Here is a 57671-nt window from a genome sequence, read left to right on the forward strand (position 1 = left end):
TCTTCCATCAGGGTTTCTCCAACACTGCTCCCAAAAACTTCCTCCTGAATGTTCTCCGGACAGATTGGGGTTCCTGCCATCACTTCTTCATCAATGGGTGCCTCCGTTACTTCCGGATCCATCTCTTTTTCACGGTCTGCAAACTGAAGTCCGAAACCGGCATCCGATAATGCCCGTCCCACAGCTGCCGTCTCCGCAAGTTCCACGTACTTCTGACCGATCTCTGAATCATCCATGCGGTACTTCTGCGCAAATGCATTGGCAACATAGGAATCCTCCGGATCATTCTTGCTTAAATATACCTTAGCTTCCACAATCGCCATCTTCTCCGTGATACTACGGATCGTTTTCACGATCTTTCCTTCCGGATAGCAGAGGCGAAACCACAGTTTCCGATAAGCTACATCCAAGTAATATCTGGATGACTGGTCTTCCTTCTGTATCAGGCGCATAAACTTTCTCGGATCGAATCCTTCCACCTGGTGTAATGCTGCTACGGCTGTTTCCTGCTCATACATATAGGTCTGTTCACTCATTCTTTTTGCTCCTTCCATTTTGGGAAGGTGATATAAAATAAATACCGCCTTCCCGCCTGTTTCTATGAATTTTTCTTTGCTGTAATAGATATGGTGCATTCGTCATCCTTGAAATCCCGTACTTTTATACCGGTGATATCCTCGCTGACTATGCAAAACCCTGCATTTTCTATTACATCTTTTAACTGTTCTGATATTCTGGATGCTTCCCTGATATGGCAGGTCTTACATCCGCAATGCGTTGTATTACATAATATCTTCTTCCCATCCTGCACATAGATGTCCGGATAGCATACGTTGAACCATAATCGTTCCAGCATGGTGTCTGCGTACCCAAAGAGTACCCACATCAGCTGTTCATCCATGGGGAACCGCAGTGCTGCCTCGTTTCTGTCCATCTCAAGTACAGTAAGGAAATATTCATACGTGGCATTTAATAACTTTGCTCTTCTTTGTTTCATGCACTCCGGCATTACTATTTCGCTCACTTGTATCCTCCTATGCTGAAGCTTTCTTCGTAAGCAGTGCGTTGTATTCTCTTACGATCCGCTCTCCAAGACGGGTATTTCGCTTGTCGCACGCCGTGTTATGGATTGCCTGGTAGAGAGCCTTCTTACTGCCTACAATGACTATTTTTTCTTTTGCCCTGGTGATCGCCGTATAGAGGATGTTACGCCGTAACATCATGTAAAACATGGGAAGCCATGGAAGGATCACAACCTTATATTCACTTCCCTGGCTCTTATGTACCGTTGTTGCATATGCGTGCTCGATTAGGTCTGCATCCTCCGCACTGTATTCCACGATTCTTCCATCCGAAAAGGACAGCCGCATAAGATCCACGCCATCCTCATCCTGATAGATATCTGTGATATACCCGATGTCACCGTTACTGATGTCATTCTTATTTTTGTTATGAATAATCCGGTCTCCTTCCCGGTACAGCGCATTGCCGGCCTTTAATTCCCTGGCAATACTGCTTTTCGGATTTACCATCTCCCACAGTCTGTCGTTTAAGGCATTAACGCTTGCTTCTCCCTTCTTACGAAATGGAGTAAGTACCTGCACATTGTCAACGCCATACGCATCCACAAAGGTTTTGTAATATTCCGCAACCTTGTCTGCCGCTTCCGCTGCAGTATCCGCCGGACAGAAGATAAAGTCATCTCCATAATCCAGGTTCGTATCATTCTCCTGCATCTTATGGGCGTTTGCTGCAATCCGGCTGTCCTTTCCCTGACGGAATACCATGTCAAGGGTTGTGACAGGGATCACACCGCACAGCACAAGCTCGCGGAACACATTTCCGGGACCGACACTGGGTAACTGGTCTACATCTCCTACGATCACCACGCGGACACCCTTTTCAATGTGCTTGAAAAGCTCATAGGACAGCCGCATATCAGCCATCGTAAACTCATCCGCAATGATAAAATCCTCGGATAACATTTCATCCGCAGCCTCACACTCCTCATCGTTATTTAATCCAAGCGCACTATGGAGCGTCAATGCTTCACTTTTTCCGGTGCTTTCCGCCATGCGTCTGCTGGCTCTGCCTGTGGGAGCAGTTAATAAGATCTTTTCTTCTCCCAGCTTTTCGCTGATGTATAACAGAACCCGCTGCACCGTAGTCTTACCGGTGCCGGGACCGCCGGTGATAATACTCACCAGATTCGTAAAAGCTTTTTTTACCGCTTCCACCTGCTTGTCGGACAATAACAACTTCAAATCCTTCTGCGCCTGCGTGATCAGATCTTCCAGTCCTGCAGGCGGCATATACGTCTGCACCAGGAGTGTAGCCAGATCCTTCGCTGCTTGTGTCTCAAAATGATAGAGTTTGGCACTATACAGGGCACCGTCCTCATAGTAAAGGGCTTTGTCATGCACCATCTGGTACATCACCTTATACACCTCTACCTCGGTAACGACTTCTTCTGTATAGCCTCTGTTTAGCTGCTCATGCACCTGCTTCTGGAATTTCTGCTTATCGGCATAGAGATTACCGTTCTGCATTTCCAGTTCCATACAGTAATCGATGCAGCCTCCGATCCTTAATGGCTCATTGGGTCTGCAGTGATTCGCTCTGGCAATCTCATCCACGGTAAGAAACCCAAATCCACTGATCTCACACAGGGCAAACGGCTGGTTCTTAACGACATCCAGTGCCGCATTCCCGAAATGCTCATAGATCTTACGGATTTTCTTGGGTGTAACCTTAAACGGAGTAAGATAGGCTGCCAGATCCCTGACCGCATGACTGTCCTGATATGCCGAAAGTATTTTATCCAGTTTTTTCCTGGTGATTCCCTTGATCTCCAGTAGAGACTCCGGGTAATCATCCAGAATCTCAAACGTTCTGGTTCCGTACTTTTCGACAATCAGTTTTGCCGTCTTGGGACCGATCCCTTTTATCATTCCGGAGGACAAGTAGCTTTCAATGCCCTCTATGCTCTGAGGCTTCAGTTCCTCGTAGTAATCTACTATATACTGAAGCCCATGACTGTTTTTCTCCCAGTTGCCCTGCAGATCCACATCCGCCAGCTTGTTGGATGGCAGATTGTTTCCCTTCGCAGTAAACTGATAACCGGGCCCCTTAAAGGAGCCGTCTCTAGCCCCCTGTGGCACTCCGGAATCTTCCGTGTGATATACATAAATGCAAAAACCGTTCTTCTCAAAAATGGGTCTTACAAATTGACATTTCATTCTGTTTCTCCTTCTCCTCATAGAGGGTAATTAACACACCTTTGTCTCCTTCCGTCATGCGGTATATCGGGATATTCAATACCCTTGCCTTGGCAATCTGTACCTGCATTCCGGCTGTGACCACACTTCCGCAGACAAATACCGCATTGCAGTTTTTAAGAATGATATCCTCTACCTCCACGCGAAAGTCTCTTGCTTCTTTCTCAGGACCGGTAATATAGCTTCCCGGTGCGAACGTCTTATAGTGGTACAATCCCTCTACTACGTTTCTGAAATGTGCCACTCTCTCCATCTCCTGCACATGATCTGCGCGGTCTTTTGCGTCGTATGGTGCACAGATAAATACAACCTTGCTGTTTTTCATATCCTACGCCACCTTTCTTTCCTTTACGGCAAACCTCCGGTTCTCCGTCGTCTGCACGTAATCGTCATAAACATCCGGGTGCTGGATTTTTAATTTTTCCAGTCCCTTTTTGTCAATGGAGGTACGGTAGGTCGGGTTATAGGACACCTCATACTTTGTGGTGCCATCCATGATCGTGCCGCTGCAGCTTGCTCCTAATTCTTCCAGAACACCAAGATAGGACTGCTTCATTCTCTCCTCCAGACGCTTTACCTCGCCTTCCAGCTTCGCTTTTTCCTGCTTCAGGCTCAGATACGTCTTGATCCCTGATAAATTCTTTGTGGAAAGAATGACACCTGCGGCTTGCGGATCAGCAGGACCAAAGTGCTTTTTAATACTTGCGATCACAAGATCTGCTTTCTCCACGTAATCCGGCTCCACATTCTTCAACACCTTTTCTTCCCAGAAGTACTTCTCTTCCGCAATAAGATCCTCTTCTGTCTCCAGGTCTCTCTCCAGGGGACGTATAAAGAACTCCTCTGCATTGTTCCCGTAAAGGCAGGCAATATAGGCCTTATCAATGTTCATGACGGACATATAGTGCCGTACCTGGTACTCATAGTTGACCGGGATTGTATTATTTGCCCATTTTTCCTGACAGTTGTAGTTGGTTGTCTTACACTCCAGGATTCCATATGTACCATCTGCAAATTCGATGAAAAAGTCCACGTCTGCAAGCATAAAGGGATACAGCGGGTGTCTGAACATCGTGCGCACCGGAAAAATCTTAAGTCCTGTCTTTTTGGAAAAGATTTCTGCTACCAGATCTTCCAGTCTGTGTCCTACTTCCTTTGCTACCCAGTTATCCTCATTCTCCTGAAAAGCCGGACGGATACCTGTTTTGTCATAAAAGAGATCTCTTTTGGTTGCAAACGGGGAAACTCCCATGATTGCTGCAGCATCACTGCCACCGATTCCTTTCTTTCGGTAATCTAACCATTCCTCTCTTGATAATCCGGAGATATCCACAACTGCTTCCGGCTTGTAATTTAAGTTAAGACTCATATTTTTTCTCCTTCCATACGACAGAAAAAGAGAAGGGGATGCCTTCTCTTTTCTGCCACTGTTCTATATTTCATTCTGTTTCTATCTGTTTAGTTCGCTGAGCGGTTTTCCCAGATAGTCTATGGTGACCTCTTGTTTCTCGCGGTCAAAGTAATAAACGCTGTTGGAAAGTCTTTCCTCCGGAGAAACATTGCTTGCATTTACCTCTTCCACCATTTCTTTCTGCATTGCTATCTGATTGTTTGAACCTTCTTCCGGTAATGCCAGGACTTCGTGAATGCTGGATGGAAAGATATACAGGTTGCTGTGTAACTCCTCCGCTATCCGGGTTAGTGCCGCTACATTCAAGAGCATACTGGCACCAAGCCTTTTGTCGTTCGTTGTCAGGATATACATGGGAATCTCCACTCCCGGAGGAAGTTCCAGTCCCTCCTCTTGTGCTAGCAGATCACTCAGTTTGCAGCAGACTTCTTCTTTCATCGTGTTCTCCAAGGCAATGTCAAACATTTCCTCCTCGGAAACTCCCCAGATTTGCAATAATCTGTTTGATACACTGATGAAGCCTGATCCTCTCACGGGCGTTGTTTCGCTTCTGATACACGCGGTGACTGCCAGATCAAGGATCCGCTTATGAGGTCTGCTGGATAAAGTTTCCTTGTTTGCCTCATAATTACATAGTGCAACTCTCAGATGTTCCTTCGCCCTGTCATATTCATAGACATTTCTTTGTAGCTCCTCATCGTCTATTTCATAGCAGGATCTGATATCCTCCAGAATGTAATCTATCATCTCCTCAATCTCTTCATTGGTCCCCTGAAATTTCTGATAGAAATTATCTACATATACCATAGGACCTCCTATGTTGCCTTTTAACAATATAGAAATTCCATGTAATATCGTTCCATTATTCTTATTTACGTCTACCGGGGATACCTCATATCCTTCTCCCAGTTTATTCTTTAATTCTTCCATCAGTTTCTTTCTTAATTCTTCCATTTGTCCATTCTCCTTTGTTTTTATTTACATTTCCGGGAAATCATACTCTGCCCAGTTCATTGACAGTGCCCTTGCGATCTGCTCTTCCATCTTTGCGATACGGCTGCCCGAAGCTCCTTCGCACTCCAGCATGAAAAGGATCTCTGAAATAGCAAAATAGATATCATGTGCCGTACAGGACCAGACATCGTACTGTGCCTTGAATAAGTCCAGTGCTTCTGCCTGATATTTCTTAGGAATTGCAAGCTTTGCCATTACTTCGCTCATGCAGTTCACCGGATTGGCAATCCGCACTTCTAAAAGCTCTGTAAGCTTTCCGATCGCAAGCTGATACTTTGCATAGAGTTTCTTAAGCTGTGCATCATAGTCTGCCATTGTGCTGCCGTTCTTATGAACAAGCTTTAATGGAGACCCCAGGTTGACACTCTTTCCATCCTTCACATTTAACAGCATAGGGTAGATATTGGCTCCACAGGTTCCGGTATCCGATGTAGTAACCCGCACCATGGGGATCATGTCTTCCGTCGTCTTCCCAAGAAGGGAAAGTTCCCTGCTGTAAGCCGATAACAGACCTGACTCATCAATGCTCCACATGGCAGATACCATGTCATGCTCATAGAAGCCTGCCATATACCTGCAGCCTTCAAATTCCTCCTGCAAATATTGCATGGTGTGAAGGAATATCTCCTCCATGTTAAGGATAGCGTAATCATTGCAGTCTCCGCTTAATACTGCGGATACCTTTCCTTCGCTGATGCGGAGTAATGCCTCTCCCTTTGTGACTTTCAGTACGTCATTTAATATCCTGGCATAGACGTTTCTCTCCACCCTGCGAAGGCCGCTTCCCTGGATACCTGCACGGTCCAGAATGCTCTTAATGGCACAGTCCCTCACCGGTAACATTTCTCCTCGGTATTTGAGCATTAACGCCGTATTTGCAATCGTATCCGTTATGATGCCATCATCCATGCCATCTTCTGTATACTGACTGCGTAGTTCTTTCTCAAAGGTACTCCCTGCAATAATGGGAACTAACCGCAGGTTTCTGACCTTTTGTCGGATCCAAGAGGATTTTCCCATAATTTCATGCAGGCATGAAAAGAAATCCTCCTGTTCCCTGAAGACACCACTGTAAGCGTCTTCAAACACTCTTGCTCCATTCATTTGTTTTCCTTCCTTTCTTCTCCTCATTCGAGGTTATTTATCCAGCCGCTTTGCGGATTAAGCCCTTGTATGGGCAATTTCTGGCAACAAAAAAGGAATGGCTGCACAATGGACCCATTCCTAAACTGCGTGTGGTATTGCCCACATATAAACTTATTTTTCATTTCCATTTTCCGGGAACAAAAAAAGTGCCAAAAATATGCCACTTTTACTTATGGCAATTTTCGACACTTACGTACAAACTTAAACAACGTGTGCTTCTATCCCGAATGGGAATGCACAAAAATCAATTACAAGCTGAGAATAGCATATCTGTGATTACTCTGTCAACCGGCTTTTCTCACTCGCTCTAATAATCAAAGCATTCCAACTTTTTTCTGATAACATTGTTTGTATGTTATTAGCCCATTGACAAAATTCAAAAAATTTTTCAGGGATTTTTCATCATCTGCTGTATTTACTCTACAAGTGATCTGTATTATGGGTCATTGCTCCATGACAAGTTCATAGCATATACCGTCATGCATACGGGTGCTATCCGTCCTATCACTGCGGATAGACTAAATGCACACAGTACAGCCATACTACGCGGCCTAAAAGGGCGCAGGAAGCGGTGACGGGAGATATGTGTATAACCTATCATTTATGAGGATTCACTATGAAAAATACAAATAAATCTATTTTTGAAAACTACCCTGATGTAGTAACCGTAGAACAGCTTGCTTCCATGCTCGGCATCAGCACCAAAACAGCCTATAAGCTTGTGAAAGAAAAGCAGATTAAATCTGTTTGTATCGGACGTATCTATAAAATACCAAAAATTTATGTTTTGGAATATTTGCAGATACCTTTCTAATTTCATTTTAGGTATGCTATAATGCTCTTGTCATGGCAGATGAGCTGAGACTACCAAAAGGAGGAAATATATATGGTAGCAGGTCATCTGAGGGAGCAAAACGGTATTTACCAGATTATTCTGAGTTATAAGGATGCAAATGGAAAGAGAAAGACAAAACAAATCTCTACCGGCCTGAAAATCAGAGGAAATGCAAGAAATGCCGAAAGAATGCTCCAACAAGCACGTCAAGAGTTTACACCGCCTGAAATGGCTGCTGAGCAAGGAAAGGAAGTGAATCCGGAAGAATTAAGTAGTTTAGATACTGATGTTGCTGCACATCAGTCAGATAATCGTAGTCTGAATGGTTTTTCTGAAACCACTATGGATAAACCCGATGTGAATTTTACTTCATCCAAGAATACGAACAAACAGGGAAATAAGAAAAAACGGGTAATTCCGCCCGTAAACCCTAATCTCATGCTAAAACCGGTCGATCAGATTTTATTTTGTGATTATATGCTGTTCTGGCTTAAATCCATGAGACATTCGGTAGATGAAGATACCTTCGCTGGCTATCAATGTGGCATTGAAAGTTCCATTTATCCTTATTTTTTGGAAAAAGGTTTTACTCTGTCAGATCTTGAGAAAAACCCACAGCTGATAAAGGATTATTACGATTATTTAATGGATACCAGAAAAGTATCTGCAAATACTGTAATCCACAGACACGCAAATATACGAAAGGCATTGCAGGAATTGTATATAGACGGAACCATAAACTGCAATCCCGCTGATCGTGTTAAAAAGCCTATTAAAGAAGTTTTTGTCGGCAGTATTTACAATGCTGAAGAGTTGGATCAGATGTTCCGGGTTTTTCGCGGAGATCCTCTCGAACAGATTGTTATTTTTGCAAGTTATTATGGGATGCGTAGAAGTGAGATTATTGGTTTGAAATGGAAGAACATTGATTTTGTCCGTAAAACAATCAGCGTAAAGCACGTCGTCGTTGAGTCCTGCATTGATGGCAAGCTGAAAATGATAAAGAAGGACAAACCGAAAACCAAATCCAGTAACAGGTCTTTACCTCTGGTACCTCAGTTGGAAGAGCTACTTGTTAAGCTGCTGCGTAATCAGCAGCATAATGCTAAACTGTTTGGTGATTCCTATAACAAGGAGTTCAGAGAATATATCAATGTAGATCCTATGGGGAATTTAATTAAGCCGAATTTTGTCACACAGCACTTTAGGCTTATCTGTGACAAGAATGAGCTGAAGCATATCAGATTCCATGATTTACGCCATAGCTGTGCTACGCTTTTATATGACAGCGGTATAGACATGAAAGCAATTCAGGAATGGCTGGGACACAGTAATATTTCCACCACCATGAATATCTATGCTCATCTGAACTATAAGAACAAGGTTATATCTGCAAATGCGATAGCCGGAATTATACCAAATTACAAAGAAAAAGAACCCCGAGCAGCAGCAAACTAACCGGGATTCTTCCTCATGCCATACTGCTGGTGGCCGGACTTGAACCGGCACGGAGTTGCCCCCGAGGGATTTTAAGTCCCTTGCGTCTGCCTATTCCGCCACACCAGCATGGTGTGTATATACATCAATCGGAGGGGTTTTCCCTGATATTTGGAGGGATATTTCCGATGGATGAACAAATTAAAATTATTTGATTTTCTGGAAACCCAGTAAAATCAGGGGTTTGCACGATATTGTGTGGAATATACGTGTGGGATTTTAAGTCCCTTGCGTCTGCCTATTCCGCCACACCAGCGGACGCATCACACATTTTATTAAATGTGCAACTGGATGGAGGTGGATTCGAACCACCGAAGCAATTTGCAGCAGATTTACAGTCTGTCCCCTTTGGCCACTCGGGAATCCATCCATGTCAGGCAAAGTGCCCTAACAATGTGAAATTTTAGCATATGTTCACACAAATTGCAAGATATTTTTTCTTATTTTAGTGTAAAAGTTCAGCCATAGGATGACAGAAGCGACAATTGGGTAATCGCACTCAAAGCGTGCTAGCGCGACTTTGCGAATGGCGCAGGCTGAACTGCTTCAATATAATACAGATAAAACGGATACTGCGCCAGCTGCATCTGCCCGTGATCGGTCACCTGATACCCTTTCTGCTGCAGTTCTGCGAAAGAGTCATCACTCATGGCATCCGGTGTAAAGTACCAGAATCTATCGGATTCTGCCTGGTTGTAATCGCCGTTTACGATCTCATTATCGGGGTAATAATAATACAGTACTGTCCATCCCAAATGTTTCACCCCGTTGGTGACCATCTGCACATCCTCTTCGGGCGTGCCGATCAGATCCAGGGTCTTGTCAGTCTCTACCTTCTGCTGTTCATAACTGCCATAAGATTCCCGGTAATTCTGTATTCCCATGCCAAACATTACAAGCAGTAACAGCACAAGCAGCAATCGTGCTAACAGCCCCAAGCCCTTCCAGGACCGGTTCTCCAGCTCCGCAACCAGTTCCAGCACCCGGCTGCTGCCGATGACCAGCATCATGATCGCCACTGCACTTAACGGATACAGATATCTCTGCGCCAGCATCGGTGCCATTACAACACTCAGCAGATACGCAAATACCAGCGTTCCCAGGATTGTGCAGGCACCTACCACCATGGCGTAAGTTTTGTCAGACCATTTTTTCACTGACGGCTTCTGCAGACGAATACTCTCTTCTCCCATGGAAAACAGGGACGAATCCGCCACCAGCGTCACTATCAGCAGTACTAACAGCAACGGAAATACAATTACATTCATCCGTCTGCCGCCCATGACGATCTCCAGGCTCTTATCCAGCCCGAGGATCTCCGTCATCCACCAGCCTCTGCTGACATTTTTCAATCCCGCATAGAAAAAATACAGCCAGGGAGCATAGCCGATCAAAAATGCCACGATTGCCAATACACCTTTTGTCCAGGTCTTACCGCGGTATTTGATCCACACTGCCACTCCGGTGAAAAACATCATAATGCCCACGGCTACCAGAGCATAATAGTGAGAATATGCCGCGCCCAGTGCCCACAATACCATTCCGGTCCAGGTCTTCCTGGTGCCATCCGCTATTACACGGTAAGAACAGTAAAAGCAACCCATTACACACAAAAAGGCAAGTGCATACATACGAACTTCCAGATTATATTCCAGGCACGCCTGTCCCAGACCCGATATCATCACGAAAAATGTGGTCGGGAGCATACCGAAATGTTTCCGTATCACTGTCAGTGCCAGCACGATACCAATGGCAAACGGTACCAATGAAGCCAGATGGAATACCGGAACGCTGAATCCGAACAGGGTTCCAAACAGTTTCAGCCAGTAATAATACAGCGGCGGATGATTATCCCAGTAATACAGCACCTGCAAGATACCACCGACGCTCTTATGTGCAGTATTTGCAGAAAAAGCTTCATCTCCCCACAGCACCCGGTCGGACATCATGCTGAAATTGAGACAGATCACCAACACACTGAATGCCAGTACCACGACCGGTCCTATGTATCTGTATACAATGTTCCATCCTTTGCTACCGGCGATTTTAGTCATAACACTGTGAATCTTCTCATGTTTACCGGCTTTCGCCTCTTCCACGAACAGTTCACAAATGGCATATGCCAGCATGATGCAGATTTCCAGGATCAGCACTTTGACTGCATATTCCCGGGATTCTACGAGTTTTCGCAAAATTGTATTGTCGTCATTGCCGGTCAGGGAAAGCAATACCCACGGCACAAAAAGCATGATCATCAGACAGGTTGCATAACGAAGAACATACGCTCCCTTACTTCCGGTCACCGTCTTCCCGGTACTCCCATTATTTTTCAAAACATATTGCCGCCAGATCCCTAAGGATACCAGCGGCAACAGCAGGGTTATGATGATGGTAAACATCTGAAATCCTCTCTGTCTTTGGTAAATTATATCTTTTTCTACACGTTATTCCTGCACATATTTCAGGATCGTTGCGGAAGTCTGGGGCATCTCGATCAGGATCTTCCCTGCCTTGATCTCATACTCCGCGCCTTCCATGCAATATCCGTCATCTCTGGATTGCAGGATCACTTTCATCTTACCTGTCTTAGGAACCCCGATCTCCCATACATGGATCTCCTTGGTGATGGGATGATTGTTATTGTTGATCAGGATCGCACACTGTCCCTTGCGGTTAAAGCGCCCGTAGGAGATGAAGTTATAATCATTCTCCAGCATTTTCAGGGAACCGGTACGCAGTTCCTCGTTTTCACGGCGCAGGCGGATAATATCCTTGTGAAACGACAACAGCACCTGATCCTCATGTCCCCAGGGATAGGTTCTCCGGTTATCGGGATCCGTGAATCCGCAGACACCGGCTTCATCTCCGTAGTAGATCGTCGGTGCGCCCGTCCAGGTCATCTGGATCACAACGCCCTCCCTGAACACTGCCTTATTGATGCCCTGCTCCGCAGCCTGAGGGCCTAAAGTATTGGTACGTCCCACCTTATGGTTCGTTCTTGTCAGGAAACGGGAATGATCATGGTTGGACAGTTCATTCATAGCCACCTGCCAGCTGGGCATGGAAAAACTGGAGGTATGATGCCGCATGGCTCCCCAGAAGCTCTCTGCATTACCGAGCAGGTCCTCTCTGTAGTCATCGCTGTGCTTCTCCATACCGGTGAGGAACCAGGTCACAGGCTCCATGAACGCATCGTAGTTCATGACAGTATCCCATTCGTTGCCCTGCAGCCAGTCTCTGGTATTGCCGTAATGCTCTGCCAGAATGATCGCCTCCGGATTGGCCTCTTTTACCGCTTTCCGGAATTCCTGCCAGAAATGGTGATTGAACTCCTGGCTGTGACCTAAGTCTGCCGCCACATCCAGTCTCCAGCCGTCCACATTATAGGGCGGAGATACCCATTTTTTTGCAACATGAAGAACATAATCCATCAGTTCCTGAGAACCTTCGTAATTCAGCTTCGGCAGGGTATCATGTCCCCACCATCCGTCATAAGAATTGTTATAAGGCCATGCTGCCTGATTATGGAAATCAAAATAATTCCGGTAAGGGCTGTCTGCGCTGACATAAGCACCCTTGTCATAGCCTTCCGCATTCTCGTAAATACGTTCTCTGTCCATCCATTTATTAAAGGATCCGCAGTGGTTGAACACACCGTCCAATATGACTCTCATGCCTCTGCGATGCGCCTCTGCCACTACCTGGGCAAACATCTCGTTGCTCGCCTCTAAGTTCGCCTTATTGGTCACGCGATCGATATAGCGGGAAGCGAAACGGTTCTCCCGCTGTCCATCCGGAAGCAGCTCTCCCTCATCACTGACGATCTTACCCAGATGGGGATCAATATAATCATAGTCCTGAATATCGTATTTATGGTTGGACGGGGATACGAACAGAGGGTTAAAATAAATTACCTCAACGCCCAGCTCCTGCAGGTAGTCCATCTTGTCCAATACGCCCTGCAGGTCTCCTCCGTAGAACTCACGGACATCCATCTGTGCAGGATACCGTCCCCAGTCCTCTACACGGTGCACCGGCTCCCCGATATAGCAGTATTCATTGGTCAGCACATCATTGGAAGGATCGCCATTACAGAAACGATCGGTATAGATCTGGTACATTACCGCACCTTTTGCCCATTCGGGAGTATGGAAGCCGGGAATGATGATAAAGTCATAATACTCGTTGACCTCCTGCACCAATCCTCTCATATCGAAGATACCTGTGATCCTGCCGGTCTGTACCTCAAAGTAGTAGGATACCTTCTGATCATCCAGACGCATCACATAAGCATAGTAATCAAAATCATTATTGCTCTCCACTCGTACCATGAGATGCTTCTGTCCACCGCTTACGAGGAATATTCTGTCCACGTTGTTCCTGGCGGTACGGAAACGGATCGTCACCTCGGAATATGGTTCCGGCTCTTCCGGGATCACATACTCCGCACTTGTATCCGTAAAAAGAGCTCTTCTATTAAATACGGGTCTCATGGCAGCAATATACTGCTGATTATATTCTGTTCGGCGTAATAGCTCCAGATCCATAGTATCTATCCTTTCTGAGACTAATGTCTTACTATCTATATTATGCTCCTGCTATTCTTACCTGTGCAGCACACACATATGTAATTATACCCTTTTTCCCTACATCTGACAACAGCCTGACTTGTTTTTGAACGGTAAAAAGGACAGTCTTGGGAGGACTGTCCTTTTTAGAGAAGGTATTTCTTTCTTATGGGGTATAGCAAAAAACTATATAATGTATTGGGGGGGTTACAAGTAGTATAATAGCATGCACTACTAGTTTTGACTATTCTCAAAATTCACAAATATTACAAAAATGCATATTTGTTTTTGTTTATTTTTCACAAAAGCAGTTTGTACAATACTACCAAATCTACGAAACACCCTCGAAAACCTTTTCCTATACGAAAAGTGCTTCAAACTCTTCTCTGTTGATCTTTTCCTTTTCTAACAGAAGCTTAGCACAACTGTGAAGTACCTTCTCATGCTGCATAATAATGTCTTTTGCCTTGGTATAGCAGTCATCTATGATGCGCTTGACTTCCTTATCGATCTCACCGGAAATCTCCTCACTGTGAGCCTTGGCATGTGCCAGATCCTTACCGATGAAGACTTCATCATCGTCATCGTCATAGCAGATGACACCGATATTATCAGACATTCCGTAACGGGTTACCATACGGCGGGCTGTCTTGGTGGCTTTCTTAATATCACTGGATGCTCCGGTAGTAATATCTCCGAAGATGATCTCCTCTGCGATACGTCCGCCCAAAGATACCATGATATCCTGGAGCATACGGCTCTTGGTGGCGAACATCTCATCCTTTTCCGGCAGAGGCATGGTGTAACCGGCGGCTCCTACGCCGGTAGGTATAATGGAGACGGTGTAAACAGGTCCCACATCCGGCAGCACATGAAACAGGATCGCATGACCTGCTTCGTGATATGCCGTAATCTTCTTCTCCTTGTCGGAAATAATGCGGCTCTTCTTCTCCGCACCGATTCCTACTTTGACAAACGCCCTCTTAACATCTTTATTCGCGATAAAGGAGCGATTCTCCTTCGCTGCGATGATCGCTGCTTCGTTCAACAAGTTCTCCAGATCCGCTCCGGTAAATCCTGCGGTAGTCTGTGCAAGCTGCTGTAGATTTACATCATCTCCCAGGGGTTTATTCTTCGCATGTACCTTCAGTATTTCTTCTCTGCCACCTACATCCGGAGTCCCTACCGCTACCTTACGGTCAAATCGTCCGGGACGCAGGATCGCGGGATCGAGAATATCCACACGGTTCGTAGCTGCCATGACGATAATGCCTTCGTTGACACCGAAACCGTCCATCTCTACCAGTAACTGGTTCAGGGTCTGCTCTCTCTCATCGTGTCCGCCGCCCATACCGGTACCACGGCGTCTTGCCACGGCATCGATCTCATCAATGAACACGATACAGGGCGCATTGTGCTTCGCCTCTTCAAACAGATCGCGCACACGGGATGCGCCGACACCGACGAACATTTCCACGAAATCAGATCCGGAGATGCTGAAAAAAGGTACTCCGGCTTCGCCTGCCACGGCTTTCGCCAGCAGAGTCTTACCGGTTCCGGGAGGTCCCTCCAACAGAACACCCTTGGGAATCCTCGCACCGACACCGGTGTATTTTCCGGGTTCTTTCAGAAAATCAACGATTTCCTCCAGTTCCTCTTTTTCCTCCTTCAGACCGGCTACCTGTGCAAAGGTGACGCTCTTGTCACCTATGGACATTTTGGCCCGGCTCTTGCCAAAGTTCATCATTTTACCGTTACCGCCACCGGCCTGCTGGGCATTCATCATCATGAAAAGGAATACACCTACAGCCAGTACTACCAGCATTGGCAGCATATAAGTAAGAAACCAGTTCTCTCTCTCAATGTCATTCACTACGGGATCAAATCCGTACTCGCGGACCAATGTCTCCAGCTCGGTGATATCCGTAGCATACAGCTTATGATTCAGTCCGTTCTTCATCTGGATCTCCAGATAGCCGGTAGGAGCTTCTCCATTCGGCTGTATTACGATCTCAGATACATTTCCGGCATCCAGATCCGCGATAAATTCTGCTCTGGTATATTCCTCTTCCCGACTGCTCAACAGATTGAGCCCTACGATCACCATGACCAGAAGTATGATAAATATAAAATATGAGTTAATTGTTCTGCCGTTTTGTTTCAACTTCACGGGCCTCCTGCATCTTCGTATTGCTTAATCGAATTCTACCACACCGATGTAAGGCAGATTACGATATCTCTGATCATAATCCAGACCGTAGCCCACTACAAATTCATCGGGAATATTAAATCCGGTATAATCTACATGAACATCGATGACTCTTCTCTCCGGCTTGTCCAACAGAGTGCACAGACGTAAAGAAGCCGGTCCTCTGTCACGAAGCATCTCTAACAGATAACTTAAGGTTCTTCCACTATCTACGATATCCTCTACTACGATAACATCCTTATCCTTTAGGGATTCATCCAGGTCTTTTACGATCTTCACCACACCGCTGGATTTGGTGTCGCTGCCATAGCTGGATACAGACATGAAATCCAGAGATACGGGAACGGTGATACGCTTTGCCAGCTCACACATGAAGAAGCTGCCGCCCTTCAGTACACATACAAGGTGTACCTGCTTACCTGCATAGTCCTTACTGATCTGTTCTCCGATCTCCTGAATTCTCTTATCTACTTCCTCTTCTGTCAACAGTACTCTGATATGTTCTGCCATTTTCTTTTGTCTCTTCGCTCTTAGGCGAACTCCTTTCTTATTAATTGTACCTTTAAAATACGTTTTGTATTCTCCGTTACTTTATAATATTCGCTGATGCGGTATCCCATGACCCACAGCACGTGATCATCTTCTGCCAGGATCGGCAGTCTGTCGCGCTCCTTGCGAGGAATTTTCTGATCGACAAAAAAGCTTTTTAATGATTTACGGATCATTCCGCCTCTGCCGTCTGCAATGGTCAGATAGTCCCCTGTCTGCCGTGTTCGTATCATCGGACATTTTTTTATTTTATCATAATCAAACGATTTCGTATACTGATTTGTGGGAACTTCTTGGTTTTTTTCAAGTCCATGGGACGCTTCCCATACGGAATATTCCAGAGTTCCCAGCGCGCACTCCACTGTTTTCTTCTGTCCCGGAATCATATCCGGATCCCGCTGCTGCCAGAGCGGTGTCGCAACAGCAGTCTGATCGTCGCTGTCCGCAGCTTTCGTTGTCTGCGTCGTCTGTATTGTCAGGATGACCTGTTCATATTGCCGCCTGCCGCGGATTCCGAAGGGAAGGCAGATCGTCCGGTTTCCTTCCTGCGTAAACAATGTCAGAAGTTCCGCAATATGCTGATAGGTGATGTCTTTCTGCCCGGGAGAAAGTCTTTTTACCTCTTCATACAAAAGTCTTTTACGGATCACAGGATGTAGCGTCAGAAAAGGTTCCACCGCGATATGCTCCTCTTGTGCCTGACTGCTCACATCCGGCTGCAGCGCACTGCCCGGAGCCTTTATGCTCCGTATGCATCTGTTCACTGCCTCCGCCGTCTGCAGCTCCAGATATTCCTCCGTCTCCGCCAGCAGCTCCGCTGTCTGGTTCATATGCACCACACAGCCCCGCGCAATGTTTTGCTCCGCATAGGGTAAAATATGATGCCGTATCCGGTTCCTGGTATAATCGTCCTCATCGTTGGTAGCATCCTTACAGTAGAAAATTCCCTGTTGTGTTAAAAAGTCCTCGATTTCCCATCTCTCCAGGCACAGGATCGGCCGTATGATCCGACCTCTCACCGGGAGGATGCTTGCCAGTCCCCGGATGCCGCTGCCCCGGAACAGATGAAACAGCTGCGTCTCGCTGCGGTCATTGCTGTTATGCGCTACCGCGATCTTCGTGGCTCCCCATTCCTCCGCAGCTTTGTCAAAAGCTTCATATCTTGTTCTGCGGCCGGCTTCCTCTTCGGAACATTTTTCCAGAATTGACCGCTGCCGTACATCGGCTTCCGTCAGGAAAAACGGGATTTTATGTTCTCCACACAATTTTTCCACATACCGGGCATCCTCACCGGCTTCCGGCCGGATCCCGTGATTGACATGGACCACCGCAATGTCCAGCGGGAATTCTCTCCTCCATTCCAATAACAAAAATAAGAGGCAAACCGAGTCTGCCCCTCCGGAAACCCCGGCCACCACACGGTCACCGGGTTGCAGCATTTGATGCTCTTTTATATATGCAAATACTTTTTCTCGTGTATCCATCCATGTATTCATGATTTTACTCTATCCTAATTATGCGAAAAAATCAAGGCAGCAATCACGCATTCTCCCACAAGCACAGCACAAACACCGTCATATCATCCCGGATCCTGCCCCCACAGCTGCATATGGCATAAGAAAGTATCTTCTCTGCGATCTCCTGCGGATTCTGTTCTTCTAATGTCTCTATCATATCCCGCATCCGCTCCTCGCAATCATCCTCCAGTGCATCCAGCACACCGTCCGTCATCATGATCAGCAGATCGCCCGCTGCCAGCTGCCGCACCCGGACTTCCGTCTGCGCTTTCTGAAAAATCCCCAGCGGCAGACTTTCTCCTCCGATACACTCTGTTCTGCCGCTTTCTTTCAGAAAAGTGGCCGCACCTCCGACTTTGCAGATCTCGCACTCTCCGCTGTACAGATCCAGGCTGCAGATATCCACCGTCGGATGATCTTCCTCCTCATTCTGCGCATACAATGCGGAGTTCAGCATATTTACGGATTCTTCGGTGTCAAATCCCGCCTCCAGCATTTTTTCCATGAGATCCAATACTCTGCCGCTGCCCCGGCTGGCATCTTCTCCCGCACCGGTTCCGTCGGATAACAGCAATAACAGTCTTCCTTTTTCCGATTCCAGCATGGCATACTGATCCCCGGATATTTTCTCTCCCTCTTTTACTGCCCGGCTCACTCCGGTAAGGGCCACATATTTCGGTTCTTCTGTAAACTGAAAACAGTGTGGTTCCCTCTCTATGAGATAGGGACTTCCCGGCGACGGCTGCAGATGCTTCCCCAAAAGTACGGTAAGCATATCTGCTGCCTGCGATGCCTTACAGCCGGATCTCTCCGTGGAAAGTATCATGCTGATACCGTTTGCGGCAGCACCTTTTTTTCGAATATAACATAACTCTGCTGCCGCAATCCCCTCACTATGCAATGCCTGGACGAGGTTTTTTCTTCGCTTTTCCTCTACCGGCCGGTAGCACATCTCTTCTCCGGCCACTTGTTCCATGATCCGTGCGACCGTCTGCAGATGATCCCCCATGACCTGCCTGCTCTGCTGCAGCAGGCATTTCTCCAGAATACTCTGTCTGTCATCTCCCACAATCCTCGCTTCGTCGTGAAAACTTCTCCCCAATTCCTCAAAACTCTCCGCATACCCCAACAGCTTCTGCCGGCACAGCATGGATACCTGTGCACATAACTTCTGTTCTGGATTTTTCTGTTCCCGTTTTCCTATCACCATGACTATTCCCCTTTCTGTCTTCACGATTATAGAGCCACTGTTTCTTTCTTTTTGTCAAATTCGGGGGAATGTTACCTTCATTTTTTGCGACAAAAAAAGCAGGTCCACTGTTGAGAATCAGTCTCCCTGCTTAATTGTCCTCTTTAAAAAGGATCTCACCTTCATACACCAGTCCCAGCTTATCCTTCGCCACTTCCTCCACATAAGCCTTGGTCTGCGTATACTTGCGATACTCCTCGATCTCTTCCGCTCTGGCGGTCTCCGCATCGATCTGCGCGTTCAGGCTTGCGATCTGGGTATCATATCCTGCGATCTTCCGTTGTAATTCCACGCTTCGCACCGCAACGACTACCATGATCATCAATACGACCAGGCTCACCAGGAACAGGCTGAACCGGTTCTGATGTCTCCTGCGGTAGGCTACTCTTCTTTTTCCCCTTGCCATACGCGCATCTCCTTTCTATGAATATTTTAAGCATTTTCCGAAGTCTCGTCAACTTCTTTTTTACCCATCTTACGGATATCCGCAACGCCTTATGAATCGGGTTTAAGAGCATGTTGAGAAATCCGGAGACATATTTTACCAGGAGGGGACTTAGCGACCTGTGATACAGATACATTCCCAATACTGCCCCCAGCACGGCGAACCATCTCAGGTTCCCATTGCTCTCCCGGAACATCAGTAAAAACACTTTTCCCGCACAATAGATCCAGAAGGCAATATCCTCCAGTGACACCATGCCGTTGCCATGTACAAAAACCCTCCGCAGAATCCGCAGTATATCATACAGAAAAGTAATCTCTACTCCCAGGAGAAACGAATGCAGCAGAAAAACATTTTCATTCATTAACGGAACAGCCTGGCGAAAAATGACTCCTGCTTCTCCCCGGATGCTGCGGTATCCGAATATACGAAGCTGTCGATCCGGCCGTCAATGTCCACTTCCCCTTTATCCAGGGTCAGCCGATTCACATGCAGTTCATTTCCGCGGATCATCAGCATACCCTGTTCCGTCTCCAGCAGAATCTCCCGCAGATCAAAAGAAAGCACATCATTGACACCGTTCACCGTGCAGGTTCGTCTGTTGGTCATAATTATTTTATGCATACGCCCTGTTGTGTTTAAATCTTCCATATTTCCTCCCATCTGTGTCACATTGCAATTTATCATAACTATTCAAAGCTACAATTCATCTTATGGGAGTCATTGGAAATTTATACATATTTATACATAACGAAAGAGCTCTTTTGCTTCTTCTTTTTTCACTGTCTCCTGAACATCCAGCACTTCTACCTTTACTTCCTTGTTACCGAAAGAGATCGTGATGATATCTCCCTCTTTTACATTGGCAGATGCCTTTGCCGGTTTGTCGTTGATCAATACTCTGCCGCTGTCGCAGGCTTCGTTGGCCACAGTACGGCGTTTGATCAGGCGGGACACCTTTAAATATTTATCCAGTCTCATGGGTTTCCTCTCCTTCTGAAAACTATTTCTCATAACGAAAGAGACCCGAAAGGTTGTCCTCTCGAGTCTCTGAAAAATCAGCTTCTATTATGCGTTCAGCATATCCTTTAATGCTTTACCAGCCTTGAACTTAGGAGCCTTAGAAGCAGCGATCTTCATGGGCTTGCCGCTCTGAGGATTTCTGCCTTCTCTTGCTGCTCTGCTGGATACTTCGAAAGTACCGAAGCCAACTAACTGAACCTTACCATCCTTCTTTAACTCTTCAGCAACAACATCTGTGAAAGCCTTTAATGCCTTCTCTGCGTCCTTCTTGGAAAGACCAGCCTGATCAGCCATAGCTGCAACTAATTCTGTTTTGTTCATATTGAACTCCTCCTATAATGAGTTTTCGTGATTAAATTTACGCTCGAAAATAGTTCTTTTGAAACGTCTATAAATATATATATCTGTTTTTATCCCTTTTGTCAAGGCATTTCCGCATATTTACGACATTTCCTGTGCCTTTTCAAAGATTATTTTGAAGTTTGGGAGCTAACTGTCAGATCCACAAAAGAATACGATACATCCTTCTGTTCATCGTCCACCTGAACCGTATAACTCCTGGTCTCATATCCGGACTTCCGCAGTGTGATCACATGACTTCCCGATGTCTTTTTGAAGCTACAGGGTGAGATTCCCACATAGTTACCGTCCAGATATACTTCCACGTTTTCCGGTGCATCAATGTGTACCCGATAGTAGGTGGTTGTGGTGTCTGCCGTCGCGGAAGTACTGCCGGAAGCAGTACCGGTGGAAGAGCTGCCTGCAGACGACGAGCTTTCTGTACTTCCTGTGCTTTCCTCACTGTCGGAATCCACTTTATCTAATTGCACATCCACTCCGGCAGATTCCTGTCCTACCCGGAGATACTGTGTCAGAGATTTATAGCCGTCCGCTTTTGCTATGATCTGGTGGATTCCGTACTCCAGTGAGACCGGCTGGGAAGGATCCACCTGACTTCCGTCAATATACAGCTCCGCATCGGCCGGGCTCATGGAAAACAGCACCATACCGTACTTCGCCTCCGCAACCTCCAGATCTCCGATATCCAGGGTTGTCTCTTCGTTACGGTTGATCACTACATACTTCGTACCGCCTCCGCCGCTGCAGCTGATATCCACCTGATAACTGCCTTCCGGCACCGTCACCAGCATGTCCTCCGTGATCCTCACGATCTGTGTCTGTCCGATCTCCAGCCATCCACCCACGAAATTCTCATCATTGACCAGCCGGAGATATCCATGACCCTTTTCCACGACCACGCTGAGCACCGTACTGTCAATTCCATGGAATGTAAGAATATCGGATGGATTCAGATCGATCTCTTCTATACTGTGCCCCTGGGAAAAATACTGCGTGTCTTTGGACAGCTTATAGGTTTCTCCACCGATGCTTACCTCGTGCCTCACCGCATTCAACTCATAGCGCTCCACACTATCATACTGCCATGCCGTCTGTGCCAGCTGCATGGAGGTCAGGTGTTTTTGTGTCTTCAGAAAAGTCACATCCACAATATCACCCTCCTGCAACTGATCCAGCGAGATCGCCTTGCCGTATTTATCCCCGAAACGAGTGGTTCCATCCATGGATAGCGTATATCGCCTGCAGAGATCCAGATTCAGCAAAGTGACAGTTTTGTCAACTTCGTTAATATCCACCAGTACAGCAGTATCCGCAGAATCATAACTGTCCGGATTCGTCACCACGAATCCGGTATCCACACGCTCCGCTTCCGTCTGTGTCTGCGTCTCTGTATTTCCTTCCGTGGCAGCTTTCTGCCCGCAGCCAGTTATTGACAATATTGTCATAAGCCAAATGCATGCTACTGCTTTCATCAGATATCTTTTGTTCATGCTTTTGTCTCCTCTCCGGTACCTTAGTGTCTATCCGATCTTATGATCTTATGGTCTCAGAATCCGTAGGAATTTTTTTCGGGCGGTCTCCTGTTCCAGCAGCCGGTCCAGTTTTTCCTGATTTTTTTCCGGAATCCATGCTTTTCCCGAATTGTAATAGAAATTCACGATCTTCCATAATTTTTCGGGATAAGACAATCTGTAGAACAGATCCTGTCTCTCGAAAGGATTCAGCGGTCTGACGGATTCATAAGCTGCCAGCAGGGCTTCCCCCCGGTTACAGTCCCAATCACTTTTCTCCAACAGTTTACGCAGCAACAGATAAAGATCCCTTATGGGACCGTCTGCCTGACATTTTTCAAAATTCACCAGGAAAAATCCTCTGTCCTGGCGCAAAATATTGTGATATTGATAATCACCGTGGCAAAAGCAGAAGGTTTCTCCCTCTTCTACGTCATGTGAATTTTCTATCTTTTTCCATTCCTCACAGATCTGCCCGGCCTCTTCCAAAAAAGGATCCATCACGGCAGCCAGCCGGATCTCGAACCAGGTCTTCTGGCTCCGCTGTTTTAAGAATCTCCGGGCCCTCTTCAATTCTTTGTTATGCTTCTCATACTCTCGACTCGGAAGGAATCTACGGATGACCGGTGTGGGTATCCCTTCCATCTCGGGAAACGTGGGAATAAATTCCAGATCCTTGTGAAGTCCGGCCAGCAGGCGCATGGCTTCCATGCATTCTTCCCTGTCACGGATGTTACATTCTCTGCCTTCCCACCAGGTCTTCAGAATATATCTGACACCATCCCTGTCCATGACCGACAGTGCACCCTCTCTGGTGGCGAGAAGTCTCTCCGCAGAGATATTCCCACAAGCCTCCAGATGCTTAAGCACCTGTTCCTGCAGACGTAGCTGTTCCTCGCGTCCTGTATATTCCTTGAAGATCAGGCAGCCCTGCTGTGTATCGCACAGAATCGCCCCCCGCCCTTTTCGGGTACGCAATACCTCTATCTCATACTGCTCCAGCAGTGCCACCGCTCTGTCATTCACTTACAACCCCTCCTAAGATATGTACTTAACCGGTTTGACGGTTCCTACGCTATCTTATGAGAGATCTTATAAAAGTATGCTCACTCTTTGCCTGCTGCCAGTTCGCCCGCCTTTTCCAGCAGTTGTTCTCTGGTATTCTGCTCCGGGTGCTCTAAGACCAGTTCCAATAGCTTCTGCAGCATATCGCCCAACTCCCTGCCGGGCTTCATTCCCATAGCAATGAGATCTCTGCCGGTGACAGCCAGCGTTTTCAAGGATACGCACTGCTTTTTCTCCAGCATCTCTTCATATAACTGCTTCCAGAGCTCCAGGTTCTCCAGCTTCTCTGCCCGCAGATAATCGCTCTGTGCCAGGATATCCGCATGTCTCACCGGGAGCAATAGCGGGAAGATATCTTCCCCGATCTTGTTCACAGCTCTCCGCACGATCCGCAGGTCAGGTGTCACATCATTACCATAATCATGGTATCTTACCAGACGGGTCACCACTGCCACTGTATCATTATCAAATCTGAGTCTCCTAAGGATCCTGCGTGCCATCTCCTCACCCACTGCAGGATGTCCGTGAAAATGGGTGGTGCCGTCTTCATCCACGGTAAGTGTCTCAGGCTTGCCGATATCATGAAGCAGCATAGCATACCGCAGATTCTTCTCAGGTGCGATCTCTATGAGGGCATGTAAGGTATGCTCTCCCACGTTGTATTTATGGTGCTTATGCTTCTGAGGAGTCTCCATCATGGCATCGAATTCCGGCAGGATCACCTTCGTGACACCCATGTCATAAGCATCTCGCAAGGTGTCAGGATGAGGGGAGATCAGCAGCTTGGTCAATTCCATCTGGATCCGCTCCGCGCTGATCTTCTGCAAAGTCGGTGCCAGCTTCCGGATTGCCGCTTCGGTGTCCTCATGGATCTCGTAGCCTAACTGCGCAGAGAAACGGATAGCACGCATGATACGCAGGGCATCCTCTCCGAAACGTTCCTCCGGATTGCCCACACAGCGGATCAGTTTCGCCCCGATGTCCTCTAAGCCACCGAAGATATCGATCAGCCCCTCTGTTTCATTATATGCCATCGCATTGATGGTGAAATCGCGGCGTTTTAAATCCTCTTCCAGATTCGGGGTAAAAGTGACCTCCCTGGGATGTCGGCTGTCTTCGTATTTTCCATCCACACGGTAAGTGGTGACCTCGAAGCCCTCTTTGTCCAACATGACCGTCACGGTACCGTGCTGGATCCCGGTGTCGATGGTACGACGGAACAGCGCCTTCACCTGCTCCGGTCTCGCCGAAGTAGTAATGTCCCAGTCCTCCGGGCATCTGCCCAGGATGGAATCCCGCACGCAGCCGCCTACCACATAGGCTTCAAATCCTGCCGCCTGAATGGTTTCTATAATGTATTTCGCTTTCTCGGGTATCTGTATCTGAATCATACTTCCCTTTCATTCCTGTTCTTTGTCGCCTTAAGCTTCCGGTTTCATGATAAATTTATCGATGACCTCCACCAGCCCGTCCTCATCGTTAGTACCGGTGATGTAATCTGCAGCTTCCTTGACCGCCGGCTGGGCATTTCCCATTGCTACACCGGTCCCCGCATATTCGATCATGGAAATGTCGTTGTAGCCGTCACCGCAGCAGATCGCATTCTCTCTGGTCAGTCCCATACCCTCCAGCATGTGGTCGAGAGAAGTCGCTTTATTCACATCCTTGGGCATGATCTCAATAAAATAGGGCTCAGAACGGTAGATGCTTGCCACATCACTGTATTTTTCCTGCAGCTGTTTCTCCAGTTCGGGAGCAATCTCTTCCGGTGCCGTCATCAGACATTTGTTGATATCAAAATCTACATAGGATACAAAATCATCCACCATTTTAATGGGGATTCCGTTAATCCTCGCTTCTAACTGCACATATTTATCCGGCTCAAATGCGGAGATGACTCCCTCTCCCTGATAAGTGATCAGTCCGCAGCCATTCGCTTTGGCGAATTCATACAATCCGGGTACAATGGACAGGGGCAGTGTTCTCTGATAGACCACTTCTCCCGTTTTACATTCCACGATACGGGCCCCATTAAAGGACAGAAGATATCCACCGTATTTTTTCAACTCCAGTTCCTCTTCACATTTCCGCATACCGGGCGTGGGACGTCCGGAAGCCAGGATCACCTTGTGTCCATGCTGTAAAATATTCCAGATTCCCTGTTTTGTAGCTTCTGTAATCTCCTTTTTTGAATTGGTCAGTGTTCCGTCAATATCTAATACCAGAACCTTTTCCTGCATTTCTTTTCTCCTATAATCTAACAGTACCTGTCTCTTCTGCTTGCGCAGTGAAACAGGTACTTGTCTGTTGTCTATGTTCTGTTCCCCGGCAAGCCTTACTGTGCCTGTGTTGCGGTCTCTTCGGTAGCAGCGCTCTGTTCCTCGGTGATCTCCTGGGTCTCTGCTGTTGCAGTCTCAGTCTCAGCAGCTGCGGATTCCTCTGCCTGCACCTTCAGGTAATTCAGCTTACCCTTGGGATCCTCTACCGTTACATCTGCGGTAATATCCTGCATATGCTGACTCATTGTATCGGATACCAGCGTATTCTTGATGTTGATCTTCCACTCAGGCTGATCCTGTCCGATGTAGTAAAGTACATAGGTGCTGTCACTGACAGTGATGGCTACGGTATCTCCTGCCTGACGGCTGCTGTCGAAGATCCAGTTGCTCAGCTCCTCGGTCATACCGGTCTTGGTCACCTGCTCGAACAGACCGCCGTTCTCTACTGCGGAAGTATCCTGTGTATACTTCTTGCACAATTCTGCGAAGCTGTCCTCGGTAGCTGCACCGTTCTTCCACTCCTCCAGGATCTCTTCACCGGTCTTATCCTCGGTGGGAATGATCACACGTACATCTGCGGAAGGAGTCTCGTCCAAATATCTCTTCTCAAATGCCACGACATAGTAGCAATGGCTGTTGTCGTTAGTAATGACGGTGGTGTCTCCTGCCTTTCTGGCATCATCGAACAGCCAGTCGGAGATCAGGTAGTTCACAGAAGACTTCTTCTCATTCTCATGTGCTTCGCCGTCTTTTGCCACGGTCTGCTCCGCATCGTCAGCCAGTACCTTGGCATCTTCCATGGCCTTGGCGATCTCAGCATCGGAAGGCTGGTAAGCGGTATCCTGTGTGCTGTCAGTAGCTGCGGTTCCATCGGTGGTACCTGTGGTATCGGCAGCAGTCTCCTCTACGGGATCGGCCAGTTCGGTAGGCTCGGTGGGCAGATCAGCTTCGATCGTGGTCAGGCGGTAGTCTACGGAATCGTAGGTTGCCTTATTTTCCTCATAATAGCTCTGGATCTCATCATCACTGGGAGCATTATCCTCCTGCAGCTTCTGATAATAAGCGTTCATTACCATGTCGTTCTTCACATATTCTCCGATACGGCCCATGGTTGCATAGCTTCCGTAGATGGAACGTACATATTCTTTATCAGATACGCCTGCGGTTGCAGCGGAGGTTTTGATGGTCTCCTTGAAAGTATTGTACTCATCCGTGGTATCGTAGGTGAAGCCGGCTGCTTTGGCTTCTGCCATCAACGCCTTATTCTGCTTCAGGCTCTCTACTGCATTCTGCTCAAAATAATCCTGCCAGGTCAGAGTATCGGAATACATCTGGGTGGACAGATCCTTGCTGGTATCCAGTCCGAAATAGCTTAAATAACTTCCGTACTGTGTAATGTAGTTGTTCTTGGAGGTGTTGTAGACATAATCAAATTCTACCTTATTCACCTTTTCACCATTGATCACTACATAAGTCTCATGGGTTGCCAGATAGGTCCGGATCGGGAAAGATGCCACCAGGCATACCAAAGCAACGAGGAATACGATCCCGACTGCTGTACTGATGCGCTCTTCCTTTTTATCCTTTTCCTTCTCTTCTTTACGTTTCTGTACCTTACGGTCATATTTTGTCATGACCTTCTGTTCAGTTTGTTCTTTTTGTTCCTTATTTTCTGTAACTTTTTCATTCTTAGACATCGCTTACATGTCTCCTTCCTAGCGTCTTAAGTCCAATGACTCCTTATTTTACCGTATTTTAGCGGAAAAAGAAAGCTATTTCACATATTTTTCAAGTTTTTCCACGATATTTTTCACACAACCGGGTTCAAAAGGACTGTCCAGTCCGACTTCTTTGATCATATTGGTGTAAAAATCGCTGGCAGACAGCCTGCACAGCTTCAGATAACTCTTCCACGCCTCTGTAAAATCAGCATCCATCTTCACCTTGTACTGTAGTGCACAGGTCTGTGCCAGGCAGTAATCGATATAATACAGAGGGTAGTCGTAAATGTGCAGCTGCTTCTGCCAGAAGCCTCCCTGTCCGAAGAAAGGATCTCCCTCGTAGTCCAGGTGGGGTTTGTACTCCCGTTCCAGACGGCTCCATGCCTGCTTTCTCTCTGCCGGGGTCAACTCCGGATGCTCATAGACGATATGCTGGAACTCATCCACCATACAGCCGTAAGGGATAAATGCCGCCGCATCCTCCAGATGCATCTCCACATAATCCTGCGCTCTATCGCCGAAGAACAGGTTCATCCACTTTTCCGTGAAAAATTCCATGGACATGGAATGGATCTCTGCAGTCTCCATGCCGATATCCGCATGCTCTCTGATAGGATCCTGTGCAGCGAGATACCCTTGGAACGCATGACCACACTCATGCGTGATGACGTCCACATCACCGCTGGTACCGTTGAAGTTGGCGAAGATAAACGGAGCATGATAGAGGGGCAGATAGGTCATGTAACCGCCTGCCTTCTTCGTCTTGCGCCCCAGGACATCAAATAACTGATTCTCCATCATGAAATCAAAAAATTCCGCAGTCTCCGGGGACAGCTCACGGTACATCTTCTGTCCGGCTGCCATGATCTCTTCGGGGATTCCGGTGGGTGCCGGGTTGCCATCCTTAAAATATACCTGCTCGTCGATATAACTGAGCTTCTCCAGACCCAGACGCTGTCTTCTGCGGTCATGCAGTTTCTCTGCGAAGGGTACGAAATACTCCTTGATCTGCCTGCGGAAAGCCTCTACCTCGTCCTTGCCGTAGCAGTTGCGGTTCATCCGGTAATATCCCAGCTCCAGGTAATTTTCATAGCCCATTGCCCTTGCCTGCGCGGTACGGTTTTTCACCAGTTTGTCGTAAATGCTGTCCAGTTTTTCCTCATTTTCCAGGAAAAAGGCACTCATCTTCTCCCATGCCTGTCTGCGGACATCGCGGTCGGAATTCACCAGATAGGGCCGTAACAGGGACAGATTCAGTTCCCTGCCGTCGAAATCGATCTTCGCACCGGCGATGAGCTTGTCATACTCCATGGTCAGAGAGTTCTCCTCCTGCATCAGCGGGATCAATGTCTCACTCATGGACTTCTGTGCCAGCTCCATATTCTTGAACGCTACCGGACCGATCTTCTCCTCCAGATACGCTCTGTATGGGGATTCATATAATTTCTTCTGATAAGCCAGCACGAGATTACTAAATACCGGGCCCTGCTCATCATAGTATTTATGCTCTTCCTCGTAAAATTTATCGGAGGTATCGATATCAAAGCGGATATTCGCAATCGTCATCAGCGTCATGACACGGTCCGTCAGCGCATAATACTTCTTATGCACCTCGAACTGCTCCTCCCCGCTCTTCGCCGCCTCCAGCTCCCGGATCAGCTCTCCCATCTCCTCCTGCACTTTGGCAAAATCTATTCTCTCGTAAGGCATGTCCTGAAATCTCATAATTATAGTAACCCTCTCTTTCTGTGTCCTTAGGAATCTATACTGCTTATCTTACCCCAAAATGCCGGGAAAGTAAAACTTTAGAAGTTTTTTGCATTTGCTATTTTAATCTATTCTCTTATGTGTTATTCTTTTAAAAACTGCATATCGCTATTTTCGACAAATATTAACATTATAATGCAGTTTCATCAGAAGTACGCCATGTCAGCGAATATTGCAAGGAGGAATTACCTAATGACATACGACGAAAATGTTTTCAAAGAAAAAGCTAATCGGAAAGCCCGTAAGATCTGGATCGTTTTTGCTGTTTTACTGAGTGCCAACTATGGCTCCGATGCGTCCGGGGGATTATATCCCACCACTTCTTACCTTATTTTTCTGGCATTGTGCTGGCTGCCTCTGATCTTTGGCGAAGTGCTGTTACGTGTAAAGGGTTGGGCAACGGAGCTCTACCGCTACGATCTGGTCATCGGTTACGGTATCTTCTACACTTTTGTCATCTGTACTACAGCTTCCCCGATCGCTTTCACTTATATCCTGCCAGTGACGAGCCTGCTGGTACTGTATAAGAACCGGAAATTCATGATCGACTGTGGTATCGCCAATGCTCTGATCATCGTCGGTGCGGCCGTCTATCGTTATATGCTGGGCTTCAACAGTGCTTCCGATATGAAGAATTATCAGTTACAGCTGTCCTGTATCGTCCTGTGCTACATCTGTTATGTCATGTCCATCCGTCATCTGAACGAATCCGACGGTGCCATGACCGACAGCATCAAGGCCGACCTGCACAGAGTCGTAACTACCGTAGAGCAGGTCAAGTCTTCGAGTAATATCATTCTGGATGGTATCACTGTCGTAAGAGAGCTGGCTTCTGAGAATAAGCATGGCTCCGATATCGTCATGCTGGGTATGAACGAGCTGACTGACAACAACAATATGCTGCTGGATCGTACCACATCATCCACACAGATGACCTCCGATATCCGCGCCCAGGTAGAAAATGTGGTAGCTCTGATCGGAGAAATGGTCACGCTCGTCGAAAAAACGCAATCCCATTCCGGCGTCAGTGCGGAAGACCTGAAGAGTCTGGTGAATACCGCTGCTACCATGTCACAGCTGTCCACCGAGCTGGAAAATGTTCTGGAGAATTTCCGTCAGGAATTCGAAATGGTAAAACAGGAGACCGGCACCATAGAGAAGATCACAAACCAGACGAATCTGCTGGCATTAAATGCTTCCATCGAAGCTGCCAGAGCCGGAGAAGCCGGCAAGGGCTTCGCTGTCGTAGCGGATCAGATCCGTACCTTAAGCACTGAGACCCACGCTTCCTCTGAACAGATCAGGAATGCTCTCTCCCGGCTGGATGCTACCTCCGCGAAGATGACCTCTTCCATTGAAGAGACATTAAAGCTGATCCAGATCACTCTGGAAAAAGTAACGCAGACCGGAGATAACGTAAATCAGATCGCTTCTGATTCCGTGCAGCTGGGCAATCACATTCAGGTTGTAGATAATGCCATTAAAGAAGTAGAGAGCTCTAACACTCAGCTGGTATCCAACATGGAGCAGGTATCTAACATCGTAGATACCATCACAACCTGTATCACGCACTCCAGCCAGACCAGTGAACGGATGCTCAGCAAGTATCAGGAAACAGCAGACAATATCAATACCATCGAAGATGTCATGGAGAACATGATGTGTGATCTGGGCGTAGGTGGTTTCATGGGTATTGAAGACGTCAAGCCCGGCATGAAGATCGACTTACAGCTAGTCGATCAGAAGGATGACAAATATCATGGGGAACTGATCGAGCAGATTCCGGAAGGCCTGTTAGTATCCTGTCAGAAGAAGCTGACTATTAACGGGTCTGCTTCCTGTATGCTGCAGGTTACCGCAGGTAATATCCTGTACTGTTGGGACAAAGCCACCATTTCTCCTGCTCCTGAAAATGGTGAACATGCTTTCAAGATTACCATTACTACCAGACCCAGGATCAACAATAGACGCAAATACCCTCGTATGGATCTGAATAATACCTGTACTATTAAGTTCAAAAATTCCGATACGGAATATGCGGCTACCATGGAAAATATCAGTGCCAATGGATTCGCTTTCCTGGCTACAGACAAGATATTCAGCCAAAGCAAAAATGCAGAAGTCATTATCACGATCCATGATTTTGCTCTGCCAAATCATAATGTGCTGGAAGGTCGCATCATCCGCTGTTCCGACGACAACGGACTGTATATCGTCGGATGCCAGATGCCGGAGGATAATTTCTATATCCTGGAATATGTAGAAAAGAACTTAAATAAATAGAATTCCTGTGTAAAACCAAGGCACCAAAAATGCCCATTCATATTCAAATGAATGGGCATTTTTAATGTTGTTCTTTACGGTTTCAATAGTCGGGCGATCAGCCCTTCGACCTCCTGGAGCTGTTCTTTTGTGCTCTCTTTGTGACTTTCCTTGCGGTATTTTGACGGAGACATGCCCTTCATGGCATGGAAGGCCTTGGTAAATACCAGCGCATCACTATACCCACAGGACAGGGCAATGCTCTCGATAGGATAATTCGTAGATTCCAGCAGCTCTCTCGCCTTGGTGATACGGAAGGTGGTGAGGAACTGCTGAGGCGACATTCCCAGATAATTCTGGAACAATGTATATAAATAACTGCGGTTGATACACACATAATCCGCCACATCCGTTACCTTGATAGGGTTACAGTAGTTACTCTGGATAAAAGATACCGCTTTTTTCACATACTGGTTCCCCTTATCCTCTTCCTCTCTGGCTACCACACCGGCGCTGTCCGCGATCACAGACAGGAATACTCCCAGCAGTCCGTTCCGGCGCAGATCATCCGCGATTCCAAAGGTATTGTGTTCCATCATATCGCGGACAATAGAATACAGCTCCTCTGATTTATCACAGGAAAAAATAGGATGCCTGTCTGACAGTCCCATGCTATGTAAATACTCTTCCGCGCGGCTCCCGGCGAATCCCACCCATAGATAACTCCAGGGATCCTTCGCATCCGCCTGATAGAAAGCCAGCTCGTTGGGCTGGATCAGAAATCCGTACCCGGCCTCCAGCCGGTATTCCTTGTCATGGAACCGGAAATGCCCCTTGCCGCTTAAGACATAGTGGATCAGGTAGTGCGGCTTGGATGCCGGTCCGAAGCTGTGCAGCGCTTCCGTCTGAGAGCACCCGCAGCAATTCACATACAGACTTCCTGTTTTGTCATTGATAAAGTCCAGCTTAAATGCTTTTTCCATGGCAATTCCTATCCTTTCCCATCGGTCAATTCACTATAATCCCGCCGTCCTCATCAAACGCCACACAAAAAGCACTGCTGTATTCGTTCATACGCTGCAGGATCCTCTGCTTATCCTCCCCCGTTGCCGGCGTCGGTCGGAAATCATTCCTTGTTTTGACAGAACTTACCATACAGGGAATGATCCGGGCGTTCTGATCCTCCACCTTTTCCCCGTTCTCAAAAGTAAAGGTCTGCTGGAAGATCATGGTGTCCTTGTCCTCCGGATTCCGGTTGGCTCCGAAGCAGAAATTTGCCAGACTGTAGATAATATATCTGCCCTTGTATTCCTCGATTCCCTGCAGGACATGGGGATGATGACCGATGACCAGATCCACACCCCAGTCAATGCATTTCCTGCCAAGCTGCTGCTGATAATTTTCCGGATAATTGTCTTTTTCGATACCCCAGTGACAACAGGCGAGGATCAGATCCACGTTCTGTTCCCGCAAGACTTCGATATTATTCTGAATCAGTTTCTCCGCCTGTGCGCCCCATTCCACTTCATTGACGGAGATAATGCCGATTTTCAGATTCCGCTCTCCGCCGTGGGCTGCCGCGCTGTCCGGGATCTCATAAATGCCTACATTTTTATCATAGGCATAGACAATACCCTCCTGCTCCAATGCTGCCACTGTATCCCGGCTGCCCTGCTCTCCGTAGTCCAGTCGATGATTGTTCGCAAAGCTGACGGATTCGATATCCCCCAAGGTCAGTAGATGGGCATACGCAGGATTTCCCTTGATGCAGTAGGTCTGCCCCTCCCGCATATGTTCCGATGTGGTCAACGGTCCTTCGAGATTCACGATGGTCATATCATCCGCCTTGAAAATATCTCTCACATTCTCGAAAAAATATCCCTCATCCTCCACCTGATCGTACGCCTGACGGAAGGAATAGCTGTAATCCTGTTCCTGATGATTGCCCAAAGTTACATCCCCTGCCGCGGAGATCGTGATCGTGCAGCGTTCCCCCGTCAAAATATCCGAAGCCCCGGACTGTCCTGATCCCGGCAATGCAGTATTGTCACCGTCCGTCCCACCTGGCAGAACGATCTCCCCGATATTATCCCCGGGCTGATCGTCCTGCGGTCCGGTATGGTAACCGCCGATCGGTTGCGCCAGTTCTTCCACCCCGGGAATACAGACCTGCTGTGTCAGATCATCCCCACAGCCGCTAAGCGCTATTACACTGACCGCACAAGCCAGTGCCACAAACCGCTTTTTCCTCTGCCCCATAAACACTCTCCCTCTGTTACAAAGAAATCCCTTAGCCCTCTCCTAAATCAGTCTTAATTTTCAGAAGCCGCTGTCGCAGTGCTGTCTCCCATTCCATATAAATTCTCCTGCAGGAATTTCTTATTCGCCTCGAAATCTACCTCCAGCACGGACATTTCACGATGGGTCGCATCCTTATATGTGCCTTCAATGGGAATACTGTTCTGTATAATATCGTATGTCAGAATCTTCGGTGCCATGAGGCTTAACCGGTAACACTCCGCCTGGGTCAGGTTCGTGGTCAGATTCGGCATGAGTCCGTCGATCAGTCCCTTCGGATTCGTGAGTACACCCTTAGGCAGCTTATGAATGACCTCTGTCAGCACTTTTCTTTGTCGCTCGGTTCTGCCGAAATCCGTACCGATATAACGATTTCTGCAATATGCCAGCGCCTGAGGACCGTTCAGATGCACCATACCTCCGGACAGGTCATCGAAATAGTCCGTTCCCTCCGGTCTGCCCAGCAGGATATTATATTCTACCAGGTAACCGTTCACGTATTCCACTTCTTTACCGGTCAACTCCAGGTCCACGCCGCCCACGGCATCTACCAGATTTGCAAATGCTTCAAAATTCACCAGCACATAGCGGCTGATATGAATGTCAAAATTCTGCTCGATGGTCTCCATCAGCAGCTCCGCACCGCCGTAGGAGTATGCCGCATTCAGACGATTGTCCTTATATCCCGGTATCTCTACATACATGTCACGGAGCAGAGATGTCATATATATCTTTTTCGTCTTGTTGCTGATAGACAGGAGGATCATGGCATCGGATCTGCCATCCTCCCCGTTCTCACGGGAATCGTTACCGATCAGGAGAATATTCGTGACGCCTTCTTCCTTCATGGGAGCGCTTGCCACGGATTCAATCTCTTCATATTTCATCTCGGCATAGACCTTGCCCACCAGGACGTACAACCCTGCTGCCAGAAATACGAGGATCAGCGCCACTGCGATCAGGAAGCGCTTGAAGCCGGATTTTTTCTTTTTTCTGCCGCTCCCGGCTTCCTTTTTGTTTCCTTTTCTGCTCTTCTTATCTGTTTTCGTGTCTGTCTCCTCACGCTTCCCTGATTTTTTTCCGGAGCGTTTTTTGTCTCTGGGATCTTCGTAATCCTCGTATTCGTCCGCATAGTCCTCCCGTCTGCTACGCCGGGTTCTATCGGATGCCGCCTGTCTGCGACGATCTGCATTACTGTTACTGCGACCACCACCATTACGATTCTCTGAAGTCTTACGCGTCGTCTCTCTGCGGGCTGCCTGTCTCTTACGATACGCAGGATCATCCCAATCCTCCGCGTAATCATCCTCTCTTGCTCGTCTTCCGGATCCGATCACGTCCAGTTCCTCCTCATCCTCGTCATCCTCATTCATGTCAAACATCTGTGGAGCCGGACGCTCTGCTGTCCGCCTTCCGGTCCCGGACTTCCCACTGCCGGAGCCGGATGTCTGCATTTCCTGCAGCTCCTGCTGTAAAAAGGCTTCCAGACCTTTTTGTATATCTTCCATCTCCTGTATGGAGTCTCGTTCTCTGTAACTCATGTTGTACCTCATTTCCACATACCGGCGCCGGTACGTTCCTTAAGTCTCTTTCCTATTCGTCTCCTAGGATACCACACTCCCACCTATTCGTCACGGCAGAAATCCTTAATATTTGCTTAAATGTTGTCCGGCATTTCTTAAGACATGATCACTACTATTATAAAAAGAGACTATCTACGGCAGCTATAAGTATTTCTCTTATATGCTTTCCGCAGACAGTCTCTGCTTTTTTGTTACCTGATATTGCTTTATTTATGAGCAATTCTCGCATCTATGTAATTCTTCAGAGATTCCACGGTCTCCTCCACACCCAACCTGCTGCTGTTGATGGACAGATCGTAGTTCCGGGAGTCGCCCCATTTTACCTTACAATGGCTGTTGTGGTAAGATTTTCTGCGGCGATCCTTCTCGATCATACGCTCTTCCGCATGACGGGCATCCAGTTTATAGATCCGCATGACACGCTCAATCTTGGCTTCTCTGTCTCCTAATATGAAGATGGAGATCAGATTCGGATTGTCCTTCAGCACGATCTCGGAACAACGCCCTACGATCACGAAGGATTCTCCTGCTTCTGCCTTTTTCTTGATATAGTCGAACTGCATTCTCGCCACATTATCTGCAGGAGAGCTGTTCATTCCCATCACACTTCTGTACAGGAATTTGTTACGTCTCTTTTCATCGAACTCTGCCAGCTCCTTGCTGCTCACATTCATGCTTGCAGCCACCTCATCTAACAGGTTATGATCGTACATTGGCAGCTTGTAATATTCTGCCAGCTTCTGTGCGATCTCATGTCCGCCGCTGCCGTACTCACGGCTGACGGAGATAATCAGTTGTTCACTCATGGGTCTGCCCTCCTTATAGTCTTACAGATATCTCGCATAGATCATTGCCATGGAGATTACTATTACTATTATAGTCGCGGGAGCCATAACTTTGCAATATTTTCCCCACTTGATCATATGACCGGATTTCGCTGCAGTAGCGATACCCACGACATTTGCAGATGCACCGATAGGAGTTGCGCTTCCACCGATATCGGTTCCCATGGCTAACGCCCATGCCAGGATAGAGAGATCCACACCCTGGGTCGCGGACAGACTGCTGATGATAGGGATCATCGTTGCCGCAAAAGGAATATTATCCACGAACGCGCTGGCGATTGCGGAGATCCACAAAATAATCGCGATCATCAGCATCAGATTACCATTACTGATGTCACCGATGAAGTTCGCCATGACTTTCAGGATACCTGTCTGCTCCAGACCGCCTACCACCATGAACAATCCGATGAAGAACAGCAACGTCTTATAGTCGATCTGCTTGATCAGCTTCAGGGCATCTCTGCCTGCGGCGATCAGTGTCACGATAGTGATAAACACGCCGATGCAGGATACGGTAAGACCGGTCTGTGCATGGGTTACCAGCAATGCTACTGCACACAGGAAAATAACGGTACTGATAATGAATCCCTTTTTATCGGTAATCGCCTCGGAAGGATCCGGGTAATTCTGATTGCTGCCGGCTGCTGCCGCCTCGCTGGCACGCAGCTCCTTGTGGAATACCAGGTAAAAATACAATACAACTACGACCAGAGAAATACCTGCGATCAGACCGGTATTGGTCAGGAAATCCGTGAAGGAATATCCCAGGGAAGTACCGATGATGATGTTGGGGGGATCTCCACACATGGTAGCGGATCCGCCCAGATTCGCACAGAATACCTCTGCCAGGATCATAGGCACCGGATTGAATTTCAACAGCTGTGACAGTTCAATCGTGACTGCTGCCAGGAACAGAATTACGGTGATACTATCAATGAACATTGCCAGAATACCGGATAATACCATAAAAGTCACGAACAGCGGCACTACCTTATACTTAACCATTTTAGCAAGGCGCATACAGAGCCAGCGGAAAAATCCGACTCTCGCCATTCCCTCTACCATGATCATCATTCCCGCTACGAATACGATCGTCTCCCAGTTAATGCCGCTGGAAGTCTCCGCGGACTGTCCCGCCGTATACCAGAAATGACTTGTAAAAAAGCTGCCTAAATTCAAGGTCTCCCACACTGCACCCATACTGTGCATTCCCAGTCCGAATACCAGCACCAGCGTCAGCAGACCGCAGCCCAGTGTAATAACGTGTCTCTCCCATACTTCCAGAACGATCAGGACAAACATCGCTACAAATATAACTACTGCAAGTATCTGTGCTATCACTTTTCCTGCCTCCTCGTTAGTTTTTCTTATAAACGTACAAGAGTAGATTGTATCTGAAAAAGCAGGGGAAGTCAATCATTCTTTGGGAGGCTATGCATAAATATTCCGTTAAAGTTTTCCGGATCATTCATTCCGGAAGCTTTCGATATCGTTCTTACCCACATAACGTAAGAACATGCGGTGCATGTCGATACCGCTCTCTCCGAAATACAGCTTCATATATTTCTCGCCGTCCTGACGAATGGGCAGTGTTACAACACGTTCCATGGTCTGACCTTCCGTGCCGTTAAGGGTCACGGTCTGTTGTAATGTATTGTTCAGGAACACAGAGATCGGCAGCTGCGCCAGTTCTCCTAACGCAGAACTCATCCGGAATACCAGTTCATATCTTCCGATCCTGGAGAAATGCAACTGGTATACCGCACTTGTGCCCTTCTTCGTGGACAGCTTCTCCAACGGAAGCTCTATGTCCTCTAAAATCTTCGGCTCCGGAAGTTCCAGACGCGCCAGCACCTGTCCGCTGTCTCCTGCGCCCTCGGTGCTTATCGGATTGTGAAGCTCCGTGCATTCCTCTTCCTCTCTGTCCAGAAACCGTTCCATAGCAACGGAACGTAACAGGAAACCACAGATATTTGCCGCATTCCGTGTAAGCTGTGCTCTGGTCAGTCTGCCATCTGCCAACCCTTCCGCGGTATTGTCCCCCGCGGAGTTGGATGCCGCATCCGCTACGACCATATAGATATCGTTCTGTGCCCGCACCATGGGAATCGTCTGTCTGCCAGAGCCGGGCTCACCCTCCTCGTTGATCTTCGCCCACCAGTCGGTCATCACAATGCCCTGATATCCCCATTCCTTACGGAGGATCGTCGTCAGAAGATCATAGTTGCCAGCTGTCCACAGTCCGTTCACCGGTCCGTAAGTAGACATGATGCTGTAAGCGCCGCCCTGTTTCACCGCGATCTCAAAGCCCCTCAGATAGATCTCCCGCAGTGCTCTCTCCGATACAATGCTGTTGGCATCATGACGCTTGAATTCCTGATTATTACATGCAAAATGCTTGATGGTGCCGGTGACACCGTATTTTCCCATGCCGGTCAGCTGTGCTGCTGCCATGATACCGGTGAGATACGGGTCTTCCGAAAAATACTCAAAATTACGACCGTTCAATGGATTCCTGTGGATATTGATGCCGGGTCCTAAGAGGGTGTCAATCTTGTTCTTCCGAAGCTCCATGCCCTCCATCTCATACAACTCCTCCACCAGCTCCGGATCAAAGGTGCAGGCAAGCAAGGTGCCGTTAGGCAGGGCATATGCCATGGTGCCGCAATCCATACGGATACCGGAGGGTCCGTCCGAACAACAGGCTATAGGAATCCCAAATCTCTTCAGTCCTTCTGTCACTCCGCCGAAGGCTGCTGCCGTACCCGGAGTCACTTTCGGGGAACACATGCCCTCTCCGCGGGTCATACAGATCAGGTCTTCGTCCGACAATTGTGTCAGAAACTGTTCCAATGTGATTTTTCCATCCGATACATCCGCCAGCTTCCAGCCACGGTCTCCCGCATACTCACTCTGCGTAGGCCTCTCCTTAAGAATCCTGTCCGCCAGATCTATCGTTCGTAAAGGTACATCTTCCCAGTTTGCAATGGCATGATCCTTTTCCTCGAAAAAGAAAGGTTTCAGGCGCTTAAACTCCTGTACCGGTGCCATTGCTTCCGTCACCGTCCGCACTACCCGAAGCTCTGTCAGGGTCGCCTTGCCAGCCTCTGCCGCACTTCGCACATCGGTTCCGGCATAGAAGATATAGTCTCCCTCTTCCAGTACATAGCAGGATTTATGTCCGGTGACACCACTGTCATCATAGGAAGCATACTCCGTCAGCTCTGTTTTCAGCAGCAGTTCTTCTGTCTCACCCGGCTTCAGTTCTTCTGTCTTCGCAAATGCAGCCAGCTGGCGCAGAGGCTTTCCTAATTTCCCCTGAGGTGCTTCCAGATACAGCTGCACAGTCTCTCTGCCGGATACTCCCCCGACATTGGTTACTTTTGCAACTGCCATAACTGCCATGCCCTGTACTGAGAATCCCAGGATCTCTGTCTGGAACTTCGTATAAGATAATCCAAATCCGAAAGGATACTTCACTTTATCTTTTGCAAAGGTCTCAAAGTAGCGATAGCCTACATAAATATCTTCTGCATAGAAATTCTCCACGGGATCACCGAAGTTCTCCGTAGAAGGATAGTCCGCAATATCTTCTGCAATGGTATCGCTGAGTTTACCGCTCGGGTTTACTTTGCCGGTCAGAATATCCGCGCAGGCTCTGCCGCCTTCCTGACCGCCCTGCCATACATACAACACTGCCTGGGGCTGATACCGGTCTACCCATTTCATATCCATAATGTTGCCGACATTCAGCACCACGATCGTCCGGTCGAACGCATTGCACACATTCCGAAGGATCTCTTCCTCCGCGCTTGTCAGCAGATAGCTTCCCTCCGTTGCACTGTTATCCTTATCCTCCCCGGCAGTACGACCGATAACAACTATTGCAAGATCGGAATTCTCCGCCGCCTGCTTCGCCGTTTCTTCGGTGACAGACATCTCTTCCTGGTTCCAGGGTTCCATGGCCCAGCCTTCCCCTATATCAAAGGGATGCTCTTTCAGCCATTCTCTGTACTGTGTCTCCAGCGTCTCATTTACCTGTACCGTTCCGTCTTCTTTCAGACTGTCCGTAATATTCGTGACATAAGGTGCATTCACCATACCGCCGGAACCGGTACCGCTCTTATAATGCTTAAACTGTGTTCTGCCGAAGATAGATACTCTCTGCCCCTTCTGCAAAGGCAATGCGGCATCCTCATTACGAAGCAGTACACTTCCTTCCGCTGCTACACGCCTTGCCAGGTTGGCGTACTTTTGATAATCCAATGTATATTTCATACGCTTGTCTGCTCCTTTCCTGTTCTATGCATCCGATAGCTCTTGTAATATTTTTATCTTTCTTCGATATCACTGATGATCCTGTGATATCCTTCCAATGTCACCATACCGTCCGAATCCTCGATTCTCCGTCCGCTGCATCTTACCATGACCTCTCCGTAGACCGGATGGATCCAGGGATATTGCAGCTGCACTACCACATTTGCTTCCACCATATGTGCCACGTTTTCTTTCACATAGTCCAGGTGATCCTCTTTGATCCTGCTATACCAGAAATCATAGCATTCTTCGGGACTATACTTCCGGTCAACCCCCATGATCCGTTCCATAGTCTCATCTGCATGCATCTCAGAATATCCCGTCTCTTCATTGATTCGTATGATCCAGAGGCCAAGGTTCGTATCCCGGAGAATATTTTTCGTATTGAAATAAATAAAATGCATACTCTCTTTATAGTCATAGATTTTCTGGATAAACGCTTCATGTTTCCGGTATTCCGGTGTACTCCGATCAATAAAAGAACGTTCAAACTCCTCCACCGGAACAGGTTTGGAAAACAGGTAACCCTGGAACAGACTCGGAGACAATCCCTCCAATACGGTAAGCTCCCGCATATCCTCCACGCCTTCACAGCAGACACGCATACCGCTGTTCTTGGCGAACTCGATCATATTGCTGATCAGACGGTAATTATAAGTTGCCTCTTCGACATCCTTTACGAACATTTTATCGATCTTGATCTCATTGACATCCAACTGCTTTAAGTAGCTCATGCTGGCATATCCGGTACCGAAATCATCGATGGACAACTCGATCCCTGCATCTCTCCAGCTCTTAAAGATAGGCGTCAGCTGCGAAATACTCTGGATCTGTATGGACTCTGTCAGCTCGATAGTAAGCGCATTTCCCGGAATTCCTACTTTTTCCAGAATATGCAATACTTTCTCGGCAATTTCTTTATCTTCCAGCTGTACTACGGAGAAGTTCACGCTGATATGGAAATCCGGCACACTTTCCCGCCATTTTTTGCACTGTTTCAACGCCGTTTCCAGGATCCAAAGGCCCACCGGCCGGATCAGCTTCGACTGCTCCAGCAGCGGAATGAACTCGTCCGGATAGATATTTCCGTAAACTGCGGAACGATATCTGAGCAGTGCTTCCGCTCCGAACAGATGGTAGTTGCCTGTCTTGATCTGCGGCTGATAGCACAGATAGAATCCCTCGCAATCCTTTCTGACACTGGACTGCATTTCCTCCATGAACTGAATCGTCTTAAGCCTTGCATCCAGATCTTCCTGTGAGAAAAATACAATATTCCGGATACCGATGTCTTTCGCCTTCTCCAGCATCATCTCCGCACAGGCGTAAAGATTTCCCTCATCTCCGAACAATTCCTTACTGTCAGCTACCACACCGGCGGAAAGCGTACAGTAATCTGTCAATTCCGACAGCAGTTTTTCGTAGATACGTCTGACATCGGTCTCGCTTCTTACATCTAAATACAGGGCAAAGCAATTATTTTCCACATGCCATACGTTTTGTACTTCTGTCTCCTGCTCGATGATCTCTGCGCATTTTTTGATGACTTCATCTCCATAGGATCTGCCTCGCCGCAGATTGATGCTGCCCAGGTTGTCGATACCCATAAGCATGAGATAGCCGGTATTTCTTGGCAGGATCTGTTCTTTGAGATCCAAGAACATTTTATTTTTATTAAACAGCTTGGTCAGCGGATGATATAGATAACGCAGTGATTTATCAGAAACCCGTCCGACCATGACAAACGGTCTGCCCTTATCGTCCGGAATTACCGTTCCACGGCAGTTGATCCAGACCGGTTCTCCCTGTCTGTTTACCCAACGATAGTCCATGTCATGAATCGACTTCTCTCCGGCGATGATCTTCACCAGATCCTCGCGCAGCGCCGCGCGATCCGCGGGATATACCACCGCTTCCATCTCTGCGATGGTGCAGGTCTGTGCGCCTTCCCTTCGCAATGCATATTCCTTATCCACATCGCCAAAATACCATATCTCATCTCTGTTGATATTCCACAAATACAAATACGAGTCTGTGGATCTGCAGAGGATTTTCAACACATTCAGATAATTCTTGATTCTCTCTTCACTGTAGACGGGGAATTCCTTCTTCATGCGGAATTTTACATCATACATCATCTCATCGGCACGGTTGAATACCTGCTCCATGGGCTCCTGTGCATTTTCACGGATCGCATAGCCGCATGCAATCGACAGAGACATTTTTCTGCCTTCATTTTTCTCCGCAATCAGTTCATCCAGCTTCAGCAGGATCTTCTGAATCTGCTCTTTCTCTGCCTCACCGATGAGTACACAGAATTCATCTCCACCGATACGGTAGCAGACACCTGCCTCTCCAAATGCCGCACAAATGCATTCCGCACTGTCACGGATCATGCGGTCGCCTTCTTCATGACCGTATCTGTCATTGGCAACCTTCAGGTTATTCACGTCCGCCACTACACAGGCAGCCCCCGGCTTCTCGTCAAAGGCAGCCATATCTTTGGTAAATGCGGCACGATTTCCGATCTCCGTCAGACCATCCGTATATGCCATTCTCTCCAGTTCCCAACGATACTGCTGTTCTTTCGAGACAAGGTCATCAATATGGTGAAATGCCACAATCACTTTGCCGTCAAAGTTTTCCTCTCTGACACGTACCACCTGCACTTCAAAGTAACGGTGTCCTGCCGGATTCGGCACACTTTCGTACCGGTACACATAGCGGTCCGATTTCGAAAGCTCCTGCAGTAAGAATTTCCGATCCATGACGCGTAAGAATTCTTTTTTATTCCCATCTGCCACAAAGTGATCGCAGTACCCCTTAACCGTATCGGTGTAGCCTATTTTCTCCCGGACACGGATCCGGTCCATTTTGATCGCATTACCGCTCAGCGCCACTTTCAGCGGCTCCGCAATGTCGTTACGCAGATCCGCATAATGAACCGACGTATAATCTCTGCAGATAACATCCAGAAACTGTCTCTCTGTGATCAGATTTTGCGAAGGCTCTCCCTCAAATGAATCTTTGGTATTCTCTGTATTCTGCTCTTTCATACTTTTATCTTCCTGTGGTATATCATGTTGTCATATACCATTTCTTTTGTTTTCATGCCCCGAATCACCGTAGACATGTGTAAATCCGGCAAATTGTTCTACTTATTTATCATATCATTAAATTTGGAAGACATCTATAAAATTTTTATAACCTACTCTTAATCACCAAAGTAAATCAGCTCTTTGATCTGTCCGTTTTCATCAAAGGCGATTCCGTTGAACGCAGCGCTCTCTTCCGTCAAAGTATCCTTGGTAAAGTCACTGATTTCATTTGTGATCGCCACTCCCGTGATTGCATCCTTACGGATATGCATGGTTCCGTTATAAAAGGGGCATTCCACTCTGTCATCGCTGTCGCAATACAGCGTAACCGGACTGCCATCCGCTGACGGCTTATAATAACATTCTAAACCGTCCTCGGAGACGAGATATCCTTCTCCGTCTACTTCTTTATAAGTAAATGTCTGATAGGTGTGTGTCAATGCATCTGTCTCCAGCTGGCAGTTGTCGCCGACTTTCAGATCTCCCGATGCCTTCACGCCGCGGTAAATGACTGCCGATACCTCATAGTAATCTCCGGCATCGCACAGGGTCTGGTAGTCCAACGCATAAGTTAACGTTGAATATCCGGTAGGGCCGAAGCCGTATCTCTGAACCATGGCCCAGGTATCCTCAAAAGTACCAAGTCCGGTCTCTGTGAAGGAATCCTCTACCATTTCCGGGTATCCGACAGCAGTGTCATCTGTGTTTTCTGTCTCCTGCGGCTGCGTGGTCTCTTCACTTGCCGCCACCTCTTCTGTTGCGGTGTTTTCTTCCGACACTTCCGTCGTTTCAACTGTAACCGTCGCTTCCGGCAGGATCGGAGACGGCAGTTCTTCCGTCGCTCCGCATGCCGTCAGACTCCATAACATCATTCCTGTGATAAATAAAGCTGTTTTCTTTTTCATATATTTACTTCCTCTCCCATTCCTAATGTTTTATACTAAGATATCTATTATACTTGACGGCAAATTTTTATACAAGGTTGCAACCCCGGCTCCTCTTTTTCCGTCAGACAGGATAGAGGGAGGAATCTTCATGCATAAGATAACGGATGATGAAAGCCTGATCTCTCTGCTGTTTGCCAGAGACGAATCGGCACTTTCCCGGCTTGCTGAAAAATATCATACTTTATTGCTTTCCATAACGAGACGCATTCTTCCGGATGCCCGGGATGTGGAGGAGTGTGTCAACGATACCTACATCCGCATCTGGAATGCCATTCCGCCGGAGCATCCGGTGTCCCTGCCGGCATACCTGTCCCGCGTGGCGCGTAATCTGGCTCTGGAACGTTATACTTATAACTCCGCCGCCAAACGGAGCAGTGCCCTTACGGATGCTTTTGAAGAGCTGGAAGAGTTCATGCTTCCTTCCTGTCCCGATAATGTTGCGGAAGCTGTGAATGAAAAAATATTTCATGATTTCATCAACTCTTTCCTGAAAAGCCAGACAAAGGAAGCCCGGATCTTCTTCCTTCGCCGCTACTGGTATGGCGAAAGTATTGAAGAAATCTCCTCTTCCTGCCATGTCAGCAAAGAAAAAGTAAAATCTTCCCTGTTTCGCACCCGCAACCGTCTCCGCTCCGCTTTAGAAAAGGAGGGCATAGTACTATGAACGAAAAACTTTTCGATCTGTTTATGAATAACGTTGACGCTTCGCTTTTGGAAGAAGCCATGGATCCCAATGCTCTTCCAGGGAAATCATCTATTCACCGTTACCTGCGTCCCGCCATTGCTGCGTGTCTGTGTATCGGACTTCTGGCTGCCTTTTTCCATATGCATCAGACTCCCGGATCCTCTGCCTTAACTTCACAGGAACTGGCTACTCTGGGATATGATCTGACCTCTCCTTTGGAATCTCTTCCGTTAGATTTAGATATGGAGACTGTATCCTATTCCATGGAATATATCGGTGCCGCGAATGATATCCGGGTAGCACAGGCCACCTTTACTTCCGACGGTACGGAATATACCTGCCGGGCTTACAAAACGGATACTCCGCAGGACATCTCAGGTATCGGCACCTCTTCCGATGACGGGCTTACACTTACTGCGGACAACACCGCCATTTCCCTGGTACGATCCGACTCCGGCGACTCTTATGTCAGCTGGTATTCCCCGGAGACAGAAACACAGTGGTGTCTCTCCGCCAGGGAAGATTCCGCCACTGTGATGACTACTGCGTACTATATGCTGATGTGTCTCGGTGTAGAGCTTACGGATGTACCTGCCGGTGCTGACAATATTTCCTGCAATATCGTCTCTGTCTCCGGTCTTACCGTAGGCGAGCTTAATTTTACCTTAGACGGCACTCACTACACTTATCATACCGCTCCCACTTCGGAAGTCGCCTATCCCTTTGCCGACATCTCCGGAGACACCAAAACCTATACTTCGCACATTACAACGAAAATCGGCTGGTGCACGGCGGAGCTCTATCTGTCGGAAGACGGTTCCGGCAAGGTCATCTGGTTCGACATCGCCCCCGGCCTGCTCTATAGTCTGACCATGGACCGGGATGCCGACGAAGAAGCTCTGCTCTCCATGGCGGAACAGATTTACACTCCCGTGCAGGGAGGCTGAGGAAACCGATATTATTTGATTCCGGAATGCATAAAACTTTCCATGAACTGTCTCTGGAATACAAAAAACAGGATCAGGAGCGGTGCGCAGACCAGCACAGTGGCTGCGCTTACATCGCTCCACTGCATTCCAGTCTCATAGGACATGGCAAACATCGCAAGGCCTAAGGACAAGGGTCTCTTCTCTACGGAATCTGTCATAACTAACGGCCAGAGGAAATTGTTCCACTGAAACGATGCCGAGATCATTCCAAAAGAGATATATGCCGGTTTCAAAAGCGGTACATATACCCTCCATAAAATCTGAAACAGATTAGCTCCATCCATTTTCGCCGCTTCTTCCAGTTCGTAGGGGATCGTCTTGATGGTCTGTCGCACGATCAGAGTTCCCATGGCCGAAGCAAAAAAAGGGAGCATAATGCCGATCTTCGTGTCCGTCAGTCCCCATTTTGCCATCATGGAATAATTGGGCAGGATCAGTACTTCCGGTGCGATCATCAGCTGTGAAAGGAACAATACGAATAATGCTTTGGAGCCGTAAAAATCTATTCTCGCAAAAGCATAGCCCGCCAATGTAATCAGTACGAACTGGATCACCAGCACTCCCACCACAATAAAGATCGTATTCCCGTAATATTTTCCAAAGGGCGCTGCCGCCAGTACTCTCCGGAAATTCTCCAGTGTGGGCCACGCCACAGCCGTCAGATCCAGGGTCAGTTCCCTGGGAATAAACGCAGTCCTCACCACCCACACCAAAGGGATCAGAGACACGGTCAACAATAAAAACATGACTCCGTAGACCAGGATCCTTCCCAGGCGAACCGGATGATGTACTCTTCCCCGCATCGGTGCCTTTACGGCAGAATATTTGATATCCATAATTTTCTCCATCCTCAATTATTATAATATGCTTTCTTATCCTGCACAAAGAAGCAGACACTGGTCACCATCAGAAGAACCGCTACCAGAATTACGGTCATGGCCGAAGCCTTACCGGTATCCCAGTAATCAAAGCCGGTCTGGTAGATATAAAACAGCAGCACATTCGTGGCATTGCCTGGGCCGCCCTTGGTCATGATGTAGAGGTGATCCACCATCTTGTATGCATTGGTCAGTGTGATGATCAGCACGTAAATGGTCGTCGGCTTTAACATGGGCCAGGTCACGCGGGTAAAGATCTGCCAGCCGTTGGCTCCGTCGATCTTCGCTGCTTCGAAAAGTTCTCTGGAAATTCCATGAAGTCCCGCCACATAGAACAGCATAATATAGCCTGCCTGCTTCCAGACCAGCATGACCATGACCGCCCAGATGGCTGTCTTGCCGTCTGCGAGGAATCTCCAGTTGGGATTGATATATCCCAGAAGACCGTAGATCGGCGTATAGATAAACATCCAGATATTGGCGGCTGCCACTAACGGGATAAATGTCGGATAGGTAAAGCCCAGTCTGGCTGCCGCTTTACCCCATTTCAGACTGTTGGCAAACATAGCCATGGCCACCGCCAGTCCGATGCTTAACGGCACTGTAACGACCGCGATCAGCAGATTGTTCCAAAAACATTCCCAGTACACCTTATCCTGAAACAGTGCAATGTAATTGGAAAATCCGGCGAACACCGGCTGCATCACTGACAGATTATCCAGATAAAAACTGCTGATAATACTTTTTACGATAGGATAGATCGTGAACACACACAGGAATACCAACGACGGAGCCAGCAGCAGCCAGCCGGTAAGCGTGCGTTTCCATTTGTTCGTGATCTCTTTTTTTAATGCGGTTTCGTATGATTTTTCTTTTGCAAGTTCCTGTTTTCGGAGGGTTTCCCCGGCAGTCTCCTGTGGAAACAGTGTATCCGCCAGTACGGTTCCCGCTCCCAGATTTACCTGCGGCATCATTGTTTCTGCCATATTCATTCCTCACTTTGATTTCTCGATTTTATGGGGAAAAACCAGTCTGCTCCAGGACGGCAGGCTGGTCTCCTCACATGGATCAACATTTATGGGATTATTTGTAAGCCTTTAAAATGTTCTCTGCAGTGGTCTGTGCTTCGTCCAGCGCAGATTTCACATCCTTCTGATCCGTCATGACATAGGAGATGGCATCATCAATAGCCTTCTGCACTTCTGCCTGATTGTAGGTGGACAGTTCCGCATAACCATACTCCAGCTGGTCTCTTGCTACCAGGCAGTAAGGGAACTCTTCCGCATAAGCCTTCATGCGCTCGGTCTCATAAGCACTGGGTCTGGTGGCTACATAACCGGTATCAATACTCCACTGTGCTACTCTCTCGTCATCGGTCATCCATTTGATGAACTCGAAGGCTGCCTGCTGTCTCTCGGGAGATACACCCTTGAAGATGTAAAAATTACCGCCGCCGGTAGGAGAACCTGGTGTCTCATCTGCGGGAAGCATTGCCACACCGAAATCAAAGGCTGCGTTCTTCTTCACGTTGGTCAGGTTACCGGTCGTATGATACATCATAGCGGTTTTGCCTTCGATAAAGTCGGAAGGCGTGGTCGCCCATGCTACAATGCCGGAGGGCATGGAACCGTCTTCTGCCAGAGACTTCCAGAAGCTTAAGCCCTTGGCGGTTCTGTCATCGTTGTAATATACTTCGGTACCGGTATCATTCATCAGATTGAACCCGCTCTGCTGGGTGCAGAAGGTCTGTAACATCCAATAAGCATAGCCGTCGGAAGGAATCTCAATACCATACCGGGAGCCGTCTGCCTTGGTCAGCTGCTTCGCATATTCCTTCATTTCCTCCCAGGTAGAAGGAGCCTTCTCCGGATCCAAGCCTGCCTCGCGGAAAGCATCCTTGTTGTAATACAGCACGATGGTACTTCTCTGCCAGGGAATACCGTAGGTCGTCTCACCGTCACGGCTGTTCATCATGAATCCTTCATAGAAACCGTTCAGCCACTCTTTATCCGCATCGGTAGTGCAGAAGCTGTTGATATCTGCAATGGCATCCATGGCCAGCAGGGAATACAGGTCGATGGAGAACATAATGGCAAGATCCGGTGTATTACCGCCTTTGATGGCTGCCTGCACCTTGGTTCTTGTGTCTGCGTAGCTTCCGGCATATACCGGTTTGATCGTAATATTCGGATTCTCTTCATGATATTGTGCGCACAGGGCATCGATCAATGCGTCCGGACCACCGCCAACAGATACCGGGAAATACATGGTCAGTTCCATAGGTTCTGCTGTAGACTGGGTACTGTCTGCCGCTGCTGCCGTCTGGGCTTCGTTGCTCTGTGTGGTCTGCGCATTCTGTGCTGTTGTCTGGTTGTCGGTTGCGTTCTGTCCGCAGGCTGCAAGGGAAAATGTCATGATACCTGCCAGAACAAGGCTAATTAATTTCTTCATCTGCTTCTCCTCTGATTTCGTTTTTGTTTTCTTTCTCATCAATTGACATCTCCGATTATAAAAAAAGCCGCCGGCAGCTACTACCAACGACTCGTAAAAAAAAGTAAACTCTCCGTAAAACTTTTCGGAAGGAATTTTACATTGCAAGGATTGTTTCGATTTATTCCATTGTGCTATTCTTTTTTATTGGAAAATTTGAAATTGGAAAACAAACAACAAGAGGAGGCTTTTATGAATAAATATACGAATAGATCGGTTTTTCCGGAACACACGAACCGGTACCGTGGAAATCTTCATTCCCACTCCACCAATTCCGACGGCTGCCTGACTCCCACGGAAATGGTCTCTCTTTATAAAAAGAACGGCTACAGCTTCTTATGCCTGAGTGAGCATGACTATTATACGGATCTGCGGAGTGAATTCGACACCGATGGCTTTATCCTTCTTCCCGGACTGGAGGCCTCCGTAAAATTATGCGATGCCGAAGGCCATCAGGTGAAGACACATCACATTCACGGAATCTTGGGTAACCGCCAGATGCAGGAGCAGGCCGGCAGCCGGTTATTCACATCCGGAGAACGTCTTACGGTCCCTGTCTATACTACGGATTCCTGGCCCGGTGTCAAAGCTGCCCAAGACAGGATCGATCTCCTTCGTTCCAAAGGCTGCTTTACTACCTATAACCATCCGCTGTGGTCCCGGGTGGATCCGGAGGAAGTATGCTCCCTGCAAGGTCTCTGGGCCATGGAGATCTATAATCACGGCAGCGAACTTGGCTTCGGCGAAGGCCATACCACCTTTTTCTGGGAACGGATGTTAAAACAGGGCAATTTCGTCTCTGCCTTCGCCTCCGATGACAATCACAATCCTCCGGAATATTTCGACAGCTTCGGCGGTTACGTCTGTGTCTGCTCCGAATCCCTGGATCACGAATCCATTGTAAACCACTTACTGGCCGGAGATTACTATTCTTCACAGGGGCCGGAGATCTGCCAGTGGGGCATCCGGGAAAATCACGTCTTCGTAGAATGCTCTCCCTGTTCCAGAATCTGCTTCGTGACAGACGGGCCGACCTATAACAGCCGGATGCATCTGATGCAGGCGACACCCCTCACCCATGCCGAACATCCCCTGAACGGTACGGAGAGCTATGTACGGATCGAATGCACCGACGAAAAAGGGCGGATCGCCTGGACAAATGCGATCCGCCTGTAAAATCGTCTCTTAGAGAATGATCCGGACAACAAAATCCCCATTCTCCATAAAGAACTGGTATTGTCCGTTCAGCTTTTCCACATAATATACGATGCTTCTGGCCCCCAGTCCATGTCCGGAGCGCTCCGTCACCGGTACACCGTCATTAAATGCCGGGGCATTCCGCACGGTATTTTTCGCCATCAGGAGAAGATGTCCCGACTTTTCGGACAGGGACAGCTGTATCAGCCGCTTTTTCTGAGGCAGTTCCTGCACGGCATGCAGGGCGTTTTCCAACACATTGGAAAGGATTGCGCAGAACATCATTTCCGAGCAGGGAAGTTTCTCCCCGATGCTGACCTGTACCTCCCATCGGATCCTCTGCTCCTCAAACCGCGTATTATAGATGGACAGTACGGAATTCACCATCTCATTTTTACAATAGGTCTTGATTACCGTATCATCATAAGTCTGGCTGACCTCATTGAGATATTCCAGCGCTTTTTCACAATCTCCCTGCTGGATCAGAGTCCTCAGGACGGCCATATGATGTCTCGTATCATGCCGCAGGATTGACATCTTTTTCTCGCTTTTCCTTGTATTGTCCATCTCCGCCTGAAAAGAATTCATCTGCATACGGATCAACTCATTATACTGCTCTGCCTTGCTCTTCATCTCGTATTCCCGGAAATACACCAGCAAAAAAATCAGATACGACAGACAGATGGCAAATCCGAGAAATTCCGGCACCGCCCTGTTGCCGGTATATAGCAGCTTGGAAAACTTCGTCGTGGCATAATCAAAAATATAATACACCAGAGGCAGCCTTCCGATGATCAGCAGCTCCCGGTCCGTCTTCGCGAACAGCATTGCCGTCGTCTGACACACATAATGGTACAGCACCCAGAATACTACCAGCGTCACCACGATACGGCAGGCATAATAGCACCACTCTTTTCCCGTTACCGACAGTACGAACAACCCTATCCAGTTACTGCATTGGCAGCACAGATACGCAGACCATATATAAGCCCCCGGAAATCACTGCCAATAGCAACAACTTCCCTACATTCGTTTTGTCCTTCTTCACACCCAGAAAAAAAGCCGACAGAAGATGCCGAACAGCATAGTCGTAATATTATGTGTATATGTCAGAATTTCCAGTATCATAAGAGCTCCTCACTTTTATTTCGTAAGTTCATAGATGCTTTTTACAGCTTTACTTTTACAAAATCATGTTCCGTGGCGGGAAGCACCTTTTCGATCAGATCCGCCGTCCGCATCCGGAGGCTGGAGGTATTGATGCAGGGATGGCATCCGAAATATTCGCTGTCCAGCACCTCCTCATCGATCAGCAGCTTCACCTGATGTTCCTTATCGTTCATCAGTCCCAGCACGCTGACAGAGCCGGGGGTGATATCCAGGAATTTCTCCATGTATTCCGGCTTGGCAAAAGAAAGCCTCGCCGAGCCGATCTGCGCCGACAGATCCTTGGTGTGGAACACCTTGGTATCCGGGATCATCAGCAGATAAAATGCGGTCTCCTGACGGTTGCACAGGAACAGATTTTTGCAGACCATGGATTCCAGGATCTCATCCACTTCCTTACAGTCCTCCATGGTCATTGCGGGTGCGTGATCCACGCGGTCATATTCCACGCCTAAGCCATCCAACAGGTCATAGGTGCGTATCTCTTTGTCCAGTCTGCCGGTGGTATCGGCAGGTCTTCCTTTTTGCAATACTAATGTCATTGTCTTTTCCCCTTTGTTGTCTAGTAACCGATGGTGTCGTTTACGAGGATCACATGGATCCGGTCCGTATGTCTGGAATATCTCGTGATCAGGAACTGGCAGCAGATGGTATCCGGAGACTTGCAGTCGAAGCATTTTCCGGTCTCCTTGCAGGGAGTCTTGATGTCGAATCTCTGGGCATTGATAGGTGCAGCCACGTTTCTCGCACGCTTCATGGCGCTGTCTAAGTCTGCGCAGACCTTGTTCATGCCGACGATGAAGATTACTTTCCTCGGTCCCTGAGCTATGCAGGAGACACGGTTGGAATTGCCGTCGATATTGACCATGACACCGTCGCTGGTGATGGCATTGGCGCTGGAAAGGAAGATATCCGCATCGTAAGCTGCCATAAGTCCTGCTCTGGCATCCATCTTAGAGCGGTCGATATAGTGGTAATTGCCTGCTTCTAGTGCGGAGATCAGTCCGATCTCTCCGGCACTCATGCATCCGCCCATGGCAATGGTGCTTCCCTCCGGGATCAGCTCCAGTGCCTGTTTCAGCGCAGCCTCTTTATCCTCTGCGTAATAACCTGACATGTTGCGGGACTGTAATCCCTTGATCACTGTTTTGGCCAGCTGTTCATTTCTTTTTCTGATCATTTCGTTCATCTCTTAACCTTCCTGCCTTTCCGTAATCTGCAAACTTTATTCCTGAGAACCAGACTCTTTTTGACCCTATTTTATCAAAAAAACAATTTCGTGTATAGCAACCAATATAAATATTTGACAATACTTTTCGCATATGCTAGGATATTTCCAATATTAGGGAGTAGTTCACATCGGATAACCGGTGTTGTGTTGGTCGTCATCACGTTAGTGAAGCCACAGGCAGTCGCTAACCGGGCAGTACACTTCTACAGAAATGGAACGAGACTTTTATTGTATGTTTATCGTGCAATAAAAGTCTTTTTTTTTGCGTGATAAACAAAGGATCCGGGTACATTATTTAAGAAGGAGGATTTGTATATGACACAAAAAAACATCTGGAATGTTTCTGTAAAAGAACTCATGGAAAAATATCAGGTGACAGAGCAGGGGCTTACTACTGCCCGCGCGGAAGAGCTTCGCCTGGAAAAGGGTGAAAATATCCTACAGGAGAGCAGGCGTAAAAGTATACCGGAAGTATTTATCAGTCAGTTTGCTGATCTGCTGGTCGTAATCCTGATCATTGCGGCTGCGATCTCCATGTTTTCCGGCAATACGGAGAGTACCATTGTAATCCTGCTGGTACTGGTGATCAATGCCATCCTGGGTACCCTGCAGCATGTAAAAGCCCAGCGTTCTCTGGACAGTCTCAGGCAGTTATCTTCGCCCTGTGCAAAAGTCATAAGAGACGGTGTAAAACGGGAATTTCCATCGAAGGATATCGTGCCGGGAGACATTGTCGTATTGGAAGCGGGTGACATGATCGTGGCCGATGGCCGTATCCTGCACAACTATTCGCTGCAGGTCAATGAAAGCTCTCTGACAGGCGAGTCTGCCAATGTAGAGAAAACAGATGCCGTTATAGAGGGTGATGTGGCACTTGCTGACCGGGCAAATATGGTCTATTCCGGAAGTCTGGTCACCTACGGACGCGCAGAGATGCTGGTGACTGCTACCGGCATGGAGACGGAGCTGGGTAAGATTGCAGGACTGATGAATGCAGCCAAAGAACGCAAGACACCGCTGCAGGAGAGTCTGGACAAGTTCAGCAGCAGACTTGCCATACTGATCATGATCATATGTGCTGTCGTATTCTGCCTGTGTATCTATCGCCGGATGACGCTGTTGGACTCCATGATGTTTGCAGTGGCACTGGCTGTTGCTGCAATCCCTGAGGCGCTAAGCTCCATTGTGACCATAGTGCAAGCCTTTGGTACGCAGAAAATGGCAAAGGAAAATGCAATTATCAAGAATCTGAAAGCTGTGGAAAGTCTGGGCTGTGTCTCTGTCATCTGCTCTGATAAGACCGGAACACTGACACAGAATAAAATGACGGTGCAGCAGATCTATATAGAAGACCGGTTATACGAGCCGGACCAGCTTGACCTTTTGAATCAGACACATCGCTATCTGCTCTACGACGCTGTCCTCAACAATGATTCCTGTATCGTCGATGACAAGGGCATCGGTGACCCTACAGAATATGCCCTTTTAGAGATGTTTCGAAGGATTGAAGCGGATACATCTTCTATTTTGAAAGAAGCAAACATGCATGAAGATATCCTCAGGCAGAACATGCAGCGTCTTGAGGAAGTACCTTTTGATTCCGACAGAAAGCTGATGAGTACGAAATATATGCTGCATGGTGTACCCACGATCCTCACCAAAGGTGCTGTGGATGTTCTCTTAGACCGCTGTGACTATGTGCGCTGCAGCGACGGTATCCGTCCTATGACGGAAGCTGAAAAAGACAAGATCCGTATGCAGAATCAGCTTTTTTCAGAAAATGGCCTGCGTGTATTGTCTTTTGCTTACAAGGAATCGGAGGAAAATCTCGACATCCATGCGGAGTATGGCTATACCTTCCTGGGCCTGATCTCTATGGTAGATCCTCCCAGAGAGGAATCTGCGGCTGCCGTTGCAGCTTCCAAGAGAGCCGGCATCCGTCCGGTCATGATCACCGGTGATCATAAGGTAACAGCAGTGGCAATTGCCCGCCGGATCGGAATATTCGAAGAAGGAGACCTTGCACTGACAGGTGCGGAGCTGGATGCCATGAGCGACAGCGAACTGGACGAACAGATCGTAAAAATTTCCGTCTATGCCAGAGTATCTCCCGAGAACAAAATCCGGATTGTAGAGGCATGGCAGCGCAGAGGTAATATTGTCTCCATGACGGGAGACGGTGTGAATGATGCTCCTGCATTGAAAAAGGCAGACATCGGTGTCGCTATGGGAATTACCGGAACCGAGGTGTCCAAGGATGCCGCAGACATGATTTTGTCAGATGATAATTTTGCAACGATCATCAAGGCAGTGGCAAACGGGCGTAATGTATACAGAAATATCAAAAATGCCATTTTGTTCCTGCTGTCCGGTAATACCGCCGGTATCTTAGCAGTATTATACACATCCCTGATGGGACTTCCTGTGCCTCTTACACCCGTACATCTGCTGTTCATCAACCTGCTGACCGATTCTCTTCCGGCCCTGGCAATCGGCATGGAACCGGCAGATGACGACCTTCTGAAGGAAAAGCCCAGGGATCCACGCGAAGGAATCCTCACCAGAGGCTTTATGATTACGATGATAACACAAGGTCTGCTGATCGCAGCAGCCTCCATGACAGCTTATCACATCGGACTGACAGTCAGTTCGGCTATGGCCTCCACTATGGCTTTTGCCACACTGACACTGGCCAGATTGTTCCATGGTTTTAACTGTCGTGGCAGCGAATCCGTCTTCCGGTTAGGACTGACCTCGAACCGATACAGCCTCTATGCTTTCGCTGCGGGAGTCTCTTTACTGGCACTGGTTATCTTCATCCCGGCACTGCACAGTGTATTCAGCATAGCCGCTCTGCCTACGACAGCACTCGGTCAGATCGTAGGTCTCGCTCTGCTGCCGACAGTGATTATACAGATAACGAAAATTATCAGGCATAGATAATTGGAAAAAGAAACTGCAAGGTGCCGATACTTTTGTACCGACATCTTGCAGTGGATTAATCAATATCTTCCACAGACTGCAAATTTTCCTTTTTTACCTTCAGAGCATCCTCCACTTTGCCGCAGCCTGTCAGAGAAAATGCCACGATCAATACCAGTAATCCGCTGCTTATTTCTTTGTGAAGCTTTCTTTTGTACATACGCCCTCCCCCTATAGCCGGTAAATACATTTTCTATCTTTATCATTTTCCATTTTATTTTTTTCCTTGTTTGCGCATTTTTTCAACATATCTCGTAGCAATCAAGAAAAGCAGCTATCAAATAAAAATAAGTATTCATGTATAATTTATGATATACTATTTAAAATGATGTCGGGGTCAAAAGCCCCCGACTTTGCTTTGATGCCTACGGATTGTTCCGTGCTGCGCACTCCCACTTCTCCGCTCCGCTTCGGTCCGTGCTAGACATGTGCCACTGACACATAGCACCCTACCAAATATTCGCATATCGTGGGATTATTATTCTGAGAGAAAGGAATTCCGACTATGGGAATCAGATTAGTCTGCAGTGACCTCGATGGTACACTTTTACAATATGGAAAAAAAGAATTAGAGGGGGAAATTTTTGACCAGATCCGTGCGCTGCATAACAAAGGAATCTTGTTCTGTCCGGCTTCGGGAAGACAGTATACCAGCCTGCGAAAGCTATTCGCTCCGGTGGCAGATTGTTGTATTTTCTTATGTGAAAACGGTGGCGTGATCTACAAGGACGAGCTGTGTATTGCGAAAAATCCCATGCCTAGAGAGCTGGCAGAGGAGATTGCGGAAGATCTGTGGAACCGGAGTGACGGTCAGGGCGAAATCATGCTCTCCGGACAGAATACGGCTTATCTGATGGAACGTGGGTTGGGAATGCTGGACAGAATAAAGTTTATTGGCAACAACTATCAGGTCATTCAGGATCCCTCCGAAATTCCGGAGGACATCGTAAAGGTTTCCGTATATCTCCATGAAGGCGTAGCGGCTTATGCTGACCGTTTTGTCCCCCGCTGGGAGCAGGCGAACTGTGCGGTGGCGGGACCTTACTGGATCGATACCACCCTTGCCAACAAAGGCATCGGTGTGCAATCCATTTGTAAAATTCTTGGCTTTGACCTCGCGGATGTCATGGCCTTCGGTGACAATTATAACGATGTATCCATGCTGGATATCGTGGGACATCCTTATATTATGGACGGAGCTGCCGGTCCGTTGAGAGAAAAATATCCGCAGCACACTCCCCGGCCCGAGGAAGTACTA

The 57671-nt window shown here is 47.8% G+C and carries 47 protein-coding genes and 2 tRNA genes (2 of these 49 only partly in view); 8 read left to right on the forward strand and 41 right to left on the reverse strand.

Annotated features, from left to right (window positions below):
- The 7 genes from FYJ59_RS06775 to FYJ59_RS06805 form a co-directional block, all read right to left on the reverse strand.
- Positions 1-536: the 5' portion of a hypothetical protein gene (locus FYJ59_RS06775; protein ID WP_154496071.1), read on the reverse strand. 451 nt of this gene lie to the left of the window's left edge; only the first 536 of its 987 coding nucleotides appear in the window; it begins with the start codon at positions 534-536; its stop codon lies off the left edge, out of view.
- Positions 537-598: 62 nt separating this feature from the next.
- On the reverse strand, positions 599-1024 hold the full coding sequence (locus tag FYJ59_RS06780; protein WP_154496072.1) for a hypothetical protein: 426 nt from the start codon (positions 1022-1024) through the stop codon (positions 599-601).
- A gap of 10 nt (positions 1025-1034) precedes the next feature.
- Positions 1035-3239, reverse strand: coding sequence for an SF1B family DNA helicase RecD2 (recD2, locus tag FYJ59_RS06785; RefSeq protein ID WP_205839476.1), 2205 nt, complete (start codon positions 3237-3239; stop codon positions 1035-1037).
- Entirely contained in the window at positions 3208-3603 is a 396-nt protein-coding gene (locus FYJ59_RS06790; RefSeq protein ID WP_154496074.1) for a DUF7768 domain-containing protein, read from the reverse strand. Before FYJ59_RS06790 ends, recD2 begins: the two co-directional genes overlap by 32 nt.
- A 3-nt stretch (positions 3604-3606) precedes the next feature.
- Positions 3607-4647 (reverse strand): YqaJ viral recombinase family nuclease, encoded by a 1041-nt coding sequence (locus FYJ59_RS06795; RefSeq protein ID WP_154496075.1) that lies wholly within the window; start codon positions 4645-4647, stop codon positions 3607-3609.
- An 81-nt stretch (positions 4648-4728) separates the two neighbouring features.
- Positions 4729-5643 (reverse strand): DUF5688 family protein, encoded by a 915-nt coding sequence (locus FYJ59_RS06800; protein WP_154496076.1) that lies wholly within the window; start codon positions 5641-5643, stop codon positions 4729-4731.
- A 24-nt stretch (positions 5644-5667) separates the two neighbouring features.
- Entirely contained in the window at positions 5668-6807 is a 1140-nt protein-coding gene (locus FYJ59_RS06805; protein WP_154496077.1) for a transposase, read from the reverse strand.
- 658 nt (positions 6808-7465) lie between these two features.
- On the opposite strand from FYJ59_RS06805, the gene FYJ59_RS06810 reads away from it, so the two are divergent.
- Positions 7466-7663, forward strand: coding sequence for a helix-turn-helix domain-containing protein (locus FYJ59_RS06810; RefSeq protein ID WP_118692728.1), 198 nt, complete (start codon positions 7466-7468; stop codon positions 7661-7663).
- A 72-nt stretch (positions 7664-7735) separates the two neighbouring features.
- Complete coding sequence (locus FYJ59_RS06815) at positions 7736-9142, forward strand: tyrosine-type recombinase/integrase (protein ID WP_154496078.1); 1407 nt, start codon at positions 7736-7738, stop codon at positions 9140-9142.
- Between the two features lie 24 nt (positions 9143-9166).
- On the opposite strand, the gene FYJ59_RS06820 is transcribed toward FYJ59_RS06815, so the two are convergent.
- From FYJ59_RS06820 to FYJ59_RS06910, 19 genes are all read right to left on the reverse strand, one after another.
- A tRNA-Leu gene (locus FYJ59_RS06820) sits at positions 9167-9250 on the reverse strand.
- 219 nt (positions 9251-9469) lie between these two features.
- Positions 9470-9551: transfer RNA gene (locus FYJ59_RS06825), tRNA-Tyr, on the reverse strand.
- A 139-nt stretch (positions 9552-9690) separates the two neighbouring features.
- Positions 9691-11580, reverse strand: a complete 1890-nt coding sequence (locus FYJ59_RS06830) for a glycosyltransferase family 39 protein (RefSeq protein ID WP_154496079.1) — start codon at positions 11578-11580, stop codon at positions 9691-9693.
- A 45-nt stretch (positions 11581-11625) separates the two neighbouring features.
- Positions 11626-13728 (reverse strand): glycoside hydrolase family 13 protein, encoded by a 2103-nt coding sequence (locus tag FYJ59_RS06835; protein WP_154496080.1) that lies wholly within the window; start codon positions 13726-13728, stop codon positions 11626-11628.
- 379 nt (positions 13729-14107) lie between these two features.
- Positions 14108-15919, reverse strand: coding sequence for an ATP-dependent zinc metalloprotease FtsH (gene ftsH, locus FYJ59_RS06840; RefSeq protein WP_331464290.1), 1812 nt, complete (start codon positions 15917-15919; stop codon positions 14108-14110).
- Between the two features lie 24 nt (positions 15920-15943).
- Entirely contained in the window at positions 15944-16468 is a 525-nt protein-coding gene (gene hpt, locus FYJ59_RS06845; RefSeq protein ID WP_022153439.1) for a hypoxanthine phosphoribosyltransferase, read from the reverse strand.
- A 20-nt stretch (positions 16469-16488) separates the two neighbouring features.
- Positions 16489-17946 carry a tRNA lysidine(34) synthetase TilS gene (gene tilS, locus FYJ59_RS06850; RefSeq protein WP_205839477.1) on the reverse strand — a complete coding sequence of 486 codons (1458 nt, stop codon included), beginning with the start codon at positions 17944-17946 and terminating at the stop codon, positions 16489-16491.
- Between the two features lie 100 nt (positions 17947-18046).
- The gene (locus FYJ59_RS06855; protein WP_154496082.1) at positions 18047-19234 is read right to left on the reverse strand and encodes a SpoIIE family protein phosphatase; all 1188 of its coding nucleotides are present in this window, start codon (positions 19232-19234) and stop codon (positions 18047-18049) included.
- Between the two features lie 130 nt (positions 19235-19364).
- Positions 19365-19613 carry a septum formation initiator family protein gene (locus FYJ59_RS06860; protein WP_408646193.1) on the reverse strand — a complete coding sequence of 83 codons (249 nt, stop codon included), beginning with the start codon at positions 19611-19613 and terminating at the stop codon, positions 19365-19367.
- Positions 19534-20082 carry a spore cortex biosynthesis protein YabQ gene (yabQ, locus tag FYJ59_RS14500; protein ID WP_154496084.1) on the reverse strand — a complete coding sequence of 183 codons (549 nt, stop codon included), beginning with the start codon at positions 20080-20082 and terminating at the stop codon, positions 19534-19536. Before yabQ ends, FYJ59_RS06860 begins: the two co-directional genes overlap by 80 nt.
- Positions 20082-20369: a sporulation protein YabP gene (gene yabP / locus FYJ59_RS06870; protein WP_022153435.1), complete on the reverse strand. Its 288-nt coding sequence runs from the start codon at positions 20367-20369 to the stop codon at positions 20082-20084. Before yabP ends, yabQ begins: the two co-directional genes overlap by 1 nt.
- Before the next feature lie 90 nt (positions 20370-20459).
- Positions 20460-20699 (reverse strand): RNA-binding S4 domain-containing protein, encoded by a 240-nt coding sequence (locus FYJ59_RS06875; RefSeq protein ID WP_022153434.1) that lies wholly within the window; start codon positions 20697-20699, stop codon positions 20460-20462.
- An 87-nt stretch (positions 20700-20786) separates the two neighbouring features.
- Positions 20787-21062, reverse strand: a complete 276-nt coding sequence (locus FYJ59_RS06880; RefSeq protein ID WP_022153433.1) for an HU family DNA-binding protein — start codon at positions 21060-21062, stop codon at positions 20787-20789.
- A gap of 149 nt (positions 21063-21211) precedes the next feature.
- Positions 21212-22591 carry a PEGA domain-containing protein gene (locus FYJ59_RS06885; RefSeq protein ID WP_154496085.1) on the reverse strand — a complete coding sequence of 460 codons (1380 nt, stop codon included), beginning with the start codon at positions 22589-22591 and terminating at the stop codon, positions 21212-21214.
- Positions 22592-22639: 48 nt separating this feature from the next.
- Positions 22640-23638 (reverse strand): phosphotransferase, encoded by a 999-nt coding sequence (locus FYJ59_RS06890; RefSeq protein ID WP_154496086.1) that lies wholly within the window; start codon positions 23636-23638, stop codon positions 22640-22642.
- 80 nt (positions 23639-23718) lie between these two features.
- The gene (locus tag FYJ59_RS06895) at positions 23719-25065 is read right to left on the reverse strand and encodes a CCA tRNA nucleotidyltransferase (RefSeq protein WP_328597217.1); all 1347 of its coding nucleotides are present in this window, start codon (positions 25063-25065) and stop codon (positions 23719-23721) included.
- 33 nt (positions 25066-25098) lie between these two features.
- Entirely contained in the window at positions 25099-25917 is an 819-nt protein-coding gene (locus FYJ59_RS06900; protein ID WP_154496088.1) for a Cof-type HAD-IIB family hydrolase, read from the reverse strand.
- Between the two features lie 95 nt (positions 25918-26012).
- The gene (locus tag FYJ59_RS06905; protein ID WP_154496089.1) at positions 26013-27653 is read right to left on the reverse strand and encodes a peptidylprolyl isomerase; all 1641 of its coding nucleotides are present in this window, start codon (positions 27651-27653) and stop codon (positions 26013-26015) included.
- A gap of 75 nt (positions 27654-27728) precedes the next feature.
- A complete protein-coding gene (locus FYJ59_RS06910; protein ID WP_154496090.1) occupies positions 27729-29402 on the reverse strand; it encodes a M3 family oligoendopeptidase in 1674 nt (557 codons plus the stop codon).
- Positions 29403-29636: 234 nt separating this feature from the next.
- Between FYJ59_RS06910 and FYJ59_RS06915 the strand changes: the two genes are divergently transcribed.
- Positions 29637-31727: a methyl-accepting chemotaxis protein gene (locus FYJ59_RS06915; protein ID WP_154496091.1), complete on the forward strand. Its 2091-nt coding sequence runs from the start codon at positions 29637-29639 to the stop codon at positions 31725-31727.
- 74 nt (positions 31728-31801) lie between these two features.
- Here the strand turns inward: FYJ59_RS06915 and FYJ59_RS06920 are convergent, their stop codons facing one another.
- The 8 genes from FYJ59_RS06920 to FYJ59_RS13920 form a co-directional block, all read right to left on the reverse strand.
- Entirely contained in the window at positions 31802-32689 is an 888-nt protein-coding gene (locus FYJ59_RS06920) for an AraC family transcriptional regulator (protein ID WP_022155037.1), read from the reverse strand.
- A 25-nt stretch (positions 32690-32714) separates the two neighbouring features.
- A complete protein-coding gene (locus FYJ59_RS06925; RefSeq protein ID WP_154496092.1) occupies positions 32715-33965 on the reverse strand; it encodes a CapA family protein in 1251 nt (416 codons plus the stop codon).
- Positions 33966-34018: 53 nt separating this feature from the next.
- Complete coding sequence (locus FYJ59_RS06930; protein ID WP_205839478.1) at positions 34019-35545, reverse strand: LCP family protein; 1527 nt, start codon at positions 35543-35545, stop codon at positions 34019-34021.
- 248 nt (positions 35546-35793) lie between these two features.
- The gene (locus FYJ59_RS06935; RefSeq protein ID WP_154496094.1) at positions 35794-36393 is read right to left on the reverse strand and encodes a cytidylate kinase-like family protein; all 600 of its coding nucleotides are present in this window, start codon (positions 36391-36393) and stop codon (positions 35794-35796) included.
- 21 nt (positions 36394-36414) lie between these two features.
- Positions 36415-37773 (reverse strand): ArsB/NhaD family transporter, encoded by a 1359-nt coding sequence (locus tag FYJ59_RS06940; RefSeq protein ID WP_331464291.1) that lies wholly within the window; start codon positions 37771-37773, stop codon positions 36415-36417.
- A gap of 123 nt (positions 37774-37896) precedes the next feature.
- A complete protein-coding gene (locus tag FYJ59_RS06945) occupies positions 37897-40710 on the reverse strand; it encodes a glycoside hydrolase family 3 protein (RefSeq protein ID WP_154496095.1) in 2814 nt (937 codons plus the stop codon).
- A gap of 53 nt (positions 40711-40763) precedes the next feature.
- Complete coding sequence (locus FYJ59_RS06950) at positions 40764-43805, reverse strand: bifunctional diguanylate cyclase/phosphodiesterase (RefSeq protein WP_154496096.1); 3042 nt, start codon at positions 43803-43805, stop codon at positions 40764-40766.
- Between the two features lie 158 nt (positions 43806-43963).
- Positions 43964-44752, reverse strand: coding sequence for a hypothetical protein (locus tag FYJ59_RS13920; RefSeq protein ID WP_205839479.1), 789 nt, complete (start codon positions 44750-44752; stop codon positions 43964-43966).
- 130 nt (positions 44753-44882) lie between these two features.
- On the opposite strand from FYJ59_RS13920, the gene FYJ59_RS13925 reads away from it, so the two are divergent.
- Together FYJ59_RS13925 and FYJ59_RS06965 are read left to right on the forward strand one after the other, a co-directional pair.
- Positions 44883-45458, forward strand: a complete 576-nt coding sequence (locus tag FYJ59_RS13925; RefSeq protein WP_205839480.1) for an RNA polymerase sigma factor — start codon at positions 44883-44885, stop codon at positions 45456-45458.
- Positions 45455-46426 carry a hypothetical protein gene (locus FYJ59_RS06965; protein ID WP_154496099.1) on the forward strand — a complete coding sequence of 324 codons (972 nt, stop codon included), beginning with the start codon at positions 45455-45457 and terminating at the stop codon, positions 46424-46426. Before FYJ59_RS13925 ends, FYJ59_RS06965 begins: the two co-directional genes overlap by 4 nt.
- Positions 46427-46437: 11 nt before the next feature.
- Here the strand turns inward: FYJ59_RS06965 and FYJ59_RS06970 are convergent, their stop codons facing one another.
- From FYJ59_RS06970 to FYJ59_RS06980, 3 genes are all read right to left on the reverse strand, one after another.
- Positions 46438-47304, reverse strand: coding sequence for a carbohydrate ABC transporter permease (locus FYJ59_RS06970; protein WP_205839481.1), 867 nt, complete (start codon positions 47302-47304; stop codon positions 46438-46440).
- 14 nt (positions 47305-47318) lie between these two features.
- Positions 47319-48332 (reverse strand): carbohydrate ABC transporter permease, encoded by a 1014-nt coding sequence (locus FYJ59_RS06975; RefSeq protein WP_205839482.1) that lies wholly within the window; start codon positions 48330-48332, stop codon positions 47319-47321.
- A 97-nt stretch (positions 48333-48429) separates the two neighbouring features.
- Positions 48430-49797 (reverse strand): ABC transporter substrate-binding protein, encoded by a 1368-nt coding sequence (locus FYJ59_RS06980; protein WP_205839483.1) that lies wholly within the window; start codon positions 49795-49797, stop codon positions 48430-48432.
- 231 nt (positions 49798-50028) lie between these two features.
- Here FYJ59_RS06980 and FYJ59_RS06985 point away from each other — a divergent pair, with 231 nt between their 5' ends.
- The gene (locus FYJ59_RS06985; RefSeq protein ID WP_154496101.1) at positions 50029-51012 is read left to right on the forward strand and encodes a PHP domain-containing protein; all 984 of its coding nucleotides are present in this window, start codon (positions 50029-50031) and stop codon (positions 51010-51012) included.
- Between the two features lie 9 nt (positions 51013-51021).
- Here the strand turns inward: FYJ59_RS06985 and FYJ59_RS06990 are convergent, their stop codons facing one another.
- The 3 genes from FYJ59_RS06990 to FYJ59_RS07000 all read right to left on the reverse strand — a co-directional run bounded on the left by FYJ59_RS06990 (position 51022) and on the right by FYJ59_RS07000 (position 53389).
- Positions 51022-51972 carry a sensor histidine kinase gene (locus FYJ59_RS06990; protein WP_235897940.1) on the reverse strand — a complete coding sequence of 317 codons (951 nt, stop codon included), beginning with the start codon at positions 51970-51972 and terminating at the stop codon, positions 51022-51024.
- Between the two features lie 230 nt (positions 51973-52202).
- The gene (locus FYJ59_RS06995) at positions 52203-52742 is read right to left on the reverse strand and encodes a prolyl-tRNA synthetase associated domain-containing protein (RefSeq protein WP_154496102.1); all 540 of its coding nucleotides are present in this window, start codon (positions 52740-52742) and stop codon (positions 52203-52205) included.
- A 20-nt stretch (positions 52743-52762) separates the two neighbouring features.
- Positions 52763-53389, reverse strand: a complete 627-nt coding sequence (locus FYJ59_RS07000; protein WP_022155029.1) for a lactate utilization protein — start codon at positions 53387-53389, stop codon at positions 52763-52765.
- Positions 53390-53746: 357 nt separating this feature from the next.
- On the opposite strand from FYJ59_RS07000, the gene FYJ59_RS07005 reads away from it, so the two are divergent.
- Positions 53747-56374, forward strand: a complete 2628-nt coding sequence (locus FYJ59_RS07005; protein WP_154496103.1) for a cation-translocating P-type ATPase — start codon at positions 53747-53749, stop codon at positions 56372-56374.
- A 55-nt stretch (positions 56375-56429) separates the two neighbouring features.
- On the opposite strand, the gene FYJ59_RS07010 is transcribed toward FYJ59_RS07005, so the two are convergent.
- A complete protein-coding gene (locus FYJ59_RS07010) occupies positions 56430-56573 on the reverse strand; it encodes a hypothetical protein (RefSeq protein ID WP_154496104.1) in 144 nt (47 codons plus the stop codon).
- 345 nt (positions 56574-56918) lie between these two features.
- On the opposite strand from FYJ59_RS07010, the gene FYJ59_RS07015 reads away from it, so the two are divergent.
- A protein-coding gene (locus FYJ59_RS07015; protein WP_154496105.1) for an HAD hydrolase family protein crosses the window boundary here: on the forward strand, positions 56919-57671 show its 5' portion. Its footprint extends 15 nt past the window's final position; only the first 753 of its 768 coding nucleotides appear in the window; the start codon lies at positions 56919-56921; its stop codon lies off the right edge, out of view.

Origin of the sequence: Waltera intestinalis (assembly GCF_009695995.1) — a bacterium.
GTDB classification, from domain to species: Bacteria; Bacillota; Clostridia; order Lachnospirales; family Lachnospiraceae; genus Acetatifactor; species Acetatifactor intestinalis.

Coding starts and splice junctions, on each gene's coding strand:
- recD2 (WP_205839476.1), bottom strand. CDS start 3,239: ATGAAATGTCAATTTGTAAGACCCATTTTTGAGAAGAACGGTTTTTGC.
- FYJ59_RS06790 (WP_154496074.1), bottom strand. CDS start 3,603: ATGAAAAACAGCAAGGTTGTATTTATCTGTGCACCATACGACGCAAAA.
- FYJ59_RS06795 (WP_154496075.1), bottom strand. CDS start 4,647: ATGAGTCTTAACTTAAATTACAAGCCGGAAGCAGTTGTGGATATCTCC.
- FYJ59_RS06800 (WP_154496076.1), bottom strand. CDS start 5,643: ATGGAAGAATTAAGAAAGAAACTGATGGAAGAATTAAAGAATAAACTG.
- FYJ59_RS06805 (WP_154496077.1), bottom strand. CDS start 6,807: ATGAATGGAGCAAGAGTGTTTGAAGACGCTTACAGTGGTGTCTTCAGG.
- FYJ59_RS06810 (WP_118692728.1), top strand. CDS start 7,466: ATGAAAAATACAAATAAATCTATTTTTGAAAACTACCCTGATGTAGTA.
- FYJ59_RS06815 (WP_154496078.1), top strand. CDS start 7,736: ATGGTAGCAGGTCATCTGAGGGAGCAAAACGGTATTTACCAGATTATT.
- FYJ59_RS06830 (WP_154496079.1), bottom strand. CDS start 11,580: ATGTTTACCATCATCATAACCCTGCTGTTGCCGCTGGTATCCTTAGGG.
- FYJ59_RS06835 (WP_154496080.1), bottom strand. CDS start 13,728: ATGGATCTGGAGCTATTACGCCGAACAGAATATAATCAGCAGTATATT.
- hpt (WP_022153439.1), bottom strand. CDS start 16,468: ATGGCAGAACATATCAGAGTACTGTTGACAGAAGAGGAAGTAGATAAG.
- tilS (WP_205839477.1), bottom strand. CDS start 17,946: ATGCTGCAACCCGGTGACCGTGTGGTGGCCGGGGTTTCCGGAGGGGCA.
- FYJ59_RS06855 (WP_154496082.1), bottom strand. CDS start 19,234: ATGGTGATAGGAAAACGGGAACAGAAAAATCCAGAACAGAAGTTATGT.
- yabQ (WP_154496084.1), bottom strand. CDS start 20,082: ATGAATGAAAATGTTTTTCTGCTGCATTCGTTTCTCCTGGGAGTAGAG.
- yabP (WP_022153435.1), bottom strand. CDS start 20,369: ATGGAAGATTTAAACACAACAGGGCGTATGCATAAAATAATTATGACC.
- FYJ59_RS06875 (WP_022153434.1), bottom strand. CDS start 20,699: ATGAGACTGGATAAATATTTAAAGGTGTCCCGCCTGATCAAACGCCGT.
- FYJ59_RS06880 (WP_022153433.1), bottom strand. CDS start 21,062: ATGAACAAAACAGAATTAGTTGCAGCTATGGCTGATCAGGCTGGTCTT.
- FYJ59_RS06885 (WP_154496085.1), bottom strand. CDS start 22,591: ATGAACAAAAGATATCTGATGAAAGCAGTAGCATGCATTTGGCTTATG.
- FYJ59_RS06900 (WP_154496088.1), bottom strand. CDS start 25,917: ATGCAGGAAAAGGTTCTGGTATTAGATATTGACGGAACACTGACCAAT.
- FYJ59_RS06905 (WP_154496089.1), bottom strand. CDS start 27,653: ATGTCTAAGAATGAAAAAGTTACAGAAAATAAGGAACAAAAAGAACAA.
- FYJ59_RS06910 (WP_154496090.1), bottom strand. CDS start 29,402: ATGAGATTTCAGGACATGCCTTACGAGAGAATAGATTTTGCCAAAGTG.
- FYJ59_RS06915 (WP_154496091.1), top strand. CDS start 29,637: ATGACATACGACGAAAATGTTTTCAAAGAAAAAGCTAATCGGAAAGCC.
- FYJ59_RS06920 (WP_022155037.1), bottom strand. CDS start 32,689: ATGGAAAAAGCATTTAAGCTGGACTTTATCAATGACAAAACAGGAAGT.
- FYJ59_RS06925 (WP_154496092.1), bottom strand. CDS start 33,965: ATGGGGCAGAGGAAAAAGCGGTTTGTGGCACTGGCTTGTGCGGTCAGT.
- FYJ59_RS06930 (WP_205839478.1), bottom strand. CDS start 35,545: ATGAGTTACAGAGAACGAGACTCCATACAGGAGATGGAAGATATACAA.
- FYJ59_RS06935 (WP_154496094.1), bottom strand. CDS start 36,393: ATGAGTGAACAACTGATTATCTCCGTCAGCCGTGAGTACGGCAGCGGC.
- FYJ59_RS06945 (WP_154496095.1), bottom strand. CDS start 40,710: ATGAAATATACATTGGATTATCAAAAGTACGCCAACCTGGCAAGGCGT.
- FYJ59_RS06950 (WP_154496096.1), bottom strand. CDS start 43,805: ATGAAAGAGCAGAATACAGAGAATACCAAAGATTCATTTGAGGGAGAG.
- FYJ59_RS13920 (WP_205839479.1), bottom strand. CDS start 44,752: ATGAAAAAGAAAACAGCTTTATTTATCACAGGAATGATGTTATGGAGT.
- FYJ59_RS13925 (WP_205839480.1), top strand. CDS start 44,883: ATGCATAAGATAACGGATGATGAAAGCCTGATCTCTCTGCTGTTTGCC.
- FYJ59_RS06965 (WP_154496099.1), top strand. CDS start 45,455: ATGAACGAAAAACTTTTCGATCTGTTTATGAATAACGTTGACGCTTCG.
- FYJ59_RS06970 (WP_205839481.1), bottom strand. CDS start 47,304: ATGGATATCAAATATTCTGCCGTAAAGGCACCGATGCGGGGAAGAGTA.
- FYJ59_RS06975 (WP_205839482.1), bottom strand. CDS start 48,332: ATGGCAGAAACAATGATGCCGCAGGTAAATCTGGGAGCGGGAACCGTA.
- FYJ59_RS06980 (WP_205839483.1), bottom strand. CDS start 49,797: ATGAAGAAATTAATTAGCCTTGTTCTGGCAGGTATCATGACATTTTCC.
- FYJ59_RS06985 (WP_154496101.1), top strand. CDS start 50,029: ATGAATAAATATACGAATAGATCGGTTTTTCCGGAACACACGAACCGG.
- FYJ59_RS06995 (WP_154496102.1), bottom strand. CDS start 52,742: ATGACATTAGTATTGCAAAAAGGAAGACCTGCCGATACCACCGGCAGA.
- FYJ59_RS07000 (WP_022155029.1), bottom strand. CDS start 53,389: ATGAACGAAATGATCAGAAAAAGAAATGAACAGCTGGCCAAAACAGTG.
- FYJ59_RS07005 (WP_154496103.1), top strand. CDS start 53,747: ATGACACAAAAAAACATCTGGAATGTTTCTGTAAAAGAACTCATGGAA.
- FYJ59_RS07010 (WP_154496104.1), bottom strand. CDS start 56,573: ATGTACAAAAGAAAGCTTCACAAAGAAATAAGCAGCGGATTACTGGTA.